We start from the raw sequence: 57,671 nt of genomic DNA on the forward strand, positions 1-57,671 counted from the left end.
TCGCTCCGCCACATCAGCTCTGTCATGCTCCGCGTATCATCGGCCAATCATCAGCTCTGTCATGCTCCGCGTATTATCGCTCCGCAACATCAGCTCTGTCATGCTACGCGTATCATCGCTCCGCCACATTAGCTCTGTCACGCTCCGCATATCATCGCCCCGTCATCTGCTCCTGTCACGCTTCGCATACCATCGCCCCGTCATCAGCTCCTGTCACGCTCTGCATATCATCGCCCCGCCATCTGCTCCTGTCACCGCGTATCATTGCTCCGCCACATCAGCTCTGTCATATTCCGCGTATCATCGGCCCCTGCACTTCCGCAAGCTCGCCCGTCGCCACGAATTCCGCCTCTCAAAGCTCCAAACCCGTCCCCTGCTTAAACCGCTTAATCACCATCTGCGTATTCACCCTAACGACACCATTCAATTTGTAAATATTCTGATACAGGAAATCCTCCAACGCGGCATCATCCTTCAAAAGGGCATGCATATGCAGGGAACTGGTCCCGGTCATTTGATAAATGGACACGACATTGGGATCCGCTGAGAGGGTGTTTCCAACTTCTTCCGCATAGCGCGGCTCCACTTCTACCTCGAAAAAAGCGCTAACCACCTTCCCTAACTTCGTAGCATTCAGGCGAATTGTGAAATTCTCGATGATTTCATTGTCGATGAGGTTTTCGACGCGTTTTTGAATCGCGACACGCGATAGATTCAAAATCTCACCAATGCGTGCGTAGGACATACGTCCGTTTTCGTGCAGCAGTTTAATAATTTCCTGATCAACGGGGTCAAGCACGTGTAAATCTAACATGAACATCACTCCAACTCATTTGATGAAAATATATACATTTAGCAATAAAACTCATCGTTTTCTAAAAAACAGCACTAAAATCATCTATATTAATCATAATGTTAATATAACACAACCAAAATACGAAATAATAGTAACATATTGACGAATACATATTTACAAATGGTATTGACGACCACCATTGACCTGCATATAATCATGTTATAAAAAATAACACAAAATACCAATAAATAATTAAATGTAAGATTATATAACACAAAAGGGGCTGTCACATGGCGAAAAAACTCATCTACAACGGCACCGTCCTCACGATGAATGCCACAAACCAAATTTTCAAACCTGGTTATGTGTATATGGAACAGGATGTGATCTGTGAAGTTGGCGAATGGAAGTCGGATGGCAGTCTTAATCATCTGCTCGCGGAGGCCTCCTACCAATACAATGCAGAAGGTAAAGTTGTCATTCCGGGTATCGTGAATGGTCACACGCATTTATTTCAAACGTTCATGCGTGGGGTATCTGATCATTCACCGTTAGCCCAGTGGCTAAAGGAAATTATTTGGCCGATGAGCTTGGCGATGGAGCCCGAGGATTTCTATCTGGCGGCCTTGATTGGATGCATCGAGAATTTGAAATCGGGTGCTACCTATATGATGGATCATCATTATATTCATACCTACCCGGAGAATGATGCAAGTGTGATCAAAGCCATGATGGATTCCGGGATTCGCGGACATTTGGCGCGGGGAGGTTCCGATCAGGCAGGCGAAGTTCGCTTGAGGGAGACAGATGAGCAGATTTTTAACGCGACAGATCAACTGTTGGATGAATGGGAGGGGGCTGCGAACGGCCGTATTCGGATTGCTTTAGGGCCGCTCAATTTATACGGCTGCTCCCGTGAATATCTGGAACGTGCTGCTGTATTCAGCCGAGATCGCAAACTGATCTCTCATGTACATGTCGCAGAAACGAGCGAACAAATTGAAACAACCATGGCCCGCTATGGCATGCGCAACTTGGAGCTGTTAAATGAAGTTGGTTTGCTTGGCGAGAATACACAGGTTGTGCACGGCGTATGGCTCGATGATGGTGAACTATCCCTTATTAAAGAAAAGCAAGCGTCTGTCATCCATTGCCCCGTATCCAATATGTACCTAGCTTCCGGTGTTGCGCGTGTACCAGAAATGCTGCGCATGGGCATCAATGTCGCGCTAGGAACGGACGGCCCTGGCAGTAACAACTGCCAAGATAACCTCGAAGTGCTGAAATTCACTGCCTGCTTGCACAAGGTGAATGAGTTAGATGCCACGCTGCTTCCTCCGATGGATGTACTGCGAATGGCTACTGTTAACGGGGCCAAAGCTGTTGGTCGTAGTCATGATTTAGGCACTCTGGAACCTGGTAAGAAAGCGGACATTGTCACGGTTGATATGATGAAAGCTCACATAAGTCCTGTACATCGGGCATCCTCTGCGCTTGTTTATAATGCGAACGGCAATGACGTGGACCTGGTTATGGTTGACGGGCAGGTTGTAGTGGAGCATGGGAAGAGCACATGGATCAATGAACAGGAAATTTTGTTAAGAGCACAAGCCAGAGTTGACGCACTTCGCAGCAAGCTGGCGGGAGCATATCCAATTTTCGCCAACAATGTATAGATGTTCGATCGTTAAGAACTTATGAATTACATTTTCACACACAATTCGAGGAGGATGATTCCTATGGCTTTACAACGACTACATGATCCTGTTTTAGAAAATGATTGGCACGCCGTTTACTTAGCATCTGAGCTGAAAGAGCAGCCAGTTGGTGTCATTATTTTAGGGGAAAGAGTAGCCCTCTACCGCTCAAGCAAAGGCGTTCACGCCATGCAAGATCTCTGTGTCCACCGTGGAGCCATGTTATCTAAAGGTTGGGTCAAGAATGATGCGCTGGTCTGCCCGTATCATGGGTGGCAGTATGATTCCTCTGGACAGTGTGTTTGTATTCCTGCACAACCAGCAGGGGAGAAGATTCCGCTGCGCGCCAAAGCTGTCACTTACGCCTGCGAAGAGAAGTATGGTTTCATCTGGGTATGTATCGGTGAACCAGCAGCTCCCATTCCGCATTTCGAAGAGTTTGCTAATCCTGAATATCATCCGCTGCCATGTGGGCCCTATAAGGTTGCGGCAGCAGGCACGCGTGTTATCGAAAATTTCACGGATTTTGCACACTTAATGTTCGTGCATCAGGATTTATTGGGGCACCCGGACTACGCCGAGCTTCCTGACTTTCAAGTTGTCAAAGAAGAGGATCGCATCTATATCGACAATATTCCGATTTTTCAGCCTGTGGCGCATTCTGGCTCGGACAAAAGTGCTGGCACAACCTATGTATACATGAAGGAAGTGTATCGTCCACTATCAGCTAGACTATCCAAGGCAGATCCAAGTAATGGTCAAACCTTATGGATTATGCTGACTGTGCTCCCTGTAGCAGCCGAAGAATGTGTTGTCTTCATGATGGTTTCCCGCAATTATGCCTATGATGTCGATGATGCCAATTTCATTAAATTCCAAGATATCGTTTTTGAGCAGGATGCTAGGGTCATTGAGACGCAGAAGCCCGAACTGCTGCCACTAGATCTCCAAGTTGAGCTTAATCATAAGGTGGACCGATTCTCGATTGCTTATCGCCGCTGGTTAAAGGAACTTGGTGTTGTTGTAGGTACGATTTAGAGTAATGTTCGGTTTTTGGCATTTATATTTGCTTAACAATATATATAGAGTTGGAAAAGTAATAAAAAGACGTACTTTCTTTGTGTGAAAATACAAAACGTCAGTCTATTCGTTGACGTAAACAAGCCGTGAAACGTATATTTGACTCAAGGTTACACACAAAGATTCCTACAGAAAAACAAATATGGAGGGGAAGTTAACCATGAAACTATTTAATCGTACACGCACACTTGCAATGAAACGCCCAGCTGCTACATCCCTGAGTTTAGTCATGATCTCAAGTCTGCTTGCCGCATGTGGCAGTTCGACTACCTCGGTTTCTTCGTCAGCGCCAACAGCAGCACCAACGACTGCGGCAGCGACAGCTTCTCCTGCAGCATCAGCGGCACCTGCGGCCAAAGCTGCGGTTCCAGCGACCGTTGTATTGAACTGGTTCGCAGAGCCAGAGCATGGCGGGAATTTCGCTGCGCTTGCCAAAGGCTTTTACAAGGATGCAGGCTTCGATATGACCTTGATGCCAGGCGGTCCATCGGTATCCGCTACGCAAATTGTAGCTTCCGGTAAAGCCCAATTCGGGATGGCGAATGGTGATGATATTTTGGTAGCCAGACAAGAGGGAATACCGGTTGTAGCCATTGCGACTTCCATGCAGAAGAGTCCACAAGCGTTGTTTTATCATAAAGATTCGGGCGTTAAAGATTTCGCAGATTTAAACAGCCATAAAGTGTATGTGGCCTCTACAGCAAGCTTCTGGCAGTTTATTAAGAAGAAATATAAATTAGATGGCGCGCAAGAAATGAAATATACAGGTCAATTAGTGAACTTTGTTAGTGATAAAAATGCACTTACTCAAGGTTATGTCACTTCAGAGCCTTTCACAATGGATCAACAAAAGGTTGATTATGGCACCTTACTCGTAGCGGATTCTGGCTATCAAATCTATGCGGGTGTGTACTTCACAACGGAGAAAATGATCGCAGAGCATCCGGATCAAGTGAAAGCCTTCGTCGAGGCGACTGTGAAGGGCTGGGATTACTACAAAGACCACTCCGAAGAAATTAACCCGAGCATTCAAACGAAAAACCCAGACATGGGTCTTGATATGATGAAATTTAGTGCATCCAAAGAAATGGATTTCGTATTCGGCGGAGATGCAGCAACACAAGGTACTGGCGTGATGACCAAAGCACGTTGGGAAGAAGTACAGAAGCAAATGGTGGATGCGGGCGTTCTGAAGTCGGCTGAAAGCATTGATAAAGTGTTTACAACCCAATTTTTACCTAAAAAATAAACGATAAGCAGTTGAAAACATCGGGAGGTGGCGGCATTGGCTTCGAACAACCATATCGATTTATGTAACGTGCGATTGCCATTACTAGATGAAAGGGAATTGTATCGTCTCTCGATTCGTGATGGGAACTGGACGCATATTCGGAAACAAGAAGCGGATGCCGCTGATCCTGAAGTTATCGATTTAGAGGCGTGGAAGTCAGAGCAGCGTGGGCCAACAGACGGGATTCCAACCCTTGATCTTCAGGGTAAAATCTTACTGCCAGGCTATGTGGATGCCCACATGCATCTGGATAAATCATTCTCTCTAACGACGGTTGAGAATATCAGCGGGACCTTGGAAGAGGCGATCCTGAACTACTCGGCAGCAGCGCCAACGTTCTCCAAAGAGGAAATCAAAGCAAGAATGATGCGATCTGCTCTGCAGGCGTTGTCCTTCGGCACAACCCATATCCGAACACACTTGGATTTTAATTTAAAATACTCACGAGACATTGCCTTACGCACGATCGAAGCAGCCTTGGAAGCGAGGGAAGCGTTAGCTCCTTATATTACCTTGCAGCTGTTTCCGATGTGCCCCTTCAATTTCATGTCGTTAGATAATGAAGCGATTGAGGAAGCGTTGCGAATGGGTGTTGATGGGATCGGCGGGGCTCCGCATTTATCTCAGACGCCAGAAGAGGATATTGATTTTATTTTCAAAATGGCAGAGAAATACGATGTTCCGATTGATCTACATTGTGATGAAACGGATAATCCGCAGATGCGAACTGTGGCCTATGTGGCAAAGCGTACCCAAGAAGAAGGCTACCAAGGCCGAGTTGCCGTGGATCACTTGTGTGCACTGGCTTCCATGACAGATGAGGATGCAGGCGGCATCATTGACCAGATGGCAGAGGCGAAGCTGAAAGCCGTGTCTTTACCAGCGGTGAACTTGTATTTGCAAGGCAGGCACGACACGTTCCCTGTAAGACGCGGGGTTACACGGTTGAAGCAAATTCATGAACGAGGCATTCCCATCGCCGTCGCGTCGGATAATATCCATGATCCTTTTCACCCGTTTGGGCGAGGTGACTTGTTACAAATTGCGCTCATTGGTTCTTACGCAGCACACATGGGAAGACCCGCTGATCTTCGCACACTGCTGCGGATGATTACGGAAGCACCAGCAAATGTTCTTGGGCTTACCAGCTATGGCCTTACAGAAGGCAATGCAGCTAATTTTGTCATCCTAGATGGCCGATCAACCGAAGAAATCTTTACTCTGCTCCCTGAACGCAGATGGGTATATTGCCAAGGTCGTTTCGTAAGATCCCCTGGCTCAAAAGCCGAATGGAATAACACAACGTTAGCCCAATTCTGGCAAGGAGCAACGCAAGCCGTATCGTTCCAAAAGCACGAATTCGCGAAAGGGTGACATGAGGCATGGCTAACCTGTTGGTCATTTATTACAGCGCCTTCGGTCACGTCTATCAGATGGCGCAAGCTGTTGCAGATGGTGCCAGTCAATCAGGCGCGCATCCTGTGAGAATCGTGCGAATACCAGAAATGGTTGCGGATACGAATCGCGTGATCAAGCAGGATAAAGACAGACGCCCTTCCGAGATTGAGAAGTCTTCGAGCTCAACTACGTTATCCAAGCAATTTCGATTAACGGATCGTTATCACAAGTATGAAGCAACCTTAGCCTTACAAAAAGATATCCCTATTGCCACTAATGATGATCTCCGCTGGGCAGATGGCATTCTATGGGGCTTCCCCACGTATTACGGCTCCATGCCAGCACAAGTCAAATTGTTCCTTGAGATGGCCGGGGATCTTTGTATCGAGGGCGCCCTAGAGGGTAAACCCACCGGCATATTTAACAGCACGGCTTCCATCCATACCGGGCATGAAGCGGCGATTTTAACAGCAATGGTACCTTTATTCCACTTTGGTATGATCTTCGTGGGTCTTCCGTATTCCGAGAATCCGGAGTATCTGACCGCCGATGCCATCGGCTGCTCCCCTTACGGGGCATCGACCTTAGCCGGACCAGATAGTTCACTGTCTCCAGATCCTAGAGAGCTGCTGATGGCAGCGCGTCTGGGAGAACGAGTAGCGGATGTGGCCGCAGCCTTAAAGCAATTTCAAGCGAATAAGGCATGAGGCGCACATCATTAAATTGGAAAAGACTGAAAGATCCCCTCTTCCAAGAGCTTGGGTCTTTTTTCTCAAATACAGCGTCACTATATCGTGGAGGTGCTCAGCATGACATTCAATCGCTATCAAGGAAAGGCTTGGGATCGCTGCTTCTTCCCTCGGCTTAGTAAACTTCAAGTGGCTGACATTCCCAAGGAAAATGCACTTGTTGTTCTGCCTGTCGGGGCTGTTGAACAGCATGGTCCACATATGCCGGTGTTTACCGACACGTTAATCTCTGAAGTGCTCCTAACTGAAGCTTTCGAGCAGCTTCCTGACGATGCGAATATTTGGCTATTGCCAGCGATTCCATATGGGAAAAGTACAGAGCATTTAGGGCATGCCGGGACGATTACTTTATCCGCCACAACACTAATGGCAGTCGTCATGGATATTGCCAAAAGCCTGCGGAAAAGCGGCTTCGAGAAGCTCGTTCTCGTTAACTCGCATGGTGGGAATACCGACCTGCTGAATATGATGGGCCGGGAAATCCGCATTGAAACGGGCTTAGCTGTGTTCCGGTTAGACCCAGGTGGTCTCGGCGGCGCAGATGAATGGCTAACATCGCTAGAGAAGCAGGCGGGTATACATGCTGGTGATATGGAAACTTCCATCGTCATGGCGGCGATGCCGCACTGGGTACATATGGAAGCAGCGCCTACGGAATATCCGAATTATCCGGATTCCCGTTATTTGGCCCTAAAGAACCGGGCTTTCGCGTGGGTAATGGATGATCTATCACATTCGGGCATCTCTGGTGATGCAACTGTCGCAACAATCGCGAAGGGGACGGCAATGACGGAGAAGTATGGCGCCTATATTGTAGAAGCTTTGCTTGCTTTTCAAGCCTTCGATATGCAATCACTCAAAATCAGCAAATAGTTCTGGCAAGCCCCAAACTCGCTAAGGAGATGAAGAACATGGCTAGATATTCTTCTCTAATTGATACAGCAAGCCCGCAAACCTCAGGTTCAACCTTCGTCAGCATGTCGAATCTATCCAAAACCTACCCGAATGGCACGATTGCCCTGCAGGATGTCAACCTGTCGATTCAAGAAGGTGAATTCTTGTGCTTTGTAGGCCCGTCGGGGTGTGGAAAATCGACGATTTTCAAAATTATTACTGGCTTATCGAAGCCGAGCAAAGGGGCACTCGATGTATTCGGAACAACGCCGAAGGAGGCTCGCAAGCAAAGCGATATCGCTTTCGTTTTCCAAGACCACACGTTGTTGCCATGGTCCACGGTTGAAGCGAACGTCAAGCTTCCGCTCGAATTGCGCGGTGTTGATAAAAAAACGCAGCAACAAGAGGCGGAGCGGGTATTGGAGCTTGTTGGTTTGAAGGACTACATGAAAGTACTGCCTAGACAGCTTTCAGGTGGTATGAAAATGCGCGTGTCCATCGCGCGGGCGCTGATTTCTAGACCGAAGCTGCTGCTGATGGATGAGCCGTTCGGTGCATTGGACGAAATTACGCGTCAAACGTTGCAAATGGAGCTGCTGAACATCTGGCAGCAGGATAAATCGATGACCGTACTCTTCGTTACACATAACGTGTTTGAATCCGTTTTTCTATCGACAAGTGTTGTCGTGATGACACCAAGACCTGGCAAAATATCAGCCAGAATTGATATTCCCGTTCCTTTTCCAAGAGATGAAACCTATCGAACAACAGCACAATTCAGCGAGTTAGTACGCGTCGTAAATGAAGCCTTGGGGCATTAAGACGAGAGGATGATGACAGCTATGTCCACGGAAGCGGAAGTAACCTGGGTTCATGAGGTCGAAGAACAACTTGGTACAGAAATCGTAGCGATCGATCAAGAAACGAGAGATAAGCTTTCCAAGGATTATTACTGGTACTCTCCCGTGCTTAATCGTCAACTGCAGGGGTTGCCAGCTGCGGATGTGGTGATCTTACCTCGGAATGAGGAAGAAGTGGTGAAAGCTCTAGCCTTCGGATTCCGGCATGGCATACCAGTGACCGTGCGCGGAGCGGGAACAGGTAATTACGGTCAGGCGGTTCCTCTACAGCGGGGAATTGTTTTGGATCTCAGCCGTATGGATGCCATTCTTGAGATAGGGCCTGGTTTTGCTCGGCTAGAGTGCGGCGTTCGTCTAGGCGTCATCGACAAGAAAGCACGCGAAGTAGGTCAAGAGATCCGAATATACCCCAGTACGTATGTGAAGGCGACGGTTGGAGGCTTTGTCAGTGGAGGGTCTGGCGGCATCGGTTCGATCACTTATGGCAACCTATGGGATGGAAATGTTCTTGAAGCTGTTATCTATACAATGGAAGAAACACCGCGAAGACTTGTAGTTAAAGGGCCTGAGCTGTTTACTTATATTCATAATTACGGAACAACGGGGATTTTGACCGAAGTAACGATTCCATTATCGCCTCGTACAGAATGGACGCAAGCCATTGGTCAATTTCCAACGTTTGAGCAAGCGATGCAGTTTGGAGAGGCACTAGCGCGTGAGGAAGCGATTCCGAAGCGTCTCATAGCACCGATGGAATGGCCAATCCCTTCATATTTTGTCCCCTTTAACAAAGTGATTGTGCCAGATCGTGCTGCGGTGATGTTGGAATTCGCGGAAGAAACGCTGCGCTTGGTTGATGCACTGGCTGTGCAGTACGGCGGACATATCGGACATGTCATTGAAGCGAAAAATTATCGTAAAACAATTGGCGTATCTGATTTTACGTGGAACCATACCACGCTATGGGCGATGAAGACAGATGCATCTATGACCTATCTGCAAGCAGGCTTTAAGGTGGATTGCTACTTGGAGCAAGTGCAGCAGATCAAAGCGAAGTACGGCGATGAAGTGTACCTGCATGTCGAATGGGTGCGTAGTGGCGGAGAAGTTACCCCTACAGCACTTCCTGTTGTGCGGTTTACGACGGAAGAACGGTTATATGAGATTATTGACTTTTTCGAATCCATTGGCGTCCGAATCTTCGATCCGCACACGTGGGTTCTCGATCAAGGCGGACGCGGCGAAGTAGGCAGTATGGGAAGAAAGAAACGTGAGAATGATCCAAAAGGACTTCTTAATCCGGGGAAAATCAACACAGACTGAGAAGTAATGTGAAAGGGGATATGTACCATGGCTGTCGATTCGAAATACCTACAAATACTACCTGATGAAATATTTCCCGCACGGGAGCGCGCAGCTTGGATGAGTCGCATGGAGGATGGCGTGTCGTTTAGCCGCAGGTTGCTCCTGTTGTTGAAGCAGCTGATCCCGCCGTTAGCGGCATTTATCGTATTTATTGGCGGGTGGGAGCTTATCGCAGCACTTACGCACGCGCCTGTCTATCTGGTTCCGAAGCCTTCGGATATCGTAAAAGCAGCCTATGAGAATAGAAGCGGGCTATGGGTGTCCGTTCGAACAACAACCTTTGAGGCCGTGCTTGGATTCATTGCAAGTATTGTCCTAGGTATTGCGGGTGCGATTCTGCTTGCCAGCTCCAAATGGATAGAGAAGAGCGTGTATCCGTATGCGATCATCCTGCAAACGATTCCGATTGTAGCTATTGCACCTTTGATTGTCATCTGGTTCGATGCAGGGATGAATGCCATTGTCATTATTACATTCTTAATCGGTTTCTTCCCGATGTTATCGAATACATTGATTGGACTGAACTCCACAGACCAAAATATGAGTAATTTGTTTTATCTGTACAACGCAAATGGCTTTCAAACGATGTGGAAGCTGCGCATCCCAGCTGCGCTGCCGTATATCGTGGCTGGTTTGAAAATCTCCTGTACCCTGTCTGTCGTAGGCGCCATTGTGGGTGAATACATCGCCGGCATCGGCGGCGGTCAAGGTGGATTAGGCTACGCCATTACATATGCAGCCGCCCGCTTGAAGACGCCTTACCTCTTTGCTTGCGGTTTATCGGCATCTGCACTAGGGATCATTTTCTTCCTGTTGGTTAATGCCTTCGCCAAATGGCTGCTCAGCTCCTGGCATGAATCCGAAATGAAGCGTGATAACTAATTCGTGAAGTGAATCATGTAGTGAAGTAATAACACGTAGTAGAGGTGATAGGTTTGCTAGATAGCATCTTTCGTCATGTGCGATTATTGGGTAGCCCCACCTACCAAGGGCCTGTCGACGTCGGGATTAAGGATGGCAAAATCGTAGAAATCGGTGAAATAACCGCTCTCGGCGAGCGAGAGATTGACGGCAGCGGGCACGTGCTGCTGCCGCCCTTCGTGGAGTCACATATCCATTTGGACACCGTGCTGACAGCAGGAGAGCCAGCATGGAATGAGAGTGGAACGCTATTCGAAGGCATTGGTCTTTGGCAGAAGCGTAAACTATTGCTGACCTATGAGGACGTAACCGCTCGTGCGGAGAAGCTGCTTCGCATGCAAATTGCAGCAGGCATTCTTCACGTGCGAACGATGGTAGACATCTCCGATCCAAATCTGACGGCGCTGCGCGCGATACTAGCACTGCGCGAACGTGTAAAACCTTACCTGAATCTGCAGGTGATTGCCTTTCCGCAGGATGGGATAAGGGCTTGCCCAGACAATGAGCAGCGGTTGGAGCTTGCCTTAGAGCTAGGCGCGGATGGCATCAGTGCGGTTCCGCATCTGGAGCCAACGCGCTCAGAAGGTGAAGCCTCGCTGGATAGCATCTTCCGTCTCGCTGAGAAGCATGGCTGCTTCATCCATGTATTCTGCGACGAGATGGACGATCCTCATTCCACCTTCTTGGAGAATGTTGCGCATCTCGCCATTCGCACAGGCTTAAGGGAGCGAGTAACGGCTGCGCATGTGAACGCCACCGCCTATTACGGTGAAGCGTATTTTCAAAAGGTGCTTGGCTTAGTCGCACGAGCGGGCATTCATATTGTGTGTTGTCCACTGATCAATAGTGCGATGCAAGGACGATTCGATAGTTATCCTCGCGGTCGCGGAATCGCGCGTATCAAAGAAATGTGGCAAGCTGGCGTGAATGTGAGCATCGCCCATGATGATATCCGAACGCCATTTTATCCGCTAGGCACCGGTAATATGCTGCAGGCTGCTCATATGGCTGCGCATCTCGCACATATGACGGGGCGGGAGGAAATAGATGAGCTTGTCCGTATGGTTACCATGCGAGCCGCTCGCACCTTGCAGCTTAAAGAATACGGCATTCAGGTTGGCGGATCGGCCAGCTTTATTATTCTCCCGGGGGACCATGAAATGGACCTCATCCGCACGCAACCCCCTTGTCGTTATGTGGTTAGCGGGGGAGAATTGATCACCGAAACCAAACCGGCACGAACCGTTTGGTTTACGGATAACTAAGGAACGTCCACTTGGTATTCTTGCAAGTGGGCGTTTATTTTTGTTTTGAGAATGTTTACCTACTGAAGAAGGAAAGCTCAGAACCCCGTCGAATTAAAATAATGTAAATAACTTACAGGCATCTAGGGGAAGGTGAATGAATGCAACGATTGCTCCAATTACGTCAACTACGTTCAAAAGTAGGGTTGCTTGTCCTCCTTGGTCTTTTATTAGCGGCTAGTTTCGCCTTCGCAGAGCAATCAGAGCAAATGAAAGCGATCCCAAGTTGGAGTATGATGTGGGGGGACCAGGGCGATCAGATTGAAGATGTTATCGCTTCAGCACACCCGGATCGTTGGATGACCATTGCAAGTAATGGGGAGACGCCAAATAAACCGCGAGAAGTGACAACAGCCTGGGTTCGAATAGAACTCCCGTCACAGATTCCAAAGGACTACGGACTGTATATTGATGATATATACGCACAGAAGTTCTCAATGTATATGGGGGATAGGCTTGTACATGAAGTTAAATTTGATTTTCCATACGATGAACAACGTAGTTTAATACCCCTTAGTACGGAGGACGGCGGGGCGACTGTTTATTTAAAATTACAGACGACCATGGATCGACTTGGTATTCATTCTGATATCCGATTAGATCATTATTCCATACTGACTCATGCTTTTATATTCCGCGACTTACAAAATATTATCCTTGGATTTTCCTTTCTCTTTATCGCTGTGATTATGCTGGTCTGTTCCTTTTTTCTTAAACAAATCCAGCGAGCGACGTGGGTTTCGCTTAGTATAATGATCCTAACGCTAGGAACGATTTTTCTCACCTATTCGCCATTCCTCTATGCTAATTTCACACGTTTTGGTGATCTTTTCCTGAATATTTTTGATATTTCTCTTGCTGTCTTTCTACCATCGCTTCTCTTCTTTTTTGAGAAGATATTTGATAATGGCAGATTTAAATGGATCCGTTCATTCAGGAAGTTTCAGATCTGGTATTCGGCTTTCTGTATAGTCCTAACGATCATTAATCAGTTGTATGCGTACAAAATTAATAGCATCTATTACTTCTTCACTGTTACTGTGCTAGGCGCGATCATGATTATTCAATTTATCACGATCATTGTCTTATCTATTGTGTTTGTAATAAGAGGAAATCGTGAGGCCATTATTTTCTCCTCAGGTTTTGCGATGTTTGCATTTATGGGGACCATTGACCTGATTCTTTACTACGCAAACAATCAAAAGTATCAGTTTTTTATATGGAAATACGGCGTGGTTGGATTTATTGTCGCACTTATCGTCATTTTGGGTAGACGCTTCGCAATCAATCAAGAGCAGATGAGCAATTACTCGAAGGAACTTGAATTTTACAATCATCAGTTGCAGCTTTCCGAAAAGATGGAAATGATTAGTTCTTTGGCCGCTTCGGTCGCGCATGAGGTTCGCAATCCGCTTCAGGTCACACGGGGGTTCCTGCAGCTGGTTGCGGCCAGAACGGACGACAAGAATAAAGAGTACATGGGTATTGCGATCGAAGAACTGGATCGGGCTTCCGTTATCATTACGGATTTCCTAACATTTGCGAAGCCGCAGTTAGATGAAATCGTGGATTTAAATGTAAGTAAAGAAATTAGCCAAATTGAAGGTATTATTGTACCTTTGGCAACGCTGAATGGCGGCCGAATTACAGTCAATGTACCTTCCGAACTCCATATTCTAGGGAATTCTTCGAAGCTCAAACAAATTTTGATCAATATCATCAAGAATAGTATCGAGGCCTTTCAAGTCGATGGGCAAATTAATATCTGGGCGTATGAAAAAAATGATGAGGTCTTCATTCATATCAAAGACAATGGCGAGGGAATCGAGCCTTTACAACTGACGAAGCTAGGCGAGCCTTATTATTCAACGAAGACAAAAGGGACGGGGCTGGGTTTAATGGTCACCTTCAGGCTGATTGAGATCATGAAGGGGCACATTGAGTTTAAAAGTCAAAAATACATGGGAACCGAGGTTATTCTACGATTCCCCAATGTGACAATGAATTAAATAAAAGGTGTTCCGCTTATTTCAGCGGGACACCTTTTTTATATTACCAAACGCCTTCTGCACCATTGGAAGTAACAAGAATCTTAGCTGGATTTGTAGGAATGACAAGAACGAAATCTGTTGAAGTTTCTTCAACCGCTCTTACCGTAATGTCTTCAGGGAGTGTAATGTTAAATGCTTGTTTCAGCGCTGCTCTCGGATTGGACAGAAGTTGATTTTTGAACGCTTCATCTTCCCAAGCTTTTTGAATAATTTTAGCTTTTACGCTTTCGTTTGTGGACATTTGAAATCACTCCTAGTCATCTGGGTAATTTTTCCTACAAGACAAATTATAGCATGGAAACTTCCAATAATCTATCAAAATCTCTCAGAATTAGACAGGAAATAGTAGAACCCGCCAGATGCTAGTGCAGATCTTCGATCTTTTATTTCTTGGGCCAAACGGAGGATATTCTGGACCAGTGAATCATGAAAACCGAAGAGCTGATCCATAGCATGTGGTAAGCGGAGCAGGCGTTCATGATGATGCACCGCGATCTCTCCATAGGCTTCCAAGTAATCGTGAACATAGATCTGTTGCTTGATCATTTCCAGTGTGAGCTGATTCGTCTCAGCCAGCTGTAGTCGCTTTTGAATACCAGCTAACAAGCAGTTATAAGAGCCTTCTTCCAGATCCTCCTCCCAGTCTGCCCAGTCATCGAGCATTTGGAGGGTGACCAGCGCTTGCTCAACAGCGGCTGTGACCTCAGGGATGAGATACGCTTGATCTGACAGGAGCAGGGCTCCGGTGCTTGCATTTTTGACTGGACTAGCCTTCTTGGCAATTTGCATAAGATCGTTATGGAAATAATCGGAATGTCCTTCATTCGACACAGTCTGAGCCCACTCCGAAATATACGTTTCATAATACCCCCAGAAGGGGGAGTCGGATGGAAAGAGTTCACGATAAATGGCGAGAAAGCGCATATGAAATAAATTAGCCAGTGGCAGCTTGTTTGCGTAATTGCCCTTGGAAGAGTCCATGATATCGTCTTGAATAAAATAGTAGAGCATGACGAAAACATTCGCGAGAGACAGCTTATTAAAGGCTGCCGCAGGCAGTTCACAGATATCTTCCATCCAATAGGGCAGCAGATAGCAAATATAGTTCTTGGTACTGCCTTCCTGACTCGCGTCAAACTTAGCCAAGTAGGCAAGCCCTAATTGATCCATAGGCGAAGGAAATTGGCGTACGATGTCTTTCGCTTCGTTAAATACGTCGTTTAGTCGGTTTGTATGAGCATGGAGCCAAGTCATCCTTCTTCAATCCCTTTCTGAATGAGGGTACTTTCAAATTTGAGCTGCTTGCGGAAATCGTTCGGCGTAATCCCGTTGTATTTCTTAAATAGCCGATAGAAATAGGAGTCGCTGGTGAACCCTGTTTTTTCAGCGATTTCGGCAACGGAAAGAGCTGTGCGCAGGAGCAGGTCCTTGGATTTATTCATCCGGACATCTTGAATAACATCGGTGATGGCCACCATCGTATGTTGTTTGTATAAGCGGCTTATGTAGATGGAAGACATGGCGAGTTCATCAGCTATGGAATTTAGAGATAGGTTCTGGTTCGCATAATCGCGATCAATGATGTCATTCATCTTCTTGATGAGCTCAACATGCTTAGAGCTTCGCTTTTCATCAAGCTTTTTCTGAAGCTGCTTAAATAAGTCGGTGAATTGGCAATTAATTTCATCAATCGTCTCTACATGTGTTAAAGAGGCGACAGCCCCATCAAGAAAGAGTGGAAACGCTAGGGCATTATTTCGGTTAATGGTGGTCAGCACATTATTGACGGTCAGTGTTAAGTGTGAAATGGCCAAATGAACGACGGTGTAGGGGTATAGTGCGGTTTCTCTGACGATATCGAGATAGATGAGTTCAGCCTCTTCCGAATCGCCAGTCATCAGGCTGTCGACCAGTTGCTTTTCCTTTTGAGACGGGAATTTGTATTCTTTCGTGCGGTACGCCATGATCTCATCTGACCAAATGATACAGCCATGCCCCCTGAATAAGCGGTGATAGGAGGCTTCAAGAAGCTGTTTATAAAGCGTAAAACATTGCGCAGCCTCATCTTGAAGGGGGCTTACTGTCATGGAGACAGATAATTTGATGAAAGAAGCAATGGATGCTTGCATGTTGTGCAGCATGTCGATGAAAACGTCGCATTCCCACTGGAAGTCAGCTTCCTTCGCGGATAACAGCATGACGATATGATCATCTCCCATATCAATGCCTTCGGCGTGGAACAGGGGACTGCAAATCTCGGTGCAAATATTCATGATGGCATAGCGTAAAAGGGGGAGTTGATCTTTAAATGTTCGGTTGTTTTCTTCATAACGATCCATTTTGACCATAAGCATCATGGCTGGATGGCTAATCATGATTTTGGAACCGAAATAACTTAGTTTGGATTGCAGGGCTTGAGGATGATAAACATCTCTTCCCATCATAATATTTCTCAGGAAATTTTGTCGTAAAATTTGCAGGTGATCGCGTTTTTCGATCTCTAAGGTTTTTAGGCTGCGTATGACTTTATCAATCGGATCGAATAATCGTTTGGACATCACAAGTGAAATCAGAAGACCGGCAAGTAAAATACTGAGCGAGATATAGATCGTTTTGGTTCGCATGCTCTTAATTTCTTTGGTGATAATCGTGTAGGGGGTTATGCGCACATAGCGCCAGCCTAAGGAATCGGGAGCTGTATAGGTAATTAAAGATTTCGTGTCAGTCACCTTATCGACCAAATACCCTGGGGCTGCAGCGTTGGCAATGATTTTCTGGATATAGCTCTTATCGGCATAGTTGGTTAATACAGGATTGGTCCCATCGGTGGAAATGAGAAGGCCTTCCTTATTAATGATGAATTCGTCGGAGGAACGATTGTTTACGATATTTTTCAATGATTTATTGAAAAAGGATTCTGAAATATTGACGACAACAGCGGAATTCAAGGAATTATTTAAATTAATGGCATCGTAACATAAGTACGAGTAAATGCCGACCTGAGTAGCTTGTGGCGAACCGACATCATTAGGTGTAAATGACCTAGGAATAGGCAGGAAAGGGATGTAATCCTGAAAATGATCCAAAATATTGACCATGCTCGGATCACCTAGCGTCGCTTTCGTTTGAATGCCGCTCTGGAAATTGTTCGAACTGACATAGAAGAGCTGCGAATCCCCGTTATAGACGTAAATCGAATCGATGAAAGGCATGGCGAGTCTGTACAAGTTAAGCTGTGCCATACTGCCTTGGACATCGTAGATGTCAGGTTTATCGTAAAAGAGCAGCTTACTAATGACGAAGTCGCGATAAATTTGAAAAGACAAGGAAGTAGCCGTCTCGGTAATCGTTCGAATTTCCTGACTCGTTTGCAGCAAGGAGTTAGAATCGGATTCGTACACTTGTTTGAGCGCGATATTATCAAAGTTCACGTAGAGAATGGTCGAGGAGACTAGCAGTGTAACAACAATAGATAGAACAATACTGAGAAGTATGTTGCGATACATAAATTTGCTCTCTTGATTACGAAGTAACATGGCAGCTATCCCCTCCTTTGGTACGAAAAGTATATTCCAACTATATAACGCTTAACCTGAAATAGGATAGCCCCGCTGGCGGAAAATGGGGTAGAAACGCCAGAAAATCCATGAATGTTTAGATTGTGCATATGAATTGGAGGTGTTCACAAGCCAGTTCGTTCATAAATGTTAGCAGATCTTCAGTATCGGGGTTGGGATGATTCTGTTTATAATTCGAGTATGGCAACCGACAAGCACGACAAGACATATTAATGCAGGGAGGTTAACCGCATGATCCGAAAGAAAGGATTCTTCTATGAGCTAAACAAAAATAAATTGTTGTTTCTCATGATAGCGCCAACACTGATTTTCTTCTTTATTAATTCGTACGTACCGATGGTTGGGATCTACTTCGCTTTCACCAGGTTTGACTTTAATGGAGGGCTTTTCGGAAGTCCATTTGTAGGCTTACAGAACTTTGAGTTCCTATGGAAGTCAGGAGTGCTATGGGTGTTGGCAAGGAATACAGTAGCGTATAATCTTGCGTTTATCGTGTTTTTAAACGTGGGAGCCATCTTTAGTGCCATCTTACTCAGTGAATTAACAGGGAATTTTTTCAAGAAAATTACACAATCTGTGATGTTCTTACCTTATTTTATTTCATTTGTCCTCCTGAATGCAATCGCTTACAACATGTTTAATTATGATACTGGTTTTGTGAACACGACCTTGAAATCATGGGGTTCAAACCCCGTGGACATTTATAACACGCCTTCTGCTTGGGTGGTATTATTGGTGCTATTTTATGTATGGAAAAATGTTGGCTACACCATGGTCATCTACCTCGCCACCATAACGGGCATCAGTGATGAATATTATGAAGCCGCTACCATTGATGGAGCGAACATTTTCCAACGGATCTGGTACATTACGGTTCCGATGCTGAAGCCAACCTTCATTATATTGCTCTTATTTGCACTCGGTAGCATCATGAAGGGGCAGTTCGATCTCTTCTACCAGTTAATTGGAAATAACGGCATTCTGTATAATACGACAGACATTTTGGATACTTATGTGTTCCGCTCCTTGAAGGTTACGTTTGATATCGGGATGGCGACGTCTGCTGGTTTATTTCAATCCATCTTCGGTTTTGTACTGATTATGACCGTCAACTTTCTGATCAAAAAATCAAACGATGAGTATGCGCTGTTCTAGGAGGTGAGCGACATTGAGAACTAGAGGAATAGATTCGATTACATTTAATATCTTGGCTTACCTCATCATTATTGCGATATCGATTGTCTGTATCTTCCCTTTCCTGCTCATTATTTCGGGTTCTTTTACGGACAATGAATCGATTATTCGTAATGGCTACCATCTCTTTCCGCAGGACTTTTCATTAACAGCCTACAAAGCTGTACTGACCTTTCCGCAGAAAGTATTAAAAGCGTATAGTGTCACGATTTTCGTGACGGTGGTAGGTACGGTTCTCGGATTGTTCATGATGACGATGGCCGGGTATGTGCTGCAGAGGAAGGATTTTAAGTATCGCAACAAGCTGTCCTTCTTCATCTACTTCACGACGCTGTTTGGCGGTGGACTTGTCCCTTGGTACATCCTCATTACGAAATATTTACAGTTAACAGATACGTATGTGGCCTTGATTTTTCCAGGGCTGATGTCTCCCTTTCTCATTATATTAATGCGCAGCTTCATTAAGTCGTCTATCCCGGAGGAACTTACAGAGTCTTCGAAAATTGATGGCGCTAACGATTTCACGATTTATTATCGTGTGGTGATACCGCTGGCGATGCCTGGGATTGCAACCGTTGGTTTATTCCTAGCCTTACAATATTGGAATAGCTGGTTTGCCACCTCGCTTTTCATTAATGATCAGAGCAAATACGAGCTGCAGTATTTCTTGTATAACATCATTAACACCGCAGCAGCGATCTCACAGTTAGGTGTAAGTACTGGGGCGACCATGGGCCAAACGATTCCAACGGAATCGACGAAATTAGCGATGGCCATTATCGTAACGGGGCCCATCTTGTTCTTGTACCCTTTCGTGCAACGGTTCTTTGTTAAAGGATTAACGATAGGCGCTGTCAAAGGTTAGAACTGAACCGGAGCGATTCCGTCAGCTAACATAGATTGTTCCACCCATCCAAAGCACTAATAAAAGGGAGGATTTACATGAAAAGAAATGCAAAGAAGATGTACAGTGTGTCTGTGGCGATTGCGCTTGTTGGCTCGGTGGTTGCTGGGTGCTCTAGCTCGACATCGACGAGTTCTCCGAGTCCTTCCGCAGCAACGGCAACGAAAACACCGGATGCTACCGCAGCAGCCACAGCTACAGCGAAGGCAACAGGCCTAGATATTTCCAAGAAAGTGGAATTGCAATTTTATATGCTAGGGCCCGCACCGAAAGATTTGCCTGTCATTGAAGATGAAATTAATAAGTTAGCATTGAAGGATCTGAACGCAACTGTTAAATTTAATTTCACGACATGGACGGATTGGGATCAGAAATATAAGCTTTTATTATCTTCCGGCCAAGCGGTCGATCTGATCTTCACGGCGGATTGGACGCAATACCAAGCTTACGCGAAAAAAGGAGCCTTCCTGCCACTGGATGATTTACTTCCTAAAGCGGCACCTAAGCTAAATAGTTTTGTACCGAAGGATATGTGGGATGCTGTCAAAATCGATGGCAAAATTTATACGGTGCCTGCGACGTACAAGGAATATGTGACAACGGGCTTCATCTGGCGTGAAGATCTTAGAGCGAAATTCAATTTGCCGAAGCCGGACTCCTTAGCGAATTTCGAAGCCTATCTTGCGGGTATCAAGAAAAATGTGCCTGATATGGTTCCTTTGGCAGCCAATAGTGACGTGAAGTCCAATCTTTCTGATCTTTACAAAAATTTAACAATCGATCCTGTTGGAGCGCTTCCTTACGGCATGAACATTTCGTATAAAAATCCAGGAGAAGTCACTTCGTACTGGGGCTCTCCAGAGCACCTGAACGAACTGAAAACGATGAAAAGATGGCAGGATGCCGGTTACATTTCGAAGAACGTCCTGAATGTGAAGGATGCCATGACGGACTTGATTACAAGCGGTAAAGCCGCTGCCAACTTAGGCGATAACCCTAGCCGTTACAACGATCAGAAGCTGCAAATCGCTGCCGCTCACCCAGATTGGAAACTTGAATACTATCCAGCTCCTTTGATCAAAGGTCACGCTGAGCCGGTTCACCCGATTCACAATGGCTTCGCGATTCCAAAGAGCAGCAAAAACCCTGAGCGCGCACTTGCCTTCTATGAAAAAATGGTCACAGACAAAACGTACAATCAATTGACGGAGTACGGAATCCTAGGTAAAAACTATACGGTAGATAATGGTTACTACACGATGATTGGTGACACTAACAGCAATGGTTTTCCTAGAGAAGCTATGCAAGGCTGGGCTTGGCGAAATCCTGAGTTCATGTTGTTCGACAAAGGCTATGATGGCGTGAAGCAAATTTTCAGTGATTTGGATAAAATTGCATCACCTGATAAGTTCACAGGATTTGCTGAAGACTACACGAGCTACCAAGCGGAGAAAGCAGCTTTAGAGCAAGTGGAGAAACAATATCTGTATCCACTCGAAGCAGGTCTTGTGGCGGATGTTGAAGGTGGATTGAAAACATTTATGGAAAAGGCGAAAGTAGCGGGTCTGGATAAAATTCAAGCTGAGTACAAGAAACAATGGCTTGCGTATGTGAACAGTGCCGGCATTAAATAAGACGAAGTAGTGAATGGGCGCTCCTCAATAGGGCGCTCTTTGCGTTGTGTATTGACAGAGGGAGGCTTTTTGTTTAAATTGGAAGCAAATCGATTGTTCGCAATAAGATAGAAGAAAGGAACATAGCCATGAGCAGTAGTGAATTTTTGAAGCTGGAAAATCAATTGTGCTTTAGCTTATATGCAAGCTCAAGGGCAATTACCCGCATGTATCGTCCATTTCTGGAGGAGCTCGGCATTACCTATCCGCAATACTTGGTCCTATTAGTTCTATGGGATCAGAAAGAAAGCACGGTCAAAGAATTGAGTGAGAAGCTCGACTTGGATTCGGGAACACTGACACCGATGCTCAAGCGCATGGAAGCGCAGCAGCTGCTAGTTCGGAAACGTTCGCAGGAGGATGAGCGTGTGGTGCTGATCCACATTACAGAAGCTGGCCTAGCCCTTTATGAGCGGGCACTCTGCATCCCACAGACGCTATTCGAAGCGAGCGGGATGTCACCGGAAGAGATTACGAATTTTAATCTGCAATTAAAGCGAATTATATCAAGCGTGAATGCCCATTCTTAAGGCGTTATCAGGGATTCTCGATGAATTGAGGCTTTGAAATGAATTATTTCGTGTATATTCTCGTCAATAATATTGTGCCTATTTGCATCATGATTGCCATTGGTGTCACCATGTATCGTGCATTTCGCATTGATATTCGGACCCTTTCAAAGCTTAATTTCTATGTATTTTCGCCTGCGCTAGTATTCGTAAAGCTGTATGAGTCGGAGATGAGTCTCTCGATCCTCATGCAGGTGCTCTTATTCTTTGTTATTTTCTTCAGTTTGCTGTTCGCGATCATTGAAGTGATCATCCGTATTCAGAAGATGCAGCGCGGCATGCGGATCGCCATGCGAAATAGTGTTATTTTCTACAATAGTGCGAACTATGCCTTACCTTTGAATCAAACGGTATTTGCCGGAAATGCCTATACGTTAGCGATCCAAATCGTCATTATGATCATGCAAACGCTAATTCCCAATACCTATGGGATTTACTCGTTAAATGCTCATAAAGCATCCTGGAAGGCTACGATGAAAACGATACTCTCGTTGCCGGTCATTTATGCCATTCCCATTGCGCTGGTGTTGAGGTATTATCATGTGCCAGTCCCGGATTCGATTCATTTGCCATTGACTTACATATCCAATGCTTTCATGGCGACAGCCTTATTGACACTGGGCGTACAGCTTGGTGCGATGAAATGGGAATTTCACTTCTCGCGGGTGCTGCTGTCGAATTTTCTTCGTCTAGCTATTTCTCCTTTGCTTGGTGTTCTCGTTGTATGGATGTTGGGCATTGAGGGCTTAACAGCGAAGGCGTTGATTCTATCTTGCGCAGTACCCACTTCGTTAAGCAGCGTACTGCTGGCTATCGAGTATGAGAATGAGGCGGAGTTTTCTTCGCAGGCTGTCTTTACTTCGACACTTTTCAGCATGTTTACGATACCAATTGTCATTTATTTGTTGGATTTTATCTGAAGATAATAGGGTATGATGGAATTAGCAGGAATATCGACAATTTCGGCGAATGGGTAGATATACCTAAACTTATCCAAATTCAAGGGGGATGTCTACCATGCGTTACCAATTTTGCCAGTACGTTACGATTGTCGATATGAGCGATGAAATTTTGTCTGAGGTGATATTCGAACATGGAGAATTTGAATCAAATGCTGTAGCGATTGGTTCCTCTGTGTTGATTCATCAGCTGGGTCTGAAGCAATTTGATGTTGTGTATGACAAGCGTGAAGGTAAGACCACTCGTTATAAGATTGAGGATATTGAGGTTAATTTGATCGAGCAGCCGACGGTAACGCGTGTTTTCTTGGAGCCTGTTCGATTGATTGTTGGTCAGCATGATATTGGTGAAGTGGAGTAAGTCAGATTGCTTGTGAAAGGATTTATGATCATGAAATTGTTTGTACTGCTCGGAAGCTTGAATGCCTTTTTGTCTGTCGCTTTGGGTGCGTTCGGCGCCCACTATTTAAAAACGAAAATTCCCGATAAGATTGACGTGTTTCAAACAGGTGTTCATTACCACATGATTCATGCGGTAGCCTTACTTGTGATTGCCGTGCTTTATGAGAAATTAGGCAATCAGTCCATGGTAAATGCTTCTGGTTGGGCGATCTTTATCGGTATCATTTTATTCTCCGGTAGTCTTTATGCCCTGAGTTTGACGGGATTGAAGATCTTCGGACCGATTACGCCGCTAGGTGGATTGAGCTTCTTGGTAGGATGGATTCTTTTGGCCCTTGCAGCAATTAAATCCTAAAATACGAGCAGAGTCGGAGAAATCCGACTCTTTTCGTATTTTAGGGCAGGAAAGCAGGAAAAGGCACAACCTTTGTAGAAAGAAGTCAATGATTGGTAATGTGATCGTGAATCGGCAGAGACTTGGGAGTAAGAACGGATAAGTATGACATGCTTCCCTTAGTTTGATTGAACAATGTAAGGAGGCTCATTCGTGAAAAATCGGCTCTATATTGGCGGATATGCAGTCGTGGCTATACTCGTAAGCATCTTAGTAAAGCCTTATGCGACTTGGATTTGTCTCTTGGGCGCACTTGTGCTTCTTTACTTCTTATATGGTAAAAAGACGCAGCAACAACCTATTCCAAAAGAATTGCCTCGGGATCACGCCTATTTAAGTGTGTTGGATTCCTTATTTGAGCATAATCCGAATGCGATCGGGATCTTTAATGAAGAAGGCCGGTTCATTCGAATGAACCAAGCGGCGGAATCGATTTTAGGCTACTCGGCCTCGGAGCTTCTGCATCAACCCTTCACGAACATCGTGACAGAAGAACAGTTGAGACGAACAGAGCGGCATCTGGAGCAAAGCGGCAACGGGAAGCCCTATACCTTTGAGACTTCCGTCCATCATCAGCGCGGATATCGGGTTGATTTGCATGTGACTGCGGTTCCTGTTGATATTCATCACCATACCAAAGGGAACATTCTGATTTGTCAGGATGTGACGGAACGGAAACGTGGGGATGAACAAGTCCGTTATATGGCTTATTACGATGATATGACCGGGCTCCCGAATCGAAGATTATTTCGAGATCATCTGAATGAACGTCTTCTCCAATGCAAAGCAGATGGACATAAAGTTGCGGTGTTTTACTTAGACATTGATCGCTTTAAGCTGGTGAATGATAGCTTCGGCCACGATTATGGCAACATGCTGCTGCTGCAGCTTGCTGAACGGTTCACTCGTATTGTAACCGAAGACGATTTCCTTGCTCGAACGGAAGGGGATGAATTCGCCTTCTTCTATTCGAATGTGGAGGATGCGAACGATGTTATCAGCGTGATTGCTGAGATCAATCGTGTGCTGGAAAAACCATTTCTCCTAGAACAATATGAACTGCATGTGACGTCCAGCATCGGTGTCGCGATCTCGTCAGAAGATTCGGATGAAGCCGAAACGTTGATGAAATACGCAGATATCGCGCTTGCACGGGCCAAAGAAAAGGGCAGAAATGATTATCAGATTTTCAATACGGATATGAAGTCTGTTTCCATTAATCGCCTGCGACTCGAGAATGAATTGCGCAGAGCGCTAGTCAATGAAGAATTCGAACTTTTCTATCAACCTCAAGTCGATATTGGATCAGCTAGAATTGTAGGCGTTGAAGCGTTAATTAGGTGGCGTCATCCGGAAAAGGGTTTGGTCATGCCGAATTACTTTATTCCATTAGCCGAAGAAAGTGGACTGATTGTTCCGATAGGCGAATGGGTACTCCGCGCGGCCTGCAAACAGAATAAAGCTTGGCAGTCCGAAGGTCATCCTGCGATCCCGATCTCCGTGAATTTATCCGTGCGACAGTTTTTCCAGCATAACTTGAAAGGGAAAATCAGCCACGTGTTAGAACAGACGGGGTTGGATCCACAATATTTGGAACTAGAAATTACGGAAAGCATGACGATGGACGTTGATCATGCGATTCAATCGCTGCTTGAGTTGAAAGAACTTGGCGTGAATGTCAGTATCGATGATTTCGGTACGGGGTATAGCTCGCTGTACTACTTGAAAAAGTTCCCAATTGATAAGCTGAAGATTGACCGCTCATTCGTACGAGATATTATGGTGGATCCGAATGACGCGGCCATTGTTGCAACGATTATCGCAATGACGCATCACTTGAACTTGAAGGTGATCGCCGAAGGCGTAGAGACCGAAGATCAACTGCAATTCCTATTTCAGAATCGCTGCAACGAAGTACAGGGCTATTGGTTCAGTCCGCCCGTTGCGAAAGACGATCTAGAGCATATGCTTAGAAATGGTATAGCCGCTGCGTCAATAGCCGCATCCGGCGAATAATAAAAGGTACCTTTGCTGATCGTCAGCAAAGGTACCTTTTTCTCAATTAAATGTTTCGTAATCTTCGATCTCGTTCAACTTAAATAAATATACTTTCTTCTCGTCGACGTGATAAACAGTGACATTCTGACTGCTCCCGTCAAAATTCAAGATGCGACAGGGCAGACTGAGCTTGATGCCTTGCGCTTTAATGACCGTCAAACGGATTAACGTATTGCCAGCTTTAAATTTCTCGAGCTGCTCCACAATGTTAGAGGCTGCTTCCGAACTTGTCACTCGCTTCGCCAATGGAACTGCCGAAGGAGCGGGAGCTGGCGGAGGAGCTGTGGGCTTCTTACTTGTATGTATGGAAGGAAGGCTTTCAGGTTTCTTGTTGAGTTCAATTAGCTGCCCAAGCCCAATACCTTTAAGAATTTGATAATCTTTGACGCTGTCTACATTTAACAAGTGAAGGAGCTTTTCCATTGCAAGGCCATTAGTTGTTTCTTCAATTAAAATCTCTACGGTGAATAAATGTCCACTCTTCGGACTTATGTTTGAATCCCGTTGGCTCATATGGCCTCCTTACCGCACTGAAATCGCACTTATATGTACTATATCACGATATCACAATCAAATGTAGATCCTCTTTCACAAAAGGTTTTGCAGCAGGTAATATTTGTATTGCCTCCTATTCCAGGGAGAAGTACTATGGTCTTAGTGAACTTCCTCTCGGTATCTGTGACGGTTGGAAAATCAAATGACAGAAGGAGGAATCGGATTGGAAGAAGATGCAGCAGCAAGAGAAGCGTTGCGATTAAAGTTAATTGAAGCGGAAGTCAGCCTTAAATTAGCAGAGGAAGAATATGAACAATTTCGAGAACAATTAAAGAGATATGAAGATACCATTAAGGAGCAGAAGGAAACCATACGGGTGATAAAAGCCAATACGGGACTGCACCTCCAATAAAGCTTTGAAGTAAAATAAATGGCATAAGGAAGGTGAACTATGAAATGGATTGTACTCGTTGTCATCCTACTTCTTGTCCTTCTTTTGGTTTATAAATTTACTTTGAAAATGAAGGATAAGGTTGAGACGAATAAGGTTATTAACATGTCGTTGCAGCGCCGTAAAAAGTCTCAAAGCATTAATAAGCAAACGTGCTCCTATTGCCGTAAAAAAGAAAAGAAGTTGTCCTTCTATGCCGATGAGCAAGGAAGAGTCGTTGGTGTTTGCAAGGTGTGTCAACCGCAAGCCGAACGGAGAGCGCTCAGAAGGCTCTGAATAGAAAAAATACATAATCTTTACAACGATGTCACACCGTACTAGCCGCGGGCGCATATACTACCGTAAGACTGCGAAGAGGAGCTGTGCAGAGTATGATGCGCGTAGAACCCATTCTTCTTGAAGGACATACAGCAATCGCGATAGAGGTTAAATTGCCAAAGACAACCTTGCTAGTGGTGACAACGGATAAAGGTTATATTATGTGTGGAGCCCTTGACGTGGGACTTCTCAACGAGCGATTAAGTGACAGGAATATTGTAGCGGCACGCGCAACCGGGGTTCGCACGATTGAAGAGCTCCTGGAAGCACCGCTTGAATCGGTGACGTATACGGCGGAAGACTTAGGCATTGTGGCGGGTATGACAGGCAGGGAAGCAATTTTGAAAATGATGTGAACAGTTTCATGATCTGTGGAGCACTTGGGTTTATTAGACCTAAGTGTTTTTTTCTTTTGGGCATAAGAACAAACAAGCTATATAAATGTTGTGCATAGAAATGAAAATGCATAAAAATACACTTTTCCTGCAATTTCCACGGATATTTGTAGCTTGTAGGTGTTGTCATTTTATTGACCAAGTGTTAATATATGAAACGTCCATTACATAGAACGGGGGAATTCAATAGTGAAAAAGGTCATATTTTCAGTTGTAGCAGCAGCTTTGGTTTTGACAATGACAGCTTGTGGAGCAAAAGACAGCGGTGGCACAAAAGTAAAATTTGCAACAGATGCCGCTTATGCACCGATGGAATTCATGGATAAAGATAAGGTATCTGGTTTTGATATTGACTTCGTTGGAGAAGTGATGAAAGAAGCAGGTCTTGCCTATAGTGTGACGAACACAGGTTGGGATACAATGTTGACGAGTGTTCAACAAGGTAAAGAGTATCAAGCAGGGATTTCCAGCGTGTCGATTACAGATGAGCGTAAACAAACTTATGATTATTCGGCTCCTTATTTTGAATCCACGAACATGATTCTTGTTAAAGAAGGCAGCCCGATCAAAAGCGCCGCGGATCTGAAAGATAAGAAAGTAGCGGTTCAAATTTCGACGACAGCGGATACGCTAATGACGAAAATCATGGGTTCCGATAACAAGTCTTTGAAACGTATGGACAACAACACATTGGCATTACTCGAACTTGAGAACAACGGTGTAGACGCAGTTGTTGCTGATATTGCTATCATTCGTGAATATGTAAAAAATAATCCAAATAAAAAACTCGTTTCCATCGCAGATCCAAAAAACTTTGATTCTGAGTACTACGGCATTTTGCTTCCAAAAGGCAGTGACCTCAAAGCGAAGATTGATCCTGCGATCAAGAAAGTGATTGAGAACGGCACGTACGCGACCGTATACAAAAAGTGGTTCGGTCAAGAGCCAGATACGAAGAAGTTGCTCGATCAAAAATAAAATTCAAAAGCATGCGTAATGTAACCTTGCGCATGCTTTTATTCTGTGAGTAGCACAATAATTAAAGGAAGGAAGTGTGGAATGGATTTTCGCTGGGATATTATTCTTGATTACTTGCCCTTGCTGCTGAAAGGTACGTTATGGACGATTGGTATTTCCATTCTCTCCATTTGTTTCGGGTCCGTATTAGGGCTGGCAGTTGGTTTAGGTAAAATGTCACACCGCGGCTATCTGAGATGGCCAACTAGCATGTATGTTAACTTTTTCCGTGGCACACCGTTGCTCGTTCAAATATTACTTGTGCACTTCGGCGTCGTACCACTGATTCTAGGGGAAACGAACCCGATCGTCGCTTCCATCGTTGCCTTATCCTTAAATTCAGCGGGGTATATGGCGGAGATTTTCCGGGCAGGTATTCAATCCATTGACAAAGGTCAAACGGAAGCGGCGCATTCCCTGGGCATGACGCATTTTCAAACGATGAAGTCGGTTGTTTTACCGCAAGCCATTAAGCGTATGATTCCACCGTTCGGTAACGAATTTATTGTTTTGGTCAAAGATTCATCCTTGTTTGCTATTATCGCAGCACCTGAACTGATGTATTGGTCGAACGCGATGCGCAGCCAATATTTCCGGGTATGGGAGCCATATCTAACAGCTGCACTTATTTATTTCATTTTAACCTACTCTCTTAGCAAGCTTCTCAGCTATATCGAAAGGAGAGTATAACGATGACGGCCATGATTGAAGTTCGTAATTTGAAAAAAGCATTCGGTGATAACGTCGTTTTGCGTGACATTAGCACGGATATTCAGCACCAAGAGGTGCTCGTTGTTATTGGACCTTCGGGTTCTGGGAAATCAACGTTCCTGCGTTGTTTGAACCTGTTAGAACAGCCGAATGGCGGTACAATTCATATCGAGGGCCGTAATCTGATGGATCCAGCGAATAAAATCAATGAGATCCGCATGGAATTGGGCATGGTGTTTCAACGGTTTCACCTCTTTCCGCATATGAAGGTGATTGATAACATCATGTTGGCGCCGATGCAGGTTCGCAAATGGCCAGAGGAGAAAGCGCGGAAGAACGCTCTGGAGCTGCTCGCCAAGGTAGGACTTGCGGATAAAGCGAATGCGTTGCCTGACTCGCTATCCGGCGGTCAAGCACAGCGTGTGGCGATTGCCCGGGCCCTGGCTATGGAGCCGAAGATCATGTTGTTCGATGAGCCGACATCAGCTCTCGATCCTGAGATGGTTGGCGAAGTGCTCGCGGTAATGAAGCAATTAGCTAAAGAGGGGATGACGATGGTCGTCGTTACCCATGAAATGGGCTTTGCTCGTGAAGTGGGCGACCGCGTTATGTTCATGGAGCAGGGTGTGATCGTTGAGGAAGGCAAGCCGCAGCAGATTTTTGAGCAACCGACGCAGGAACGAACGAAATCGTTTCTTTCGAAAGTTTTGTAGTTGAATGTAAATATATGAGGGTCGCGCTGAGCGCGGCTCTTTTTGTTATATCGATAATAGTTAGTTTTCGGCTCGATGGGGAAAATAATCTCAAAAGGGGCTGGTGTTGATTTTATGAAAAAACGAGTAAATTTTCTATTCTTACTTCTTACACTTAGCAGTTTATTTGCATCTAAAGATGCGCAAGCCGAACAACCTAAGAAAGTGGTTGAACATTTTATCAATCATGTTATAAAAAATGAACATGATTTAGCTAGGTCATATTTATTTGATACAAGGTTAGCGATTCCAGAGTTAAAAGAAACCACTGCGATTGGTAAATTCAACGTACTTACAACACCTCAAAAAAAAGATACTCAAGTCGTGGTAGCGTATTTTAAAGGTGAACCTGGCGGTGAACGAGTCGCATTCATATGGGAAATCATCGTTAGAGATGAAAAAATTTCATACATACAGGTTATTCACGATGGTGCTAAGCCACTGCTGGAAGAAGCGAAATTGGTGAAGGAATATCAATTGAAGTATCACAGACGCGTATTGGTGCCCACGGAATTCCCAGCTGAGATTACTGGCTTTCATGGTTATATGACTGAAAAAAATGGAACGCTGCCTGAGACTCTAGATTTAGGATATGGCATGGAGTCTCTGCACAGCTACTTGCACATCGCGGTATTCCCTGTAACTGAGCATCTAGATCGATTTATTTGGAAAAACACCGAGATTCTCCAGCTAAAAGACGGAACAAAAGTGTTATATCATGCAAACTTTGATTTGGGATATGAAATTCGTTTTCAGAAAGATGGTTTGAATTATAAATTAGCGGTAGGCAAGAAAAACTTAAGCAAAAAGTTTACAGTAGATGATTTATTGAAAATCGCGGAATCTATGAAATAAAGGCAGACTTGGACTGTCCATTTCATGTGAAGAAGCTATGCCCAATTACTGCACTTCATAACCAATAATAGAATCAAAACGGCGAATATAACCAGCATCAGATAAAGAAGCTAGAATCTTATTTCGGCCGTAGATAAGCAGCGGGTTCTCAAGTTGTACGATTCGTCCCATGGACCGAGACATCCGTACGATCCGGTTAGTACGTGCCTTACGCTCTTTCTCATAGGCTAAAAGTGCAGACGGAATATCCGAATGCCGCAGGCACCTTGCCAGGACGATGGCATCTTCAATTGCCTGAGCGCCGCCTTGCCCTAAGTTCGGCAGCATTGGATGGGCTGCATCGCCGAGCAACGTCATTCTACCGGAACTCCACCTGCGTAAAGGGGGGCGGTCAAAGATAGGATGACCAAGAATGGTGGAGCCTTCAGTTGCTTCAATAGCAGACACGATCGGGCTGTACCAACCGTGAAATTGACGCAATAGTTCTGCCTTCCTCATTTCTATCGGCGGTATGTTCCCTTCAGGCGCATTAATTGCTGCAAACCAGAATAGACGGCCATTGCCGAGGCTGGAAAGTCCGAAACGTTTGCCGGGTCCCAGCGCCTCGAATCCCCCGCCATTATTTCCGTGGAGTGCCTCCTCCGTTGAACAGACACCTCTTAAAGCGAGATACCCCGAGTAACGGACTGGATGTTGACCGAAAAGGTGTTCTCTTACGGCAGAGTGAATCCCATCTGCTCCGATAATAACATCGGCTTCCTCCTGAGTACCATCTCCGAAAACAGCGATGGCTCCCTGGTCACTTTGTTTCCCATCAACCCACTGTTTATGGGTCTGAATCGTTGCTCTCTCACTTACGGCTTGCACAAGAATCGATTGCAGGTCAGCTCTATGGATGACATAGCTTTGCATGCCGTATAGTGCCGCTTGTTTGGCCGCTGGAAGACTTGTAATGACGGTGCCTTCCCACGTTCGAATGTCAGCCTGAACGACTGGTGCCCCTACGTGTCTGACTGTTTCCCCAACGCCAAGAAGATCGAGTGCTTTCATCGCATTGGCAGCTAGCACAATGCCGGCGCCGGCTTCTCTCAGTGATGTTGCCTTGTCGTAAACCAGTACTTGCCAACCCTCCAGCTGAAGAGACAAGGCCGTGCATAATCCACCGATTCCCGCCCCGACTACGATCGCTTTCCGTTTCGATCCTGTGCTCATATGTAGAACCTCCAACTTCATTCGTTTCGCGCTACCCAATGTAGACTCATCATAACAAGACGGAGGGCTGCTGACCACCCCAAATGAACCATGCATCATTGCAGATCAGAAGACCTTGATGACCTTGACAGAATTGGTTGTCTAGCATATAGTTGTCTAAACAACTAATTTCGAAGGGGCATCAAACATGTCAATCGAATCTAACATGCTGCCGATCGGATTTGCGATGGGCGTTACATACCGCAAGCTGTCGGCCTTGTTTCAACAACGGCTGAGCGCACATGGCATAACGCCGGAGCAATGGTCTGCGTTGTATCATATTGATTGCGCTCAAGGCTTGATCCAGCGTGAAATCGCTGAACGGACCAGTAAGGACAAGCCAACGACGACGCGGATTTTGGACCATTTGGAGAAGAAGGGACTTATCTATAAGAAAGCGGGCGATCGTGATCGACGATCATTTCTCGTATATAGTACGGAGCTTGGACAAGAGGTCATCCGCGTCACTACCCCGATCGAAGACAGTATGACGGCGGAAGTAAAAGCATGCATGTCGGAAGAGGAGTATGCCATCATGATGGACTTGCTGCTGCGTATTCAACGGCATATCGGCGGAAAGCTCGGACATACGGAGCAAGTCGAAGACTAATACTATTGTCATATATTTTGATTGGAGATGAAGTTAACGTGCAGCAAGAACAACAGCCAACTCCACTATGGACGAGACCGTTCATTGCGTTGACAACTTGTTTTTTTCTATTATTCCTCAGTTTGCAAATGCTTCTTTCATCCTTTCCAGCCTATGTGAAGGATGAATTTCACGCTGGCAACATCCAAACCAGCTTGGTGACGGCTGTATTCGCGTTGGCGGCCATCGTATCCCGTTTCGCGACGGCATCGCTCATGCAGCGTGTATCGCGAATGAAGCTGCTGCTGGCAGGCCTTATCATCGCTGCGGCAACGACGGCGCTGTACGCGGCCGCGGGCTCTTTCGCCACGTTATTGTCGCTGCGTATTGGCTACGGCATCGGCTTCGGGATGGCGAGCACAATTTTGCCGACGCTGGTATCCCGTATCATTCCATTGCGCCGTATGGGCGAGGGCATTGGTTATTTCGGGTTGTCTACGAGTTTGGCCATGTCGATCGGTCCATCCATCGGGCTGAATGTGATGAAACAAGCCGGTTTCATGCCATTGACAATGATCGGTTTGATAACATCCGTGGCTATTTTTCCAATCTTGTGGCTTTCGCGTTCGAAGCGGGATCAAGCCCTTATAGAGCCGGCAAAGCCTGCTCAGCAAGCCAATTTATCCAACACTGCAGCCAAACCAGGCTTTAACCGAAAACTGTTGTTCCCCGTGCTGCTGAATGTTTTTCTCTCTATCACGTACAGCGGTCTGCTTAGTTTTCTTGCGTTGTTCGGCGACTATGTACATATTGAACAAGTGGGCTTATTCTTCTTGTTCAACGCCGTGACGATTATTCTCGTTCGTCCGTTCTCCGGTCGCATCTTTGATCGTTTCGGACATGCGTCAGTGCTCATTCCTGCTGGATTGTTTGTCACGGCCAGCATGGCGGTGCTGTCGAATACACATACGATGCCGATGCTCATCGTGTCGGCGCTACTTTATGGTATAGGATTCGGCGCCATTCAGCCTACCATTCAGGCCTGGATGCTGCGTTCCTCGCGGCCAGAGCAGTATGGCATGGCGAACAGCATGTTTTACAATTCAACGGATTTCGGCGTTGCGATAGGTTCGATTCTGCTCGGTATCATTTCATCGGCAACGAACTACTCGGTGATGTACAGATACTCGGCGGGTGTTATGGCTGTATTCGTCGTCCTAGGGGCGCTGCAGTATGTCATGACGACTAGACGTGTCAAAATAAGCAATGGCGATATGGTCGGTTCTTGAACGGCTATACGGCAAGTAAATAAATAGGCAGCCAACAAGAAAGGCAGCTGATCCCTTGTGGATCGGCTGCCTTTTTGCAAAGTAGATAAAACATAGAGATAATAAACGAGGACATATGTCCTATCAGGCTCCCCTTACTCCTCGTTATATTAGAATAAGGATTGAAGATGAGGAGGCATACAGGAAGATGAAAGGTGTCATATATGCTATTTTAGGCGGTGTTTTCCTTACTTTACAGGGGACAGCGAACGCGTTCATCGGTGAGAAGATCGGAACATGGCAGGCAGCTGCACTTACGCAGGGGACTGGGTTTGTAGCCGCATTGCTGCTCGTCTGGATGGTCGGTGATAAATCGTGGAAAAACGTTAAGAAAGTGAAGCCAGCATATCTGCTCGGAGGAGCTTTTGCTGCTTTTATCCTATTTAGCAACATAACAGCGTTTCACCGCAATGGCGCGGCACTAACGGTGTCGGCGGTGCTGATTGCTCAAATCCTAGTAACCTTAATCTTGGAAAAAAGAGGCTTCTTCGCCTCGGTTTCGCCTCGATTGCGAACATCGCAATGGGTCGGTGTCGGGTTAATGGTTATCGGTATTTTATGTTTGACTTTATAAAAATGAGTGTGCCAAGTAAGGTGGGATGACAGCAATGAAAGAAATCATGGATACGAAACGGATCAATCAGTATCTCAGTCAATTTGGTCTGGATGATGTGATACCGAAGGAGTTGCGAAAACATCTGGCCCTATACCGTTTTGAACCGGATGAAGCCTTATGTCTGCAAGGTGAAGTTCCCCAATATATTCATTTTATCGTGCAAGGCAAGGTCAAAGTGTATACCACCTCATCGGAAGGTAGAACACTGCTAATTAATTTTACAATCCCATTAGGGGTAATTGGTGAAATTGAATGTTTGAGTGAGAAGGTGAATCTCAACACAGTAACAGCTGTATTTCCTGTAGAGACGATAGGTGTTCATAAACGTTGGTTAACCCAATATGAAGACGAGACTTCATTTCTGCGATTTTTACTTAACTTAGTTTCTCATAAATTTTACCAAAAATCGAAATCGCTTAGTTCTATTCTTCTGTATCCAGTTGAAGTTAGGCTCGCCAGTTATCTACTGTCAGTCTCTGCGGAGGATGAGAAGGGGGCAGAGCTTTCCAGTTTAAATATGACGAGTTTAAAAGATACAGCAAACCTGATCGGAACAAGTTACCGACATTTGAACCGGGTTCTTCAGGGATTTTGTTCCACAGGGCTCGTTGAGCGGAGTAAGGGTAAGCTCGTTGTGATCGACCGGGAGGGGCTAACCGAAGTGGCAGGCTGGAATATTTATGAGAATGGGGAGAGCAAATCATGATCGTAGGGGTATTGATGGCCATAATGGCAGGCGCCTTCATAAGCATTCAAACGATGTTCAATAGTAAAGTGAATGAAGCTGTGAGCTCACATTCCACGACGGCTCTTGTGCTGGGGATGGGTTTCTTAGCATCCATTAGTATGGGATTCCTCTTCGATGGAACGGGACTCTTCTCTGTGAAATCTATGCAGCCATGGTTCTGGTTTAGCGGTTTGCTAGGGATTGGTGTTGTGACGTGTGTTGTAAATGGTGTGAAAATGCTGGGACCAAGCTACGCGATTTCGATTGTAATGGTATCCCAATTGCTATGTGCCGTATGGTGGGATTCCGTGGGCTGGTTCGGGTTGGAGACTGTCCCTTTTACCATTCAAAAAGCAGTAGGAGTAACGGTATTAATCTGTGGCCTGTTATTATATAAAGCAAAGCCCAGAAATGCTAAAAATAACATACAACATAATGAATCACTACAAGGAGATTTTTGAGATGACCATAGATCGTATTAGACAACAAATTCAGTTTATTCGTGAGATTGATGAATTGAAGCATGTGCTCCGGCAATCTTACCTAATGAATGGCTCTCGGCGCGAAAATGATGCAGAGCATACCTGGCATATTGCTGTCATGGGGATTTTGCTCCTAGAACATGCAGTAGAGCGCAATTTGGATGTGAAAAAAATCGTACACATGCTCCTCATTCATGATCTAGTTGAGATTGATGCAGGTGATACATTTGCCTACGACGTCAAAGGCAATGAGGATAAATGGGAGCGGGAATTAGCGGCCGCTAAGCGCATTTATGGGATTCTTCCAGCGGATCAGCAAAAAGAATGGATGGATTTATGGCTTGAATTTGAAGAAGGCCATACGGCTGAAGCCAAATATGCTGCAGCAATCGACCGTCTTCACCCGGTGCTTCATAATTTTTATACCGAAGGAAAAGCATGGAAAGCCAATCAGGTCGCGGTTGCTTCCGTTCAGAAAAGGGTAGCCATCATTGCGGAAGCTGCTCCTATATTAGGTGAATATGTAGCTGCTTTGCTGGAAGAGGCGGTTGAAAAGGGTTATCTTTTGCCATAGCGTTAAGGTATTGGATAACGTTCGATGTTATTGAAATGTGAGTGAATCATCAGTGAAAAGTGATTATATTCATGCTCAGTTTGAGTTACGATAAATAGTGGTATTCTGCACGATCGGTGGCAGTTTGCCCTAATAAAACGGAGGTATCAGAATGGAAGAAGATTTTGCATGCCTGTACATCATTCGCGGAGAACCTTACCAACCGGGCACTTGCATCAATCTGGGCGAGTTTGAAACGCTTGTCGGGCGGGTGTCCAATCAGCTGACGCCAGATTTGGCCTTTACGAACGCTTTTATTTCTCGGCAGCATTTCGTCATCCGTAAGGAGCAGGACAAGGCAGTGCTGTACGATCTGGGGAGCCGTCACGGAACGGAAATCAACGGCGTACGATTAACACCCCACACCCCATACCCACTAAACAATTTTGATATTATTAGGCTTGCAAAAGGCATGACTGTCCTCCACTTTTCTTATATGTTTGCCGATCAAACGCTTGAAATCGAACCGCTCAGCATCACTAGGCAGCTAGAAGTGCCCGAATTGCCTCTGACAATACATTGGGAGAAAAGGGAATGTGTAGTCGAAGGGAAGCGGATCCCGATGTCAGAAAAAGAATATTTGCTGATTCGTGTGCTTCATGAGAAAGCGAACCAGCTTGTTACGATTGAGGAAATCAAATCTAACGTATGGCCGGAACGGTCGCCGGGCGTGGAAGGCGTCTCGGATGTGTCGTTTGATGAATTAAATGCCCTGATTTATCGGGTGCGCAAAAAATACGGCAAAGAAACCTTTCTCATTAGCGCAGTACGGGGCAGCGGCTACGTGCTCGAGTCGGAACTGATATCGTCATAACGAAAGTGGGAATAACCTAATGAAATATATTCAGGCGGAGTATTCAGGACCGCTCAACGGAAAAGTACATATACCTGGAGCCAAGAATAGTTCTCTTGCTCTGTTAGTTGCCGCTAGTCTGGCGGACGATCTCGTAACGTTGGAAGGCATTCCGCGGATAGATGATGTTAACATCATTGCGGGTATAAGCCGTGATATCGGGATGGAGCTGAAACAAGAAGGTGGACAAGTCGTCATCGACCCACGCAGGATTCACAGCGCAGTAATTGACCCTGGCAAGGCTTCGAGCTACCGGGCCTCTTATTATTTTGCAGGTGCTCTTCTGTCCAAATTTGGCCGAGTCACGATCGGATTCCCAGGTGGAGACGATTTCGTTTCAAGACCGATCGATCAGCATATCAAGGTGTTTCAAGCCTTAGGAGCTCAGGTTCACATCTTTAGCGACTATTATGTCGTCGAGGCAGCCGAGCTGAAGGGAGCAGATATTTATTTCGACACCATTACCTCCGGTGCGACGATTAATGCGATGCTGGCGGCTGTGCGGGCAAAAGGGCGGACACAACTGTTCAACGCGGCTGTGGACCCGGAAGTGGTTGATACGGCAGTCTTCTTGAATCGGCTTGGCGCGAGGATTTATGGAGCGGGAACTGACCGTATTCGCATTGAAGGCGTCTCTTATTTAAATGGGGGAACGCACAGCGTGATTCCGGACAGGTTGATCGCAGGAGCATTTCTAATGGCTGCGGGGATCAACGGGGGGCAAGTTACGGTCCAAGATGTCATACCTGAGCATCTGGGTGCCTGCCTTGCCAAGCTTGAAGAGATTGGGGTTCAGGTGGAGTGCGGAGAGAGCCACATTACGGCTTATGGAACGGGTTCGCTTAAAGCAACGCGGATTCGTACAGGCATGTATCCGGGCTTTGCCACCGATTTACAACAACCGATGACAGCACTTCTGTTGCAGGCCAAAGGGAAAAGCATCATTACCGACCGCGTCTATCCGAAGCGATTCGCACATGTGCCTCAGCTGCGACGGCTTGGTGCAGAGATTGAGCTGCGGCAGGAAAGCGCATTTATTCGCGGTGGAATGCCGCTGCAGGGCGGTTGGGTGCATGCTTCAGATGTGCGTGCCGGCACCTGCCTGCTGCTAGCTGGGTTAGCAGCAGAGGGTAGGACGAGTATCACAGGTGTTGAGCACATTGAGCGAGGATATGAGGATGTCATCGGCAGCTTTCAATCCATTGGAGCGAGGATCACAATGTGCGAGATGGATGCGCAGGAATTGCCTGGCCAGATCCAACTGAAAGGGTAAAAGATAGAGCACAATTCCGTTGAGGAGGTGTGCTCTTTTTATGCTGCTAATGTTTCAATAATTTGGTATTTTATGTATGATAAGGGTGTGTAAAGAGATCAAATGATCGGAGTGCTGCAATTGTTGAAGAAAAAGGGTCTTCTTTTATGCATATCCATGGCAATTATACTTGTTTCCTGTCAAGGAAATCCTGATCAAGGATCGGAGGGCGGCGATTCTCTTGTGTCTGCTGTAAAACCGTTGAAAGCCGATCTGATTCAACCTAAAGGGACAAATGTGGCAGAACGCATTGCTGTGCCCAAAGGATTCGAACGGATACCTGTTGAGAATGGATCGTATGAAGCATATTTACGTCAGATTCCGCTTAAGCCTCATGGCTCCAAGGTTCATTTATTTAACGGTGAGTTAAAGGCAAAAGAGGTTTACGAAGCGGTATTGGATGTGGATGTGGGGGAACGGGATCTCCAGCAATGTGCCGATTCGGTGATGAGACTGCGCGCGGAATATTTATACGGTAAGGGATGGTACGACAAGATTCATTTTAACTTTACCAATGGGTTCAAAGCTGATTACGCTACATGGGCGAAAGGAAATCGGATTGAGGTTACAGGAAATAAGGTTTCCTGGGTGAAACGCGGAGCCAGCTCCAATAGCTATGAGGGCTTTCGCAGTTATCTGAACATGGTGTTCGCTTATGCGGGCACTTTATCCTTGGCAAAAGAAATGGAGCATATAACGCTATCGGAAATGCGACCGGGTGATATTTTCCTCGAAGGGGGATCACCAGGACATGCGATTGTAGTCATGGATATGGCTTATAATCCGAAAAATGGCGAGAAGCTCTTTCTCCTGGCTCAGGGATATACGCCTGCACAAGAGATGCACATTCTGGAGAACCCTGCGAATGGTAAGGGAAACCCCTGGTACAATATCTCCTTTGGTGATAAATTGCAAACACCGGAGTGGAAATTTACGAACGAGCAGTTGTTTCGATTCTATACGCTGTAGCATTTTGCTAAAGTAACACATCCGCTTCACCTACAATATGATGGGTATAGAAATCTAAAGAGGTGAGCCAATGGCAGTCGTAAAAGCCAGGAAACAGGATGTTGATATGTTGGCAAGGTTGCTTCGAGCTGAAGCAGAGACCGAAGGCGAAAAAGGCATGCTCCTTGTCGGAAATGTTGGTATTAACCGAATAAGAGCGAATTGCTCCGATTTTAAAGGAATCCGGACAATTCCCCAGATGATCAACCAGCCGCATGCGTTCGAAGCATTGCAACATGGTCTGTACTATCAAAACGCAAGAGAGAGAGAACGCCGTCTGGCCCAACGGGCTGTGAATGGAGAGCGGGATTGGCCAGGCAGATTCTCCTTATGGTACTTCCGTCCAGGAACATTCGATAATCCCGGACCATGTCCGCCAACTTGGTATAATCAGCCACTTGCAGGAAGATGGAAGAAGCACTGTTTTTATGAACCGACCGCGAAAGAATGTGAAAGTGTATATGGTACTTTTTAGTTTAACTAACGTAAAGATTTCAGGATCTCTTAACTAGATTAGTCACAGCCATGTGTCGGTTTATTAGAACTTTATCTGATTCAGTGCCGCGTATATCGCGGCTTTTTTTGGTTTAGTGGAACGAAGAGTGAACTACGCAGAACGAAATATGAAAGCGGAAAAGGGATGATGATTCATGTATCTAGTAGATTAGGTGAACCTTATCACTATCAAAATAGTGGTACCTCGGATCATTATTTTACTAGCGTGAACTGACGATTTGATTATATATGTGGTAAAATCTTGAAGAAAAGAAAACTACAAAATGATAGAGGTGTTATGTTGATGAGACATTTCAAGACAGTTGTCCTCCTGTGTTTGCTCCAGTTTTGCTTGGCACCTGCCGTTCATGCGGATGAACCTGTTCGGGTATTTGTCAATGAATATCAGGTAATCTATGATCAACTGCCTATAGTCGAGGAAGGAAATACACTCGTTCAGTTCCGGCCTTCCTTCGAAGCACTTGGCTTTGGCGTAGAGTGGAAACAGATGAGCTCAACCGTAATAGGAACCGCTCCGAATTTGAAGGTACAGCTGCAGGTGGGCAGCCGTAAAGCATATATCAATGGCGTGGAGAAAGAGCTACCTATTGCTCCTCGCATAGTAAATGGCTCGACGTTCGTACCCATCCGGTTTCTGGGAGAAGCATCGGGGGGAGATGTTACATGGGACTCCGCTACGAATCATGTCGACATCGTGACGGATAAGAGCTATTACGTTTACCGCGAGGTGATCGCGAATAACCTCGATAAGGTAAGATATTGGCTCGAACACGGAGGCGGCCCGAATTTTGCCAATAGAAATGACGGGATTTCCTCACTGGGGATGGCGTCATATCACAACAATATCAAGATGGTAAAGCTTTTACTGGATTACGGAGCAATCCCAGATATGATCAATCCAGTTTACTCTTTTGCTCCGGATGATATGGATATGGCCATATACGGGAAAAAGCCAGAACTGGTGAAGCTACTCGTTCAATATGGAGCCGATCCGAATAAGAAAAACCGAGGTCAGTCATTAATCGAACAGGTCAAGCAGCAGTTAGACAAAGAAAAGTTAGAGGATGACTCGGCTCTAAACGCGATTCTAGACATTCTCGAATCCAAGGATCTGCCGAAAATAAATCGTTACGAGCACTTTATCATGCCGGATAATTCTATGAATCCGACCATCTTGAACGGGGAACGGACATGGGTGGACAAGCAATTTGACCAGCTTCATTCGGTTTCGAGGAATGACCTGGTCGTGTTCGAAGGACCGGACGGCAAATTATCAATGAAAAGGGTGATCGGGCTTCCCGGAGAAACGGTTCAGATAGATCAGGAGGATGTGTATGTGAACGGAGAACTTTTAACATCCAATGTGCTACCGGGGAATAAGGTCGATCAGGCGGAGATGACACTGAGCAATGATCAAGTGTTTGTAGTTGGCGACAATTACAATGTCAGCATCGACAGCCGGTCGTCCTCCGTCGGCCCCGTCACATTGAAGCAGATTAAAGGGAAAATAATCCATGTCGAGCATAATTATATCCCGAGCGAGGTAGAGCATCCGCCTCAAGGAACGAATCAGGCGAATACGGTCCCAACCCTGTCGGTGGCCAATACCTATAAGAGCCCGCCTGCCATGACCATCGACACTTCGAAAACGTATCAAGCTCAAGTACATACGAACAAAGGGGACTTCACGATCGAAATGTTTGCCAATACGGCACCGAAGACTGTGAACAACTTTGTTTTTCTGTCGAAGCAAGGGTTTTATAACGATGTTATATTCCACAGGATTATCAAGTCATTTATGATCCAGGGGGGCGATCCAACAGGCACGGGAAGAGGGGGACCGGGCTATACCTTCGAAGATGAACTAAAAACTTCTTACACTTACGAGCCAGGAATTGTCGCGATGGCGAATGCCGGGCCGAATACGAATGGCAGTCAGTTTTTCATTTGCACGGGAGAGGACAGCCTGACACTGGCGCAATTCCCGAACTACACCATATTCGGCAAAGTGACGGAAGGGATGGATACTTTACTGGCGATTGCTGATGTTCCAGTAGAGCAACAGGACAACTATAATGAAAAAAGCAAGCCAATAGAAAAAGTGGTCATTCAAGGCATCGACATCGTAGAATCAGAATAGCGGAAGAGTAAGGAAGTCGGGGCGGCAAAATGCTGCTTCGTATTTTTTATTTCTACCAGTAGGACATCTTCTAAAAAGAAGATGCTGGAGAGAAAAAGGAATTAGGGTATTTCCTCTGAAAAAATTGGAAAACACTCTGAGGCCAACTTTAGCTGCTGAATGCCAATATTCGTTTTTATTAAAGTGCAGTAGTTGAATTCCATTTATGAACTTGCTTCGATCGATGGGTTGCTAGTCGGGAATGGGTAGGGTAATAGTGGACGGAAGAATCTATTTTTACATTCAAGATATAGCAGTCTTATCTGAGCATCAAAACAAAGGAATAGGCAAATTAATAAGGGGAACAATCAAAGAATACTTAAAGGAAAGTGCTCCTGAAAAATCATTTATTGGTCTATTTGCATCGCAAGGTAAAGAATCTTTCTATAATAAATACGGTTTTAAAAGCATGAAGGAATTACAGGAATGTTCGGAGTAATTCAAGATAACGATGTTAAGTAAAGGTTATGGTTGTTACGTTAAAAAGGAAACTATAACGGAGGAGGCTGCCTCACAGCAACTCCTCTTTTTTGTTCATTCAAGTAATGGGTAGCTATCTTCAATAAATTGTGTAGGAGCTGTCACGGAAAGGAATACCTTCATTTAGATCACAGAAAAGTTCATATTTTTCCTCAGTTCATAGATCTATAGAAATGCTCTATTATTTCGACAGTATACGTCTAAAATGCTTATGGAAAAAAATCCCTGAAAACGATATAGTTGAGGATGTTATTCAATATCATAGAAGGGAGTTTATACATTTATCTGAGATGGAGAAAAGGGGATTAGCATAAAAGGCACAATCAGTTCTCTTTCTGGGACTACTAATATCAAAAAACTAGGGGAGATTACCGTCTATGCGTGTGCAAATAGGAAAACAAATGTTACGTATCTTATTGTCCATGGTCCTCGTAATATCGGCATTTCCGATGCTAGCTAGTGTTTTAGCTGCTACGGCTATGCCGAGCATCATCTCTCAACCGGTGGGAACGACAGTGAACCAATATGGCATCAGCCCAACTTTAAGCGTAACAGCCAGTGTAAGTGATAGTGGAATTCTGAGTTACCAATGGTACAGAAATACTACGAGCAGCAATAGCGACGGCACAGCGATTAGCGGCGCAACAAGCGCAACGTATGCTACACCAACTGGGGCGGTTGGCACTACGTACTACTACGTTGTAGTAACGAATACGAACAGTAGCACAACGGGCAGCCAAACGGCTACAGTGGCAAGTGATACGGCGGCGGTTATGGTAAACCCGACGCCAACGCCACCAACGCCACCAACGCCGGTTTTAGGCGCAGGAGGTAGTTCGGACATGTCAAATTGGAGGTCGGTGGGACTACCATTTCAGGATTATGTATATTCTCTGCTGAATGTCAATGGCACGCTGTATGCGAGAACGAATAGTGGCATTTGGTTGTGCAGTAATGGCACGTGGACATTGATCAATGGCTCACCGAGCAATGTGAGTGTCATGGAGAATATCAATGGCACGCTTTATGTAGGGGCGGTTAGCGGCATATGGTCGTACAGTAATGGCCTATGGACGTTAATGAATGGCTCGCCGAGCGATGTGAAGGACTTGGAGAATGTTAATGGCACGCTGTATGCAGGGACATGGTCATGGCTAGGGGACGGAAGCTATTACTTTTGGTCATACAACGGCACGTCGTGGACGCGGATGGGCACTAGCTCGCCAGGCAATGTGACTTCCTTACTGAGTAACAATGGTACGGTGTATGCGGGGACATATGACAAAGGTATATGGTTATTTAATGGAACGTCGTGGAAGCAGATGGGAAGTAACCCGCCGGGCAATGTGTATTCCATGAAAAATGTCAACAGCACGCTATACGCGGGGACAGATAACGGCATATGGTCGTACAACGGGACGTCTTGGACGCAGAAGGGTATTAATTCGCCCTCACCGGGTTTTGTGACTGCCATAGAGGATGTCAACGGCACGTTGTATGCGGCGACAGGGCTTGGCGTATGGTTGTATAGTAGCGGAACGAATGTCACCAACGGTACGTGGACATCGATAAGCCCCTCGCTGGTTAATCTGAATTCCTTGCTGAATGTCAATGGAACGCTGTATGCAGCGGCGGGAAATGTAGTAATGCAGTTGTTGTATCCTCCTAGCACACCGGCAAATCTGCAAGCCAGTAGCACGATCTACGATACAACTACGCTGACGCTGACTTGGGATTCCGTATCCGGAGCGACAGGATATAAAATCTACCAGAATGGGGGTAATACGGCGAGCTCCACCGTGTTTAGCACTACATATTCATTGAGTGTGCCCCCAAATACATTGTATACATTTACGGTTAGCGCATTCAATGAAGCTGGCGAATCAACACAAAGCGGTTCGATCCGAGTCTTGACTCTACCGATCCATCCGACATATACTCTGACAGACCTGAAGGCAACCAGTGGGGATGGACAAGTCACGTTAAGCTGGAGTCTCATACCAGAAACAGGATCAGTAACCTATAGTGTCTATAAGGGAACGACTTCTGGTTCATATGCCACAACTCCCGTCGCAACGATGACCGGCTCGACCCATAGCTATACGGCCTCCGGATTGACGAACGGCACAACGTACTATTTTGCGGTTAAAGTAAGAAATGCGGGAGAAAGCGGAGACTACTCCAATGAAGTGAGCTCTACACCAAAATCATCAAATACATCATTCAGTGGCGGTGGTTTCGGCGGTGGTGCAATTGTAAATCTCCCTGCACTTAATTCTGATGGTAAAATGACTTATGATGTTCAACCTGCCCATATTGATATGTTGCTCGATCTTAAGGATGATGCTAAGAAGGAACTCACTGTCGATGCAACAGCAAAGCAACAACTGGATATCACTTCGGTTAGTATACCTGCTGACATTCTCCAATTGGCTACTGAGTTGGGTAAGCCAGTTGTCATTAAATCTAATGATGTTTCAGTGAAAATTCCGACAAAAGCTATTACGATCAATAATGCTGCTGATACTGTTAAATTCCAAGTAGCAGCTGTAACAAATAGCGCTTCTGAAGGATTTAATACTGTATCTCCTGTTCTCGAATTTACTTTAGCTGAGAACAAAAATTTGATTACAACCTTCAAGAGTCCAATTGAAGCTACCTTTACTTATGATGTCAGCAAAGTGAAGGATGCTAGCAACCTTGCAGTTTATTGGTTCGATGAAGCAAATAATACTTGGGTTTCTATGGGCGGAACTGTAACTTCTGCAGGAACAATTGTTGTTTCATTACCACATTTTTCTAAATATGCAGTTATGGAAAAAACCGCAACGAAGACACCTGATCAAGCAGATACAACCTTTTCAGATGTTCAAGGACACTGGGCACAGAAAGAAATTCAACAACTAGTTAGCAAGCAAATTATTGATGGGATGGGTGATGGTTTATTCCAACCAGACAATAACATGACTAGAGCGCAGTTTGTAACGATTCTCAAGAAAGCCCTGAACTTGTCGCCTAAAGTAACCACTAAGTCGTTCACGGACGTAGCTGCCGATGCCTGGTACAAGGATTCTGTATACGCTGCTTATGCTGTAAATATCGTAAGCGGCACAGGCGATAGCACCTTCGCTCCGGAAGCTAATGTTACGCGTGAGGAGTTGGCGGTCATGATGGTCAAAACTTACCTGAACGCAACTGGTAAGAAACTTAGTGATTTTGCAGCTCAACCGGTCAATTATGCAGATGTAAGCAACATCAGTGACTGGGCTAAGTTATACGTAGCAGTTGCTACAACTCTCGGATTGCTGGATGGCGTGGACGACACTCATTTTGCTCCATCTCAAAACAGCACACGGGCAGAGGTGGCTACTGTAGTTATGCGAATGCTGAAACAAATCTATGTAAAGAAATAATCTTTAACAAAATATTATTTCTTTCAATCATTAGGAAGGGCTTGGTCTTTATACTTAAGGGAATTGAGCAATTATTGACTAAGCTAATGGAGAAACTAAACATTTAGACATCCTTTAAAATATATAATTTTGATCCTCGGCCGTTGCTGTGGGTCTTTTTTTTATTCAACTAATGGGCAGAGCAGAATGGACTATCCAAGGAGTTTGAAACAAATCCTAATTCATATTGAGAGAGCATAGAGATGGAACCAATTCCTCGCGCATATTTACTTTGTGGTAGACGCGGCGCTGAACTAAAGGGCAGCATTAGTAGAGAAAATATCACTTTGTGATATTCCATTATATGTTAATATATGAGTGTGCATTGTGATAAAAATTTTCCAGTAATGGATAACTATTTTAGAAGGGAATCATTCATATGGAGATTACAGTAAATATTACAAGATCAGATTACTGGAAATACAATAAGTATGCTTTATTCAATATACCTAAACTAAGAAACAGATTTATTATCACTAATATATCGTTACCGTTTATCGTAATTATTCTTTTGTTGTTATTCAAACTTCCTTTAGTCTTCTCTTTATGTTGGGGGGTCTTTGGAGGAGGTTTAGCATGTATATTCTCATATTTAAGTATGAAAAAAAGAGTGATGAGCATTCCAGAAAGTAAAGAAGGAATACTAGGAGAACGTAGAGTTGAAATAAACGAAATAGGAATACATCAATTAAGTTCAGTAAGCCAGAGTAGTTATAAATGGAGTGGAGTTAGAAGTATTAATCAAAATGATGAATATATATACATATTTGTTGACACAATTATGGCTTATATCATACCGAAGAGGTCGTTTGTAACTGAAAAAGAAAGCTTGGAGTTTTATCATCAAACTCAAATTTATTTTTCAAAGTGCACTCCGTAAACGATTAATGATGGGTACATAATCGGATTTGTGAGTAAATGTTTAAAGATCAAATGTTTTTAACATTACGATAGTTACATCCTAAACATCGAGGCTGCCACGAGCAGCCTATTGTGCTAACGGGAAGGTTACTTCCAATATGTGTTAAACATTATTAATGGGGGTTAAATTTTTGTTGAAAATTATTAGGATATTAGGTATTACCTTTAGTTTATTTGTAGTTGCAATTGGTATTTATTCCTTAGTAGCTGTGGTGGATTTACCAAGAAAATCGATTATATCATCATAGATGATGGTTGGTTTATGTTTTTTACTAATATTTAATGGGATATCCTCTTATTTCCCTCAGAAAAAAAGAGCTGGATTATTCATGAGTGGAGTCGGCGTAACAATATTAATAATAGTCTTAGTTAAATTCCCATTTTAATGGTGAGACAAGCCTCTTCCTCAGGAAGTAACTATATTTACATTATAGCTGATAACGGGCGGGATAGTTGAGATCATACGCACGGAACCGTTTTATAAGTTAGGGTAAGTTATATATCTTCCGCGCCTAAATTATTACAGCTGTCGATCGCGACGTGTTCAATGGAAACGATTAAGATCACTTCTCCGAATGCGCCTCTCACTCGGACGAAAGCGGTGACTGCCCGACATTAATAGTTAGGGGCATATGGGAAGGAATCGTTCCTTCCGGCATCTCGCCGTCAATGTCCAAGAAATAATGCCGGATCGGCGATAATTGCTCGTTCAATTCGTACACGAGCGGGATGCCGGTAGGTATGTTCAAATCGGCGATCCCGTCGGCAGGGACTCGATCCAGATGTTTCACCAACGCTCGTAACGTATTGCCGTGAGCCGCAATGAGAATGTGCTTGCCGGACGAGAGAGCAGGGCAGATTACTTCTTCCCAGTACTTTAACACTCTGCGCTCCGTATCATCGAGATTTTCCGTTAATGGAAATTCTCCTTCTTTTAAATTCCGGTAACGTGCCGCGGACGCTTCGTATCGGGCATCGTTTTGATCCAATGCAGGTGGGCGAACGTCGACGGACCTGCGCCACAAGTGAACTTGCTCTTCACCGTATTTCTCGGCTGTCTCGGCTTTGTTCAATCCTTGCAGAGCGCCGTAATGCCGCTCGTTCAGCATCCAGCTTTTGAATTCCGGAATCCAAGTCAAATCCATTTCTTGAAGAATAATCCACATCGTCCGTATCGCACGCTTTAGAACGGAGGTATGCGCTGCATCGAAGACGTAACCCTGCTTTCTCAGGATGATTCCGGCTTTTCTTGCTTCTTCTAGACCATTCGAAGACAAATCGACATCTGTCCAGCCCGTAAATCGGTTCTCGAGATTCCATTCACTCTGTCCATGGCGAATCATTACTACTTTGATCATGTGGAATTCTCCTTGTATAAGGATATGTTGGTTGCGCAACTTTATCATAATTGTCAGCTTTGGTGAAAGCAAATGACCCAAAAAAATGGTCAGTATTTTATCTTGCGTTTTTTATTGAACTTGGAGATATCTATTTTGCGATATAACGATTGGAACAATACGGAATTGATCATAAGATTATCATTAACCCATAAGGGTATTGAAAAAGTAGTATGCTCATTCATTAACTATAGGAATGTGTAATTTTTATCAGTAAATACCCGAATCGTAGCTGCTTAAAGCAATCGCTTCTTGAGCCAGACGCGGTATACGACGTAGACGCATGCCAAAAAAAGGATGTACACACCGACGGACAAAACGAGTTTACTTGTACCCGCAAACAGATTGCTGCCGATGAATGCAAACAGGAGCATAGCAGGGATTTTGCCCAATGCGGACGCAACGGCGAATGTAACGACCGAAATGGAAGTAATGGCAGGAATGACATTAACGACAGCCTGAGGGATAACCGGGATCAGTCGAGCCAATAAAATAGTCAGGAACGGATTTTTTTCAATCGCGGTTTGGAGCTTTTCTAGCTTCGCGTACTTGGACAAGTACGCACGGCCCTGCTTTTGAAACAAGTAGCGTGCGAGCAGAAAAACAATGACAGACGCTACGGAAGCAGCAGTCCAACTGATCAAAGCGCCCAGTAATGGACCGTACATAAATCCGAGCATGCCGATCACGATTTTGTAGGGGATGACCGGAACGAGAATAAACCCGAGCGCTGCTGCAAAAATAAGCAGAACGGGCGCATCCCCATACTGCATCCAATGCAAAATTTCATCTTTGAATACATAGACAATAAATATGAGCACGAGATACATGCCGATGGTGTACCATTTTTTCATTTGTTAGGGTGTCTCCTATGTCTGAGTTTTCAGGCCGTTTTGATCATACTTAGTGTAACACACAAATATTCTTCATTGGTGTACATTGCTGTTTAACGAGCTTGAGCGGAGATACACCTATATGCTTAGCCAGAATGGCATAGCTCAACTATAGGTTGAGTCTGATAAAAACTCAAATTTGAAGTTATTGTTGGTTCCATTTAATGTGTATAGAATTGGGATTAACAAGGAGCGTGAAGACATGAAAGAATATTTGGCAAGAAACATAAGTAGATACCGAAAGGAAAGAGGACTTACACAGGAAGAACTTGCTCTAAAACTGGGGATTAGTTTTCAAGCAGTTTCTAAATGGGAAAATGCTCAAACCATGCCTGAAATATTACTGTTACCCGAGTTGTCTAAAACACTGATGGTGAGCATTGATAAATTAATCGGATATGTTTCTAAGGATGAACCCATATCCATTTATGAGGAAGTATATAAAATAGAGGGATATTATTGGGGAAATGAGCCCAATGCAGCTTGTTATCAGCTTTTGCAGTTGATGCCACCTAAGCAACATCTAAAACTTTTAGATATCGGATGTGGAGAAGGGAAAGATGCCGTTTTTTTTGCAAGAAATGGATATGATGTTACGGCATTTGATATATCTGATGCAGGTATTGAAAAGACCAAAAGACTTGCAGATAAAATTGATGTGCATGTGAATGTATTTAAAGCAGATATTTTAGATTTTCGTTTGGATTCTAATTTCGACATCATTTATTCCAGTGGCGTTTTAAACTATATCAAACCCGAATACCGTAATGAGTTATTTAACAATTATAAGCAATTTACGAATTCAAATGGACTTCACTGCCTGAATGTGTTTGTAAATAAACCGTTTATTGGTCCTCCACCTGAAAAAGAGTCGAATTCTTATAAATGGCAGTCGGGTGAATTACTAGCCCATTATCATGATTGGTTAATCAAGGATACATCGGAAATTGTATTCGATTGTAATTCGTCTGGAATTCCTCACAAGCATGCGATGACTACAGTTACTGCACAAAAAATTACTTCGTTGGCGAAATAATAGGGAGGGCACCCTCGTGCAACAATATGAGCAAATCAGACGTTGTAATATGTAGACAGCAAAATTGAGATCTACATTGGAGTGTGTCTTATGAGACGAATCACAGTTCAGCTTTTATTGCTATTCACTTTGTGTCTAGCTCTGGTTGGTTGTGAAAGGAGTTCCCAGCAAACCGATGCTGTGGCAGGAGACAAACTCTACATCCCAGAAGGTTACACAAAACAACTTTCTTCATTGAAATTAACGGAAGTAGCGCCACTCCCCTATTTTTCTAAACCGTTCATTTGTGTGGCCAAAGACGCAGCCGGGCAACAATTTGCAGTTGTATTTCAGTCAGTCGAAAAGGTTGAAACCGTAAAACTTCCTATTACTTATGAAAATATACTAAAACGAATAGTATCCGAGGGATTCGAAATTAAAGTTGGAACACCTTCCGAGCAAAATTTACACATGTTTGAAATTAACAATAAATTATTTTGGAATTTCGCAGATGGGAAAGGGAACATATTTTTAACTCTCCAAGGTGAGGTTATAACCAGCCCATTTTAAGGCACCCATCCTAACGGATAACATTAGTTCAAAGAAACAGGGAGCAGACCGCCGCGGTCTGCTCCCTGTTTCTTTGAACTGGCAGAGCGACTAATAACAAGCCTGGCTCAGCACGAGCTGTTTATATTCAGTCTATAAAGCTATTTTATTCTAGATAATGTCATTAGAAATATTATCGATCACGGGAGGAACGAATATGGAAAAAAATGTTCTAGTTAGCGGGGCGAGTTTTGCCGGCCTCTCAACAGCCTACTGGATGAAGAAGTTAGGCTTCAACGTGACTGTTGTTGAAATCGCAAAAGGTCTCAAAAAAGGCGGCACGCCTGTAAATATCCGTGAAAACACCGTCGATATCGTGAAACGTATGGGGCTGCTCGACCAAATCAAGTCGAACAAGATAAACATGGAATCGACAGAATTCAAAAATTCAGATGATGTCACTGAAAAAGCGGAATTACGTGAGGACCTCGCAGAAGATGAATATGAAATCGAGCGAGATGTGTTGCTAAATATGATGTTCGAGGCTGTCGAAGATGATGTCGAGTTTATTTTTGGCGATAGTATCGTGTCCTTGAAGGAAGAAAGTAACGGCGTCTACGTAACTTTCAAAGGGGGCCAAAAGCGCTCTTTTGACCTGGTTTTTGGCTGTGATGGTATTCATTCAGTCGTTAGAAAATTGTGCTTCGGCGAGGAAGCTGAGTTTTCGCATTTTCTTAAAACTTACTTCTCGATCACGATCGTGAATAACTTGTTGATCCGCGAGAATACGACACAGATGTACAATGAGCCGGGCAAGGCAATCATGCTGAACGCTTATAATAATAAGACCGATATCGTCCTCTGTTTTTCTTCGGATCAGGAAATCCCTTATGACTATCGAAACGAAGAGCAACAGCGGAAAATCATTCTGGATCAGTTTTCTGGACTAGGCTGGCGAACGCCGGAATTGCTGGAAGAAGTGAAGAACTCGAAAACTTTTTACTTTGATAAACTGTGCCAAATGAAAATGCCGTCATGGACAAAAGGCAGGGTAGCGCTAGTCGGTGATGCTGGATTCTGCGCCTCTCCGGCTGCTGGCATGGGTGGATCACTGGCGATAGATGGGGCAGCCGCCTTGGCGGATGCTTTTGAAAAGTGTCAGGGCAATTTCGAACTTGCATTCCAAGCATACAATAAGAATTTCCGTCCCTTCATCGAGGAAGTACAAGCAACCGCGGAAATGATGGTAGATTTTCTTGTCCCACGAACTGAAGAAGCCATTCGCGAAAGAAATGCGCAAGCACCATCCGCGTAGAACATGCCTAGGGAGCGACAACAAGCAGGAATACAAAGAGTTTAGCCATTAGGATAAATAATTATTTATTATGCAAAAGGTATTAACGGGTAAGATAATGAAAAACAATGGGTAGTCTGCCGCGGCAGCTGTTCATTGTTTTTTCTGTTACTCTACAGCAAGTTTATCTTATGGTTCTGAGCTGAGAAAGACCCTGCAGGATTGTGCACGAAATGTCGGGAAGGGAATTACCTTCTCTGCTATTCTTTGAGTAACGAGGGGAGGCGATATCAGGATTATGCTGGAGCATTTAAACAAAGCTTTAAGCTATATTGAGGAAAATCTTACTGAGCGTGTGGACTATCAGGAGGCAGCGAGAATTGCCTGCTGTTCGGAATATCATTTTACACGGATGTTCTCATTCCTTGCAGGCATTCCACTGTCAGAATACATCCGCCGGAGACGCTTAACTTTGGCAGCACTTGAGCTAAGCCACAGTGACATCAAGATCATCGATGCTGCAATGAAATACGGATATACCTCGCCGGATTCCTTTACTAGGGCTTTCCAAAGCATGCATGGGATTACTCCATCAGATGCCCGGGTCCATGGACAGTCCCTCATAGCCTTCCCACGGATGACGTTTCAGCTGACTATTAAAGGAGGAAGTGAAATGAACTACCGAATTGAGGACAGAGAGGCTTTTCGCATAGTGGGGATCAAAAAACGAGTGCCAATCGTATTTCAGGGAGTGAATCCGGAAATTGCATCGATGTTCGAAGGACTCACGCCAGAAATGATTCATAAGATTAAGGGCTTCTCTAATACGCAACCTTCAGGACTAATTAGTGCTTCCGCGAATTTCAGTGAAGGGCGCATGGAGGAGAAAGGAGAGCTCGATCATTACATCGGGGCGGCCACAACGGATGAAGCACGAGATGGCTTCGCCCAGCTGGAGGTGCCAGCCTCTACATGGGCTGTATTCACGGCAGTCGGCCCTTTTCCTAGTGCGCTTCAAGAGATCTGGGGACGCATTTATTCCGAATGGTTTCCGTCCTCAGAATATGAGCTAAGCGAAGGGCCTGAGATGCTCTGGAATGAGCATAAAGATGTTACATCGCCACAATTTAAAAGTGAAATATGGATACCCATTAAAAAGAAATAAGCAGTGTTTTGTTGAAGTAACGAAAAACGATAGGTGAATTAAACAAGGAGTAGTCTGCGACAGCAGCTGCTCCTTGTTTGTATGATGAGAGGGATACTTGTAATATGTGCTAATATAGAAATGCAATGATTTTCGTGCTTCTAATTGGATAGAGGTAAATAGACGAATCAATGATATGTAAAAACCGAAGAGGATATCTTTATCGGACTGATTTTTTTACTATTATTCGAATTAAATGGAGAATCTTTTGATGATTTCTTTGTACTTGATTAAACAAAAGCATAAGTCATACATTACACATACGGAGGGACAGCGAAGTGTCTAATAATGTTGGCCAAATCAGCGAGATCTATCGTTTTCCAGTCAAATCGTTCGGGGGAGAACGGTTGGAAAGTTGCGATATTGAACAATACGGCATGCGGGGGGACCGGATTTGTTCGTTCTATGACGAAACGAAAAAGGATTGGTTCAAATATATTACCGCACGAAATATCCCCAATATGTTGAACTATCAAGCACGTTTCGTGGACGGAGACATCGAGGTTACAAGCCCCGAAGGGCACAGCTATGGCTGGGACGAGCATTTACTCGCCGAATTGCAAAACCAGACGAAAACGCATATTACGCAATCGCAAATGATGGCGCCGAATCCGGAAGCGAAAAACGTGCCATTGCTTTCGGTCGAAGCTGCAAGTATTTTGCTTGTGACGGACGCTTCGCTAAGAAAGCTCGAATCCATGTGGGGCAAGCCACTCGATCCGCGGCGCTTCCGAGGTAACTTCGTCTTGAAGTTGAACGACGACGCACCTAACGAAGCCGAGTGGGTCGGCAAAAGGATCGTCATTGGCGAAGTCGAGCTGCAGGCTGACAGCTTGTGCGAGCGCTGTGTCGTGATAACCATGGATCCGGACACGCAGAAGAAGGATTCTTCCTTACTCAAGCTCGTGAACCAAGAATTTGGTTTGATGTTTGGTGTATACGCCTCCGTCGTCCGGACGGGGCGAATCCGACTCGGCGATGAAGTGTCGATTGGCTAATCTGAATGTTACAGGATACCCTGGCAGCCGGCCATGAAGATCGGTTGCCGTTTCCATAATTGGCCAAGGTAGCGAATCATCAAGAAATATCGATTTTCAGTAACTGTAATTACCCATTATTTGGTATAATAGTACCCTAATCTAAATAAGCTTAACGAATCCAGGTTAGGAGTGAAGAAATGAATTTCAACAAAAAGCTAATTATTTTTGTGAAGATTTGTTTATTCGTGTTCACTTTTCTGCTTGTAAGTGCATGTAGTCAAACTGAGAAACATGAAACTATTGAGGTTTTTGCAATAGAAACATTTGACGACCATCAAAATGATAAAGGATTCTTTGAACGAACGGGTTACAAAATAGTGAATGCCATAACCACTATGGAGGAAGGGAAAACCAATGTGAAATCGGACATGAAATCTGTTGAGGATTTTTATGATATGGAAGGCAGTTATGTACAAACAGAAATAATCCATTCCTATTCAAACAAATCTAAATTGTTACTCACTGAAGAAGGAAATACCCATAAAGATAAACTTCAACAACCCTCCACAATTCTTTTATCACCTGATAATTTTAAAAATTTAAAATTAAACAATTTGACCCAGGAAGAAAAAGATCAGGTGAAAGAACACTTGCTAGCTATTATGAAAAAGCTGTAAGCGATAGGGTTCCTATTTGAGCACACCATTATTATGTCAATCTGCTTATGACTGGGAGGTTTGAAATGAAGGTCAAACGAATCGTCGCCAATATAAATACGAAGGATATCACGGCAGCGAAGTGTTTTTACCAGGATGTACTCGGCCTTGATTTAATGATGGATCATGGTTGGATTAGAACGTATGGTTTAAACGAGGAGATGGGCATTCAAATTAGTTTTGCCTCACAGGGTGGCTCAGAAACGTCTACGCCTGATCTATCGATTGAAGTCGATGATGTCGATGCTGCATTAGAAGAAATGAAGAGAGCTGGATTTCCGATTGAATATGGACCTGTGAATGAACCATGGGGCGTTCGAAGATTCTATGTTCGCGACCCGTTTGGAAAGCTTATCAACATTCTTGCTCATGACCATTGATACACTAACGGCTAACTGCAAAGGGAAGCTGGTTTGTTCAACTAACTGGAGACTGATAGTTCAATATGACAAGGGCTGCCGGGAGGCAGAAGTCGACCCTCTAGGGGTCGACTTCTTTTTATTCTATTGCTCAGTCAAGATTTGTGGACCTTCAGCCGTGATGGCGATTGTATGCTCGTATTGGGCTGCGAGCTTGCCGTCCAGTGTCCGAGCTGTCCAGCCATCCGGATCGATTGACATGAGGTAGGTGCCTTCGGTGAGCATTGGCTCGATCGTGAACACCATGCCTTCCTTGATGCGGAGGCCTTTGCCAGGCTTGCCGACATGCATATAGTTCGGCGCCTCGTGCAGGTCCCGGCCGATGCCATGCGCGAGTAGGTCACGCACGACGCCGAATCCGTTCGATTCGGCATGCCGCTGGATCGCGCTCGTCACGTCGCCGAGCCGATTGCCGGGCTGCGCCTGCGCGATACCGAGGTCAAGGCATTCCTTCGTGACGCGCATCAGCTTCTCGGCTGTCGGCGAAATCTTCCCGACCGCATAGCTCCAGGCTGAATCGCCGAGCCAGCCGTCGAGCTCCGCGACCGTGTCGATCGTCACGATATCGCCCTCCTCAAGTGGCTTATCTTTAGGAAAGCCATGCGCAATCACGTCGTTGACGGAGGCGCAGGTCGCATATGGATAGCCCTTGTAGCCCTTCGTGTAGGGCTTGGCGCCGTGCTTCAAGATAATGTCCTCGAAGATGCGCTCAATCTCGTTCGTCGTGATTCCCGGTTTGATAAGTGGAGCGATCGTGCGATGGCATTCGGCGACCACTTGGCATGCCTTACGGATAGCCTCGATTTCATACGTGCTTTTTAAAATGACCATGTTCGTATCACGACTCCTTCGTAATAGCTTGCATCGCGAGCTTAGCGATTCGATCGACGTCCAGCTCGGAAGTACCCGCATAGTAGTGCAGCCCACAGCAGCCGACCAGCACGGCAAGCATATGGTCGACGCTGTCGTCTTCGCGCTGGGCGATCGTTTGGAGAGGAACATACAGCCGTTCCATGAATCTTCTCTTGGTGGAGTTCCGATCCTTCTCAGGCAACCCAGAATAATGTTCCGCCGCCATTTTATAGACGAGATATGCGCGGGCGTCCGACTGCCACAGCCGGAGCAGCGCCTTGCAATACGTTAACATCTGCCTCTCATCCTGGCTGCCGTCGTAGATGTTAGCCCATTCGGCTAGGGCTTGCTCACATCGCTCGAAGCCACTGCTCAGCACATCTTCTATTAATAAATGTCGGTTGGGGTAATAATGGTATACCGTGCCGTAACCGATCTCGGCCTCGCCGGCGACGTCGCGAATATCGAAGCTGCCGCCCGTGTGGAAGTAGGTGCGAGCCGCGGCGTCAAGGATTTGTTCACTGCGCTGCATGCGGATGAGCTCGTTTTGTTCTTTGGTACGGGGGCACATGAACGCGTACACCTCCTTATATAGACCTGCAAATTTGTCGATATAAAAATAGTAACGCATGAGGTGGGAATATGCAAATGATCTGTTAGTTATCAGACGATAATGCACAGTCCAGCTTAGCAAGTCATAAGAATCAATCCAAGCAGAAATGTGCTAGAATATAATCATGTAGACATCCCTCATGAACAAAGGAGCACTGAAAATGAGAAAACTCGTTCTATTTTTGCACGCATCACTTGACGGTTTTGTAGAAGGACCAAAAGGCGCAATGGACATTGGCTGGATTTCCTACAATGGTGAGTTAGAGAAATACGCGAAAGAAA

General features: G+C 45.1%; 57 protein-coding genes and 1 pseudogene (1 of these 58 cut by a window edge). 48 read left to right on the forward strand and 10 right to left on the reverse strand.

Annotated features, from left to right (window positions below; translation table 11 throughout):
* Nucleotides 1-352: 352 nt before the first annotated feature.
* Complete coding sequence (locus tag A8709_RS19225; RefSeq protein WP_065854146.1) at nucleotides 353-814, reverse strand: Lrp/AsnC family transcriptional regulator; 462 nt, start codon at nucleotides 812-814, stop codon at nucleotides 353-355.
* Nucleotides 815-1,086: 272 nt separating this feature from the next.
* On the opposite strand from A8709_RS19225, the gene A8709_RS19230 reads away from it, so the two are divergent.
* The 11 genes from A8709_RS19230 (at nucleotide 1,087) to A8709_RS19280 (ending at nucleotide 14,364) form a co-directional block, all read left to right on the forward strand.
* Nucleotides 1,087-2,472, forward strand: a complete 1,386-nt coding sequence (locus tag A8709_RS19230; protein WP_084225156.1) for an amidohydrolase family protein — start codon at nucleotides 1,087-1,089, stop codon at nucleotides 2,470-2,472.
* A gap of 63 nt (nucleotides 2,473-2,535) precedes the next feature.
* Nucleotides 2,536-3,531, forward strand: a complete 996-nt coding sequence (locus A8709_RS19235) for an aromatic ring-hydroxylating dioxygenase subunit alpha (RefSeq protein WP_065854148.1) — start codon at nucleotides 2,536-2,538, stop codon at nucleotides 3,529-3,531.
* A gap of 202 nt (nucleotides 3,532-3,733) precedes the next feature.
* Nucleotides 3,734-4,822 carry an ABC transporter substrate-binding protein gene (locus tag A8709_RS19240; protein ID WP_065854151.1) on the forward strand — a complete coding sequence of 363 codons (1,089 nt, stop codon included), beginning with the start codon at nucleotides 3,734-3,736 and terminating at the stop codon, nucleotides 4,820-4,822.
* 36 nt (nucleotides 4,823-4,858) lie between these two features.
* Entirely contained in the window at nucleotides 4,859-6,238 is a 1,380-nt protein-coding gene (locus A8709_RS19245; RefSeq protein ID WP_065854152.1) for an amidohydrolase family protein, read from the forward strand.
* 8 nt (nucleotides 6,239-6,246) lie between these two features.
* Nucleotides 6,247-6,969 (forward strand): NAD(P)H-dependent oxidoreductase, encoded by a 723-nt coding sequence (locus A8709_RS19250; protein ID WP_065854154.1) that lies wholly within the window; start codon nucleotides 6,247-6,249, stop codon nucleotides 6,967-6,969.
* Between the two features lie 102 nt (nucleotides 6,970-7,071).
* Nucleotides 7,072-7,884: a creatininase family protein gene (locus A8709_RS19255; RefSeq protein ID WP_065854156.1), complete on the forward strand. Its 813-nt coding sequence runs from the start codon at nucleotides 7,072-7,074 to the stop codon at nucleotides 7,882-7,884.
* Between the two features lie 38 nt (nucleotides 7,885-7,922).
* Nucleotides 7,923-8,726, forward strand: a complete 804-nt coding sequence (locus A8709_RS19260) for an ABC transporter ATP-binding protein (RefSeq protein WP_065854158.1) — start codon at nucleotides 7,923-7,925, stop codon at nucleotides 8,724-8,726.
* A gap of 21 nt (nucleotides 8,727-8,747) precedes the next feature.
* On the forward strand, nucleotides 8,748-10,088 hold the full coding sequence (locus A8709_RS19265) for an FAD-binding oxidoreductase (RefSeq protein WP_065854160.1): 1,341 nt from the start codon (nucleotides 8,748-8,750) through the stop codon (nucleotides 10,086-10,088).
* A 108-nt stretch (nucleotides 10,089-10,196) separates the two neighbouring features.
* Nucleotides 10,197-11,012: an ABC transporter permease gene (locus A8709_RS19270; RefSeq protein ID WP_244163262.1), complete on the forward strand. Its 816-nt coding sequence runs from the start codon at nucleotides 10,197-10,199 to the stop codon at nucleotides 11,010-11,012.
* Nucleotides 11,013-11,089: 77 nt separating this feature from the next.
* Complete coding sequence (locus A8709_RS19275) at nucleotides 11,090-12,316, forward strand: amidohydrolase family protein (RefSeq protein ID WP_244163259.1); 1,227 nt, start codon at nucleotides 11,090-11,092, stop codon at nucleotides 12,314-12,316.
* A gap of 140 nt (nucleotides 12,317-12,456) precedes the next feature.
* Nucleotides 12,457-14,364: a sensor histidine kinase gene (locus tag A8709_RS19280; RefSeq protein WP_065854164.1), complete on the forward strand. Its 1,908-nt coding sequence runs from the start codon at nucleotides 12,457-12,459 to the stop codon at nucleotides 14,362-14,364.
* Between the two features lie 43 nt (nucleotides 14,365-14,407).
* Here the strand turns inward: A8709_RS19280 and A8709_RS19285 are convergent, their stop codons facing one another.
* The 3 genes from A8709_RS19285 to A8709_RS19295 all read right to left on the reverse strand — a co-directional run bounded on the left by A8709_RS19285 (nucleotide 14,408) and on the right by A8709_RS19295 (nucleotide 17,942).
* The gene (locus tag A8709_RS19285; protein WP_065854166.1) at nucleotides 14,408-14,647 is read right to left on the reverse strand and encodes an NHLP leader peptide family RiPP precursor; all 240 of its coding nucleotides are present in this window, start codon (nucleotides 14,645-14,647) and stop codon (nucleotides 14,408-14,410) included.
* A 74-nt stretch (nucleotides 14,648-14,721) separates the two neighbouring features.
* Entirely contained in the window at nucleotides 14,722-15,660 is a 939-nt protein-coding gene (locus A8709_RS19290) for a hypothetical protein (RefSeq protein WP_065854168.1), read from the reverse strand.
* Nucleotides 15,657-17,942 (reverse strand): AraC family transcriptional regulator, encoded by a 2,286-nt coding sequence (locus tag A8709_RS19295; protein WP_065854169.1) that lies wholly within the window; start codon nucleotides 17,940-17,942, stop codon nucleotides 15,657-15,659. Before A8709_RS19295 ends, A8709_RS19290 begins: the two co-directional genes overlap by 4 nt.
* Nucleotides 17,943-18,215: 273 nt before the next feature.
* Here A8709_RS19295 and A8709_RS19300 point away from each other — a divergent pair, with 273 nt between their 5' ends.
* The 8 genes from A8709_RS19300 (at nucleotide 18,216) to A8709_RS19335 (ending at nucleotide 26,095) form a co-directional block, all read left to right on the forward strand.
* Nucleotides 18,216-19,139: an ABC transporter permease gene (locus tag A8709_RS19300; protein ID WP_065854171.1), complete on the forward strand. Its 924-nt coding sequence runs from the start codon at nucleotides 18,216-18,218 to the stop codon at nucleotides 19,137-19,139.
* A gap of 13 nt (nucleotides 19,140-19,152) precedes the next feature.
* Entirely contained in the window at nucleotides 19,153-20,043 is an 891-nt protein-coding gene (locus tag A8709_RS19305; RefSeq protein ID WP_065854173.1) for a carbohydrate ABC transporter permease, read from the forward strand.
* Between the two features lie 71 nt (nucleotides 20,044-20,114).
* Complete coding sequence (locus A8709_RS19310; RefSeq protein ID WP_425262338.1) at nucleotides 20,115-21,716, forward strand: extracellular solute-binding protein; 1,602 nt, start codon at nucleotides 20,115-20,117, stop codon at nucleotides 21,714-21,716.
* A gap of 128 nt (nucleotides 21,717-21,844) precedes the next feature.
* Entirely contained in the window at nucleotides 21,845-22,285 is a 441-nt protein-coding gene (locus A8709_RS19315) for a MarR family winged helix-turn-helix transcriptional regulator (protein ID WP_065854177.1), read from the forward strand.
* 38 nt (nucleotides 22,286-22,323) lie between these two features.
* Nucleotides 22,324-23,244 carry an AEC family transporter gene (locus A8709_RS19320; protein ID WP_065854179.1) on the forward strand — a complete coding sequence of 307 codons (921 nt, stop codon included), beginning with the start codon at nucleotides 22,324-22,326 and terminating at the stop codon, nucleotides 23,242-23,244.
* A gap of 97 nt (nucleotides 23,245-23,341) precedes the next feature.
* Nucleotides 23,342-23,644 carry a hypothetical protein gene (locus A8709_RS19325; protein WP_065854180.1) on the forward strand — a complete coding sequence of 101 codons (303 nt, stop codon included), beginning with the start codon at nucleotides 23,342-23,344 and terminating at the stop codon, nucleotides 23,642-23,644.
* Nucleotides 23,645-23,674: 30 nt separating this feature from the next.
* Nucleotides 23,675-24,040, forward strand: a complete 366-nt coding sequence (locus A8709_RS19330; RefSeq protein WP_065854269.1) for a DUF423 domain-containing protein — start codon at nucleotides 23,675-23,677, stop codon at nucleotides 24,038-24,040.
* A 192-nt stretch (nucleotides 24,041-24,232) separates the two neighbouring features.
* The gene (locus tag A8709_RS19335) at nucleotides 24,233-26,095 is read left to right on the forward strand and encodes a putative bifunctional diguanylate cyclase/phosphodiesterase (RefSeq protein ID WP_065854182.1); all 1,863 of its coding nucleotides are present in this window, start codon (nucleotides 24,233-24,235) and stop codon (nucleotides 26,093-26,095) included.
* A gap of 42 nt (nucleotides 26,096-26,137) precedes the next feature.
* Here the strand turns inward: A8709_RS19335 and A8709_RS19340 are convergent, their stop codons facing one another.
* Nucleotides 26,138-26,650, reverse strand: a complete 513-nt coding sequence (locus tag A8709_RS19340) for a hypothetical protein (RefSeq protein ID WP_065854184.1) — start codon at nucleotides 26,648-26,650, stop codon at nucleotides 26,138-26,140.
* Nucleotides 26,651-26,855: 205 nt separating this feature from the next.
* Here A8709_RS19340 and A8709_RS19345 point away from each other — a divergent pair, with 205 nt between their 5' ends.
* From A8709_RS19345 to A8709_RS19375, 7 genes are all read left to right on the forward strand, one after another.
* Complete coding sequence (locus A8709_RS19345) at nucleotides 26,856-27,044, forward strand: hypothetical protein (protein ID WP_065854186.1); 189 nt, start codon at nucleotides 26,856-26,858, stop codon at nucleotides 27,042-27,044.
* A gap of 39 nt (nucleotides 27,045-27,083) precedes the next feature.
* The gene (locus A8709_RS19350; RefSeq protein WP_065854188.1) at nucleotides 27,084-27,359 is read left to right on the forward strand and encodes a hypothetical protein; all 276 of its coding nucleotides are present in this window, start codon (nucleotides 27,084-27,086) and stop codon (nucleotides 27,357-27,359) included.
* 95 nt (nucleotides 27,360-27,454) lie between these two features.
* Complete coding sequence (locus tag A8709_RS19355; RefSeq protein WP_065854190.1) at nucleotides 27,455-27,757, forward strand: YunC family protein; 303 nt, start codon at nucleotides 27,455-27,457, stop codon at nucleotides 27,755-27,757.
* Between the two features lie 276 nt (nucleotides 27,758-28,033).
* Nucleotides 28,034-28,774 carry a basic amino acid ABC transporter substrate-binding protein gene (locus A8709_RS19360; RefSeq protein ID WP_065854271.1) on the forward strand — a complete coding sequence of 247 codons (741 nt, stop codon included), beginning with the start codon at nucleotides 28,034-28,036 and terminating at the stop codon, nucleotides 28,772-28,774.
* A gap of 81 nt (nucleotides 28,775-28,855) precedes the next feature.
* The gene (locus A8709_RS19365; protein ID WP_065854192.1) at nucleotides 28,856-29,503 is read left to right on the forward strand and encodes an amino acid ABC transporter permease; all 648 of its coding nucleotides are present in this window, start codon (nucleotides 28,856-28,858) and stop codon (nucleotides 29,501-29,503) included.
* An 11-nt stretch (nucleotides 29,504-29,514) separates the two neighbouring features.
* Nucleotides 29,515-30,237: an amino acid ABC transporter ATP-binding protein gene (locus A8709_RS19370; protein ID WP_065854273.1), complete on the forward strand. Its 723-nt coding sequence runs from the start codon at nucleotides 29,515-29,517 to the stop codon at nucleotides 30,235-30,237.
* Between the two features lie 75 nt (nucleotides 30,238-30,312).
* A complete protein-coding gene (locus tag A8709_RS19375) occupies nucleotides 30,313-31,131 on the forward strand; it encodes a hypothetical protein (RefSeq protein ID WP_141692594.1) in 819 nt (272 codons plus the stop codon).
* A 45-nt stretch (nucleotides 31,132-31,176) separates the two neighbouring features.
* On the opposite strand, the gene A8709_RS19380 is transcribed toward A8709_RS19375, so the two are convergent.
* The gene (locus A8709_RS19380) at nucleotides 31,177-32,343 is read right to left on the reverse strand and encodes an FAD-dependent monooxygenase (RefSeq protein ID WP_084225160.1); all 1,167 of its coding nucleotides are present in this window, start codon (nucleotides 32,341-32,343) and stop codon (nucleotides 31,177-31,179) included.
* Nucleotides 32,344-32,530: 187 nt separating this feature from the next.
* On the opposite strand from A8709_RS19380, the gene A8709_RS19385 reads away from it, so the two are divergent.
* The 14 genes and pseudogenes from A8709_RS19385 to A8709_RS19450 all read left to right on the forward strand — a co-directional run bounded on the left by A8709_RS19385 (nucleotide 32,531) and on the right by A8709_RS19450 (nucleotide 47,417).
* Nucleotides 32,531-32,992, forward strand: a complete 462-nt coding sequence (locus A8709_RS19385) for a MarR family winged helix-turn-helix transcriptional regulator (RefSeq protein ID WP_065854197.1) — start codon at nucleotides 32,531-32,533, stop codon at nucleotides 32,990-32,992.
* A 38-nt stretch (nucleotides 32,993-33,030) separates the two neighbouring features.
* Entirely contained in the window at nucleotides 33,031-34,260 is a 1,230-nt protein-coding gene (locus tag A8709_RS19390) for an MFS transporter (RefSeq protein ID WP_244163260.1), read from the forward strand.
* A 187-nt stretch (nucleotides 34,261-34,447) separates the two neighbouring features.
* Nucleotides 34,448-34,873 carry a DMT family transporter gene (locus tag A8709_RS19395; RefSeq protein ID WP_065854200.1) on the forward strand — a complete coding sequence of 142 codons (426 nt, stop codon included), beginning with the start codon at nucleotides 34,448-34,450 and terminating at the stop codon, nucleotides 34,871-34,873.
* Between the two features lie 34 nt (nucleotides 34,874-34,907).
* Nucleotides 34,908-35,621, forward strand: a complete 714-nt coding sequence (locus tag A8709_RS19400) for a Crp/Fnr family transcriptional regulator (protein ID WP_065854202.1) — start codon at nucleotides 34,908-34,910, stop codon at nucleotides 35,619-35,621.
* The gene (locus A8709_RS19405; RefSeq protein ID WP_065854204.1) at nucleotides 35,618-36,103 is read left to right on the forward strand and encodes a DMT family transporter; all 486 of its coding nucleotides are present in this window, start codon (nucleotides 35,618-35,620) and stop codon (nucleotides 36,101-36,103) included. Before A8709_RS19400 ends, A8709_RS19405 begins: the two co-directional genes overlap by 4 nt.
* A gap of 1 nt (nucleotide 36,104) precedes the next feature.
* Nucleotides 36,105-36,698, forward strand: coding sequence for an HD domain-containing protein (locus tag A8709_RS19410; protein ID WP_065854206.1), 594 nt, complete (start codon nucleotides 36,105-36,107; stop codon nucleotides 36,696-36,698).
* Between the two features lie 151 nt (nucleotides 36,699-36,849).
* Nucleotides 36,850-37,551 (forward strand): FHA domain-containing protein, encoded by a 702-nt coding sequence (locus A8709_RS19415; protein ID WP_065854208.1) that lies wholly within the window; start codon nucleotides 36,850-36,852, stop codon nucleotides 37,549-37,551.
* Between the two features lie 19 nt (nucleotides 37,552-37,570).
* Entirely contained in the window at nucleotides 37,571-38,863 is a 1,293-nt protein-coding gene (murA, locus tag A8709_RS19420) for a UDP-N-acetylglucosamine 1-carboxyvinyltransferase (protein WP_065854210.1), read from the forward strand.
* A 156-nt stretch (nucleotides 38,864-39,019) separates the two neighbouring features.
* On the forward strand, nucleotides 39,020-39,871 hold the full coding sequence (locus A8709_RS19425; protein ID WP_208607709.1) for a DUF4846 domain-containing protein: 852 nt from the start codon (nucleotides 39,020-39,022) through the stop codon (nucleotides 39,869-39,871).
* A gap of 70 nt (nucleotides 39,872-39,941) precedes the next feature.
* Nucleotides 39,942-40,385, forward strand: a complete 444-nt coding sequence (locus A8709_RS19430; protein ID WP_065854212.1) for a cell wall hydrolase — start codon at nucleotides 39,942-39,944, stop codon at nucleotides 40,383-40,385.
* Between the two features lie 324 nt (nucleotides 40,386-40,709).
* Complete coding sequence (gene lepB / locus A8709_RS35200) at nucleotides 40,710-42,566, forward strand: signal peptidase I (protein WP_167357128.1); 1,857 nt, start codon at nucleotides 40,710-40,712, stop codon at nucleotides 42,564-42,566.
* 238 nt (nucleotides 42,567-42,804) lie between these two features.
* Nucleotides 42,805-43,067, forward strand: a pseudogene (locus A8709_RS19440) (GNAT family N-acetyltransferase); the annotation flags it as partial.
* Between the two features lie 395 nt (nucleotides 43,068-43,462).
* Complete coding sequence (locus A8709_RS19445) at nucleotides 43,463-46,498, forward strand: S-layer homology domain-containing protein (protein ID WP_065854216.1); 3,036 nt, start codon at nucleotides 43,463-43,465, stop codon at nucleotides 46,496-46,498.
* Between the two features lie 418 nt (nucleotides 46,499-46,916).
* Nucleotides 46,917-47,417 (forward strand): YcxB family protein, encoded by a 501-nt coding sequence (locus A8709_RS19450; RefSeq protein WP_065854218.1) that lies wholly within the window; start codon nucleotides 46,917-46,919, stop codon nucleotides 47,415-47,417.
* Between the two features lie 625 nt (nucleotides 47,418-48,042).
* On the opposite strand, the gene gpmA is transcribed toward A8709_RS19450, so the two are convergent.
* Both gpmA and A8709_RS19460 read right to left on the reverse strand, forming a co-directional pair.
* A complete protein-coding gene (gene gpmA, locus A8709_RS19455; RefSeq protein WP_065854220.1) occupies nucleotides 48,043-48,816 on the reverse strand; it encodes a 2,3-diphosphoglycerate-dependent phosphoglycerate mutase in 774 nt (257 codons plus the stop codon).
* Between the two features lie 275 nt (nucleotides 48,817-49,091).
* Complete coding sequence (locus tag A8709_RS19460) at nucleotides 49,092-49,709, reverse strand: TVP38/TMEM64 family protein (protein ID WP_065854222.1); 618 nt, start codon at nucleotides 49,707-49,709, stop codon at nucleotides 49,092-49,094.
* 241 nt (nucleotides 49,710-49,950) lie between these two features.
* Here A8709_RS19460 and A8709_RS19465 point away from each other — a divergent pair, with 241 nt between their 5' ends.
* From A8709_RS19465 to A8709_RS19495, 7 genes are all read left to right on the forward strand, one after another.
* Nucleotides 49,951-50,784, forward strand: a complete 834-nt coding sequence (locus tag A8709_RS19465; RefSeq protein WP_065854225.1) for a methyltransferase domain-containing protein — start codon at nucleotides 49,951-49,953, stop codon at nucleotides 50,782-50,784.
* A gap of 90 nt (nucleotides 50,785-50,874) precedes the next feature.
* Nucleotides 50,875-51,333 (forward strand): hypothetical protein, encoded by a 459-nt coding sequence (locus A8709_RS19470; RefSeq protein WP_065854226.1) that lies wholly within the window; start codon nucleotides 50,875-50,877, stop codon nucleotides 51,331-51,333.
* A gap of 196 nt (nucleotides 51,334-51,529) precedes the next feature.
* Complete coding sequence (locus tag A8709_RS19475; protein WP_065854228.1) at nucleotides 51,530-52,627, forward strand: FAD-dependent monooxygenase; 1,098 nt, start codon at nucleotides 51,530-51,532, stop codon at nucleotides 52,625-52,627.
* A 277-nt stretch (nucleotides 52,628-52,904) separates the two neighbouring features.
* A complete protein-coding gene (locus A8709_RS19480) occupies nucleotides 52,905-53,771 on the forward strand; it encodes an AraC family transcriptional regulator (protein WP_065854230.1) in 867 nt (288 codons plus the stop codon).
* A gap of 317 nt (nucleotides 53,772-54,088) precedes the next feature.
* Nucleotides 54,089-54,808, forward strand: a complete 720-nt coding sequence (locus A8709_RS19485; RefSeq protein WP_065854232.1) for an MOSC domain-containing protein — start codon at nucleotides 54,089-54,091, stop codon at nucleotides 54,806-54,808.
* A gap of 179 nt (nucleotides 54,809-54,987) precedes the next feature.
* The gene (locus A8709_RS19490; RefSeq protein WP_065854234.1) at nucleotides 54,988-55,467 is read left to right on the forward strand and encodes a hypothetical protein; all 480 of its coding nucleotides are present in this window, start codon (nucleotides 54,988-54,990) and stop codon (nucleotides 55,465-55,467) included.
* Nucleotides 55,468-55,532: 65 nt separating this feature from the next.
* A complete protein-coding gene (locus tag A8709_RS19495; protein ID WP_065854236.1) occupies nucleotides 55,533-55,886 on the forward strand; it encodes a VOC family protein in 354 nt (117 codons plus the stop codon).
* Between the two features lie 123 nt (nucleotides 55,887-56,009).
* Here the strand turns inward: A8709_RS19495 and map are convergent, their stop codons facing one another.
* Together map and A8709_RS19505 are read right to left on the reverse strand one after the other, a co-directional pair.
* Nucleotides 56,010-56,756: a type I methionyl aminopeptidase gene (gene map / locus A8709_RS19500; protein ID WP_065854238.1), complete on the reverse strand. Its 747-nt coding sequence runs from the start codon at nucleotides 56,754-56,756 to the stop codon at nucleotides 56,010-56,012.
* Between the two features lie 7 nt (nucleotides 56,757-56,763).
* Nucleotides 56,764-57,348: a TetR/AcrR family transcriptional regulator gene (locus A8709_RS19505; protein WP_065854240.1), complete on the reverse strand. Its 585-nt coding sequence runs from the start codon at nucleotides 57,346-57,348 to the stop codon at nucleotides 56,764-56,766.
* Nucleotides 57,349-57,550: 202 nt separating this feature from the next.
* Between A8709_RS19505 and A8709_RS19510 the strand changes: the two genes are divergently transcribed.
* A protein-coding gene (locus A8709_RS19510; RefSeq protein ID WP_065854242.1) for a dihydrofolate reductase family protein crosses the window boundary here: on the forward strand, nucleotides 57,551-57,671 show its 5' portion. 455 nt of this gene lie beyond the right edge of the window; only the first 121 of its 576 coding nucleotides appear in the window; its start codon is at nucleotides 57,551-57,553; its stop codon lies beyond the right edge, outside the window.

It is taken from the genome of Paenibacillus pectinilyticus (assembly GCF_001700435.1).
In the GTDB taxonomy this organism is placed as follows: domain Bacteria; phylum Bacillota; class Bacilli; order Paenibacillales; family NBRC-103111; genus Paenibacillus_E; species Paenibacillus_E pectinilyticus.

Excerpts from the sequence above, each read along its gene's own strand:
- A8709_RS19360 (WP_065854271.1), top strand. The coding sequence starts at position 28,034 with ATGACAGCTTGTGGAGCAAAAGACAGCGGTGGCACAAAAGTAAAATTT.
- A8709_RS19385 (WP_065854197.1), top strand. The coding sequence starts at position 32,531 with ATGTCAATCGAATCTAACATGCTGCCGATCGGATTTGCGATGGGCGTT.
- A8709_RS19270 (WP_244163262.1), top strand. The coding sequence starts at position 10,197 with ATGGAGGATGGCGTGTCGTTTAGCCGCAGGTTGCTCCTGTTGTTGAAG.
- A8709_RS19350 (WP_065854188.1), top strand. The coding sequence starts at position 27,084 with ATGAAATGGATTGTACTCGTTGTCATCCTACTTCTTGTCCTTCTTTTG.
- A8709_RS19395 (WP_065854200.1), top strand. The coding sequence starts at position 34,448 with ATGAAAGGTGTCATATATGCTATTTTAGGCGGTGTTTTCCTTACTTTA.
- A8709_RS19495 (WP_065854236.1), top strand. The coding sequence starts at position 55,533 with ATGAAGGTCAAACGAATCGTCGCCAATATAAATACGAAGGATATCACG.
- A8709_RS19290 (WP_065854168.1), bottom strand. The coding sequence starts at position 15,660 with ATGACTTGGCTCCATGCTCATACAAACCGACTAAACGACGTATTTAAC.
- A8709_RS19365 (WP_065854192.1), top strand. The coding sequence starts at position 28,856 with ATGGATTTTCGCTGGGATATTATTCTTGATTACTTGCCCTTGCTGCTG.
- lepB (WP_167357128.1), top strand. The coding sequence starts at position 40,710 with ATGAGACATTTCAAGACAGTTGTCCTCCTGTGTTTGCTCCAGTTTTGC.
- gpmA (WP_065854220.1), bottom strand. The coding sequence starts at position 48,816 with ATGATCAAAGTAGTAATGATTCGCCATGGACAGAGTGAATGGAATCTC.
- A8709_RS19450 (WP_065854218.1), top strand. The coding sequence starts at position 46,917 with ATGGAGATTACAGTAAATATTACAAGATCAGATTACTGGAAATACAAT.
- A8709_RS19250 (WP_065854154.1), top strand. The coding sequence starts at position 6,247 with ATGGCTAACCTGTTGGTCATTTATTACAGCGCCTTCGGTCACGTCTAT.
- A8709_RS19280 (WP_065854164.1), top strand. The coding sequence starts at position 12,457 with ATGCAACGATTGCTCCAATTACGTCAACTACGTTCAAAAGTAGGGTTG.
- A8709_RS19415 (WP_065854208.1), top strand. The coding sequence starts at position 36,850 with ATGGAAGAAGATTTTGCATGCCTGTACATCATTCGCGGAGAACCTTAC.
- A8709_RS19370 (WP_065854273.1), top strand. The coding sequence starts at position 29,515 with ATGATTGAAGTTCGTAATTTGAAAAAAGCATTCGGTGATAACGTCGTT.
- A8709_RS19410 (WP_065854206.1), top strand. The coding sequence starts at position 36,105 with ATGACCATAGATCGTATTAGACAACAAATTCAGTTTATTCGTGAGATT.
- A8709_RS19445 (WP_065854216.1), top strand. The coding sequence starts at position 43,463 with ATGCGTGTGCAAATAGGAAAACAAATGTTACGTATCTTATTGTCCATG.
- A8709_RS19285 (WP_065854166.1), bottom strand. The coding sequence starts at position 14,647 with ATGTCCACAAACGAAAGCGTAAAAGCTAAAATTATTCAAAAAGCTTGG.
- A8709_RS19405 (WP_065854204.1), top strand. The coding sequence starts at position 35,618 with ATGATCGTAGGGGTATTGATGGCCATAATGGCAGGCGCCTTCATAAGC.
- A8709_RS19300 (WP_065854171.1), top strand. The coding sequence starts at position 18,216 with ATGATCCGAAAGAAAGGATTCTTCTATGAGCTAAACAAAAATAAATTG.
- A8709_RS19225 (WP_065854146.1), bottom strand. The coding sequence starts at position 814 with ATGTTAGATTTACACGTGCTTGACCCCGTTGATCAGGAAATTATTAAA.
- A8709_RS19240 (WP_065854151.1), top strand. The coding sequence starts at position 3,734 with ATGAAACTATTTAATCGTACACGCACACTTGCAATGAAACGCCCAGCT.
- A8709_RS19255 (WP_065854156.1), top strand. The coding sequence starts at position 7,072 with ATGACATTCAATCGCTATCAAGGAAAGGCTTGGGATCGCTGCTTCTTC.
- A8709_RS19320 (WP_065854179.1), top strand. The coding sequence starts at position 22,324 with ATGAATTATTTCGTGTATATTCTCGTCAATAATATTGTGCCTATTTGC.
- A8709_RS19375 (WP_141692594.1), top strand. The coding sequence starts at position 30,313 with ATGGGGAAAATAATCTCAAAAGGGGCTGGTGTTGATTTTATGAAAAAA.
- A8709_RS19260 (WP_065854158.1), top strand. The coding sequence starts at position 7,923 with ATGGCTAGATATTCTTCTCTAATTGATACAGCAAGCCCGCAAACCTCA.
- murA (WP_065854210.1), top strand. The coding sequence starts at position 37,571 with ATGAAATATATTCAGGCGGAGTATTCAGGACCGCTCAACGGAAAAGTA.
- A8709_RS19235 (WP_065854148.1), top strand. The coding sequence starts at position 2,536 with ATGGCTTTACAACGACTACATGATCCTGTTTTAGAAAATGATTGGCAC.
- A8709_RS19490 (WP_065854234.1), top strand. The coding sequence starts at position 54,988 with ATGAATTTCAACAAAAAGCTAATTATTTTTGTGAAGATTTGTTTATTC.
- A8709_RS19380 (WP_084225160.1), bottom strand. The coding sequence starts at position 32,343 with ATGAGCACAGGATCGAAACGGAAAGCGATCGTAGTCGGGGCGGGAATC.
- A8709_RS19340 (WP_065854184.1), bottom strand. The coding sequence starts at position 26,650 with ATGAGCCAACGGGATTCAAACATAAGTCCGAAGAGTGGACATTTATTC.
- A8709_RS19330 (WP_065854269.1), top strand. The coding sequence starts at position 23,675 with ATGAAATTGTTTGTACTGCTCGGAAGCTTGAATGCCTTTTTGTCTGTC.
- A8709_RS19425 (WP_208607709.1), top strand. The coding sequence starts at position 39,020 with ATGGCAATTATACTTGTTTCCTGTCAAGGAAATCCTGATCAAGGATCG.
- A8709_RS19470 (WP_065854226.1), top strand. The coding sequence starts at position 50,875 with ATGAGACGAATCACAGTTCAGCTTTTATTGCTATTCACTTTGTGTCTA.
- A8709_RS19460 (WP_065854222.1), bottom strand. The coding sequence starts at position 49,709 with ATGAAAAAATGGTACACCATCGGCATGTATCTCGTGCTCATATTTATT.
- A8709_RS19265 (WP_065854160.1), top strand. The coding sequence starts at position 8,748 with ATGTCCACGGAAGCGGAAGTAACCTGGGTTCATGAGGTCGAAGAACAA.
- A8709_RS19475 (WP_065854228.1), top strand. The coding sequence starts at position 51,530 with ATGGAAAAAAATGTTCTAGTTAGCGGGGCGAGTTTTGCCGGCCTCTCA.
- A8709_RS19295 (WP_065854169.1), bottom strand. The coding sequence starts at position 17,942 with ATGTTACTTCGTAATCAAGAGAGCAAATTTATGTATCGCAACATACTT.
- A8709_RS19355 (WP_065854190.1), top strand. The coding sequence starts at position 27,455 with ATGATGCGCGTAGAACCCATTCTTCTTGAAGGACATACAGCAATCGCG.
- A8709_RS19505 (WP_065854240.1), bottom strand. The coding sequence starts at position 57,348 with ATGTGCCCCCGTACCAAAGAACAAAACGAGCTCATCCGCATGCAGCGC.
- A8709_RS19480 (WP_065854230.1), top strand. The coding sequence starts at position 52,905 with ATGCTGGAGCATTTAAACAAAGCTTTAAGCTATATTGAGGAAAATCTT.
- A8709_RS19325 (WP_065854180.1), top strand. The coding sequence starts at position 23,342 with ATGCGTTACCAATTTTGCCAGTACGTTACGATTGTCGATATGAGCGAT.
- A8709_RS19465 (WP_065854225.1), top strand. The coding sequence starts at position 49,951 with ATGAAAGAATATTTGGCAAGAAACATAAGTAGATACCGAAAGGAAAGA.
- A8709_RS19315 (WP_065854177.1), top strand. The coding sequence starts at position 21,845 with ATGAGCAGTAGTGAATTTTTGAAGCTGGAAAATCAATTGTGCTTTAGC.
- A8709_RS19400 (WP_065854202.1), top strand. The coding sequence starts at position 34,908 with ATGAAAGAAATCATGGATACGAAACGGATCAATCAGTATCTCAGTCAA.
- A8709_RS19230 (WP_084225156.1), top strand. The coding sequence starts at position 1,087 with ATGGCGAAAAAACTCATCTACAACGGCACCGTCCTCACGATGAATGCC.
- map (WP_065854238.1), bottom strand. The coding sequence starts at position 56,756 with ATGGTCATTTTAAAAAGCACGTATGAAATCGAGGCTATCCGTAAGGCA.
- A8709_RS19430 (WP_065854212.1), top strand. The coding sequence starts at position 39,942 with ATGGCAGTCGTAAAAGCCAGGAAACAGGATGTTGATATGTTGGCAAGG.